The sequence below is a fragment of the Providencia sp. PROV182 genome, from assembly GCF_028480325.1.
In the GTDB taxonomy this organism is placed as follows: Bacteria; Pseudomonadota; Gammaproteobacteria; order Enterobacterales; family Enterobacteriaceae; genus Providencia; species Providencia hangzhouensis.
The window spans coordinates 115,344-173,014 of sequence record NZ_JAMPOL010000012.1 but is presented as its reverse complement, the minus strand read 5'-3'; the positions used below and the strand labels follow the sequence as shown (position 1 = coordinate 173,014).

The window sequence follows — 57,671 nt, the reverse complement described above, 5'->3', positions numbered from 1 at the left end:
TCATTAGATAGAACAAGAGTCATCTTTGATGGAGAGAACAAGTCAATCTCTTTAAATATTAATAATAATAATAAGCAACTTCCTTATCTTGCTCAAGGTTGGATTGAAAATGAAGAAAGTAAAAAAATAACATCACCATTAATTGTATTACCACCAGTTCAACGATTAGAACCAGGAAAATCTAGTCAAATGAAAATTGAAGCTCTACCCGATGTAAAAAACTTACCTCAGGATAGAGAGTCTTTATTCTATTTTAATATGCGAGAGATTCCACCTAAGAGTGATAAACCAAATACTTTACAGATTGCATTACAAACAAAAATAAAATTATTTTATCGTCCAGAAGCAATTGCACCACAGCAAAACAGTGCGCCATGGCAAGAAAAAATGCAGCTTGAAAAGAAAGGAAATCTTGTTTTTGCCAAAAACCCAACGCCTTATTACATCACAATAATTAATGCAGGGGCCCATGCAAATACGGATGCGAAAGAATTTAATCCAATTATGATTGCGCCCTTTAGTGAGATCAATATTGGAATGACAAATGAGCAATTAGGTAATACCCCCGTGATTACTTATATTAATGATTATGGTGGTCGCCCCAAATTAACCTTTGATTGTAAAAATACAATCTGCTCTGTTATTACAAAAAATTTATTAAATAAATAGTAAAGGAATATAAAGCTAAATGGGGACATATTTATGAGCTCAAAAATATATCGTTGGTTACGTTCAAAATATATGGTCATTTCACTTTGCTTAGCCACAGTATTGCCGGCAATTGCTGACAATAATAATCTGTTCAGGCCTACAGATGGTTGGGAGGTTGATGGCCAGCATGGGGTTATCCATGTTTCAGGCTCTTTAACTGAAAACCCATGCGAATTAGCTATGAAATCTAGTAACCAATCCGTTTCGCTAGGAAATTTATCATTTAGTGATCTAAATTCTTCTGAGCAAGTGATGCAACCTATTCCATTCCAAATTGAGTTGTTAAATTGCTTGCAAGTTCAAACTGAACTTCAAAATTTCCAAACTGGAAAAACAGTATGGAGTAGCACACAGCCTGCGGTCAAAATCAAATTTTTAGCGGCAAGTGAACCTGAACATTCAAATATTATTCGAGTCAACGGGGCATACGGCTTTGGGTTGCAAGTAGCAAATTCAGCAGGAGAAATATTACCAATAGGTAAAGAAAGTAACCCAACGTTAATTGCATCGGGCCAAAATAGCCTAATTTATTATGTCTCAGCTATAAGAACGTCCGGTCCACTCATACCTGGTACTTTTTCTGCTTTAATTGCTTTTGAAATGCTATATGATTAACGTCATAGCATCACGATAATAATTTATAAAATTGATAGGTAATAGCGTAATGCTAAAAAGTAAAAATATTTATTTTTTTAAAATAATGATGCTAGCTTTACTATTTATAATTAATAATAAAACTAGTGCAAGTCCATTAAATCCTAACAGTATATACACCACAAGTAAGTTACATAATCTTATTAATGATGCATACTATACTATACCAAAAACGTTAGGCCCTTATTTTTTATATATTCCAGATGAGATAAAAAACAGCACGAATACTGAGTGTAATATTACAGTTATTGCGACTGGACGCTCATCGACAGGCTCTATAACCTCTATGGCAACACCAAGTATTTCTCTACTAGTTGGATTTAGTAGTATATATAATGTAGGTGTTGTTAAATACTATTCAGTCACACGAAACACACCTAAGCACTGTAGTGAAGTATTACCCGACTTCGGCGTTAAGTTTGGGCAGTTTGATGTTAGATATATAAATTTCTTCGATTACCATGCATCAGCAACAGGTTATGCTGATACATGCTTACAAATAATTGTGAATGGAAAAGATGTAGGAACAACCTGTTCAGTTAATGTCCCTGAGATCCCAGTATTGCCTTCTTGCAATGTATCTATGCCATTGACGATATCTCATGGCAATGTCAACTCAAATAATATAAATGGAAATATAGCAAAAATTAATGGGGATATATCGTGTACTGGCGATATGAGTGCCACATTTCAATTTTTACCTGAAAATGAAGTTGATTTATTACATGGTGTAAAAAGTCAATTAGATGTATGTGTCTCAGGAAAATGTATGTTGAATAATTTAGTTCAAGCGGATATTAAAAAAAATACAAACTTAACCTTTTCCGTTAGTTCAACTCTATCTTCATTAGGAAATCCCGAGCCAGGTTCGAGGGTAGGAAATGCTATTTTATCTATTGTAATTAATTAAAAAATTAAATCTAAGTTACTTGGAATTAATTTATTTGATTTATCGATTGGAGTATAAATCATTATGATATTTTTAACTCAAATAATAAAAAAAAGAACACTTTTACTATTTGTAATTCTCACTAACATACTGATTATTTTTTTTAGTAGCTTTTGCCTTGCCGAAACCTATACATTAACAATTAAAGTGGATGTTATTGAAAGCACTTGTGATGTGTATGGTGAAAATGGCCCTGGACAACCTATTGAAGTCTCATTTGGTGAAATAAATCTACACGGATTTACCAGTGAACGTTATACAAAAAACATTGACTATCATTTGGATTGCGGAAGTAAATCATCCAGTAATCCAAATCTTAAATTAAAGCTTGAAAGCTCTAGTGCAAGCTTTAATACGAATTTGCTTGAAACATCTAACCCTAATTTAGGACTAAAAATTCAAGCAGATAATACGCCTTTATTACCTAATGAATATCGTAATTTTACTTACTATGCACAGCCAGTATTAACGGTGTCCCCAGTTTTTCATGAAGGGAAAGAAATTGAACTAGGTTTATTTACCGCTTCTGGAATATTGAAAGTGGAATATCAGTAATAGTTTGTTTAGCTTTCAAATGATTATGCACGGTCGAAATTTTTATCGTGAAGGTAAGGTTTATCTACATCATCCCAAGCCAATCAAGTCAGCTTCACCTATAACGCTCTTTGGCATATTATCCAAAAAAGGGAAATACGACTTTATGTCACTTTATAGTAGTCATTGAGAAGTAAATTTATTGTATGAAATTATTTAACTTTAATAAAAGTACGCTATTTTATTTGATGGATTTAATTAAATGAATATACCGCGAGTACAAAATAAACCATTAAATATAAAAATACTATAAATCAATAAAGCAAAATAACGGTTTAATATATAACACCACAACTTAATGTTAGATCGTTCTAAGTACCGTAAGATTATTGAAACAGCATAAAGTTTGGGTGGTTGCCTTGATTTTATGCTGTTTTTCTATTATTACCTTATCGCAAGGCTAATTTGCGTTCCTATCTTCTATAATCATCGCTGCTGCGCGTTCTGCAATCATGATCGTTGGGGCATTTGTGTTTCCACTTGGAATTTCAGGCATCACAGAACAGTCCACGACACGTAAGTTTTCAATACCATGTACACGTAACCGCAAGTCAGTCACTGATGTTGTAGTATCCGTTCCCATACGGCAAGTTCCCACAGGATGGTAAACCGTTTTACAAAAATTTCGGACAAACTCTTCAAGTTGAGCTTCATCATGGCGCACCGACGCTGGCGGCATTAGAACTTCTTTGCTTAATACTTGTAATGAAGGGCAATCCAATACTTCCAGTCCAAATTTAACTGCCCGTTTGCAACCTTCCATATCTTCAGGTGACGCAAGATAATTAGCATGTATCTTTAGTGGTGCTTGTGGGTCTGCGCTGCGCAATAAAACTTCACCACGGGACTTAGGTTGCAGGTACCCGACCTTTAAAGAAAAGCCGTGGGCGGCGGGTAGAGGTTCGCCAGGAACATCATCCCAACTATCTAAAATAGGTAAAAAATGAATTTGTACATCAGGACGACCTTGGCTGCAACTGTCTTTAAATGCAGCGCCTTCTAAAACGTTAGAGGTGAGCAGTCCACTGCGAAATGCTATCCACTCTACCCCGTGTTTAATCGCATTTAGACCTTGGTCTGCGCCGAATAAGCTAATTGGTTGCTTAGTCGTGACGTTAATTGACATATGTAGGTGGTCATGAAAATTTTTGCCAACAGGCAGATTCACATGAGTATCAATCCCCAACGAAGATAGGTGCTCCTCTGGCCCGATCCCTGACAGCATCAATAATTTTGCAGAGCCCATCGCACCAGAACAAACCAATACTTCGCAACTAGCGAATGCCTCAACTTTATGGCCATTTTTCCCTTGATAAGCAACACCAATCGCGCGGCCATCGCGAATTATAATACGGTTCACTTGAGTGCCAAGCTTTAATGTCAACTTATCATTCTTTTCCACTGATTTTAAATAGGTTCTTGATGTACTGGCTCTTTCTCCATTATGCGTTGTCGTCTGGTAAAAGCTTGTTCCTTGCTGGCTTTCTCCATTAAGATCATTGAGATAAGGAAGACCATGCTCTTGTGCTGCACGAATAAATGCCATTGATAATGGGTGCCGATATCTATTTTCACTGACAGGAAGTGGGCCTTCTGTTCCATGATATTCCCCTGTCAGGCTTTCATTGTTCTCTGCTTTTTTAAACCATGGCAATACATCCGCATATCCCCAACCTTCACAACCATAGTTTAGAGCCCAATTATCATAATCTTGTTTCTGTCCTCGGATATAAATCATTCCATTGACAGAACTACTTCCCCCCAATACTTTCCCTTGGGCAATTTGCATTTTACGGTTATTAGCATGAGGCTCTGGCTCAGTTTCATAAGGCCAGCTTTTTTGGGCGATAATTTTCGCTACACCTGCAGGCATACGAATAAACAAATGGTTATCGCTATCGCCCGCTTCGATAAGTAATACTCTAGATTGCGTTTCTTGGATCAACCGAGCAGCAAGAACACAACCGGCAGAACCCGCACCTACAATAATATAATCATATTTTACTGCGCTCATTTGTCACCCCGCCAAATAAAATAAACAATTTATTTTCATTTGCTTAACAATAGCGCCTTTAATTCATTAATGTATGAACAATATTCCGCATATGTGATTTAAATCAAAAATAATTTCTTATGTAATTATTTTATAATCTCAATAGATTCTGTTTATTAAAGAAAATTTTTAATTAAGATAAATATTTAAACCTTAGCAATATTCATTAATAAATGAATATTTCTGGGCGGTTTAATGCAAGACTTAGCAATACAGGACTAACTGCCTCATCTTGCCCTATTGGCCTTTAATATAGTTAACGCCAAATCATGCCATGCTTTGGCACGACGGCTTTGGTGGTGGTTTTTTACTGTCGCTAAAGCAATATCGTAAGCCAATATTGGCTCAATAACTGGAATAACGGATAATCCCACTGAACTGGTATTCTGCCACATACTATCTGGCAGTAGCGTTACCCCTACCCCGGCTCTTACCATGGCAGTTACCAAATCTAAATGACTACTGCGTCCGGAAATAGTGGGCTTTTTGCCATAAACACCGCAAGCACTGACAACCAGTTCATTAATTAGAAAATCATCAGAAAAGAAAATAAAAGGCTCATCGACTATTTCACTAAATTTAACAAATTCACGGATCGCGAGTGGATGTTGTTTGCTGACTAATAGCATTAATCGGTCCGTTGAAAAGGGGTGTACTTCAAAGCGGTCATCAGCAAAAGGTAACATCACCGCGGCAGTTTCAACTTCACCATTTAACATTGCCTCACGCATTTTTCGGGTACCTAACTCAAGAATTTTCAGTTCCACCTGTGGGTAACGTTGGCTAAAAGCCATAATAATATCAGCAAAATAAGTCGATGCTATCACCGGTGGTAGCCCCACAGGTAGTACCCCGGATATAGGGCCAGACCTTTCCTGTAACGCTTTTTTCATACTGCTAAACTGTGAAAGAATTTGCTTTGCATGAGCCAATAAAATGTCCCCTTCCTCCGTTAATTTAACGCCATCGACTTCCCTAATCAGCAAGGTATAACCAAGCTCATCTTCTAATTTTTTAATACTGCGGCTAATCGCCGGTTGCGTTACAAATAAACTTTCTGCCGCACGACTAAAACCATTGAGCTGTACGACTTCAACAAAATAACGTAATGAACGAATGTCCATTCCACCCCCTATGATTTTTAGTTATAGATAGAATGAGTTTAAGTGATTTCCTTTAAAGCACAATAAACGATAAAAATAATTCAATTTAGAATTATTAGCTAAGCAATTAATGGAGATCAGCATGATGAATAAGACGGTTATCGAATACGTATTGGACAGACTTTACCAAATCGGTATTCACGATATTTTTGGTGTTGCTGGTGACTACGCATTCCCTATTGAAGATGCAGTATGTGAAAGTGAAAATATGCGCTGGATTGGCAACTGCAATGAACTTAATGCTTCATATGCTGCAGATGGCTACGCCCGCGTGAAAGGTGTAGCAGCATTATCGACGACTTTTGGTGTCGGCGAACTCAGTGCTTTAAATGGTATTGCAGGCGCTTATGCCGAACATCTTCCCATTTTTCACCTTGTTGGTATGCCAGCAAGTGGGGTTCAAAAAAACCATCGTTTAGTTCACCACACTCTAGGAAATGGTGATTTCGATGTATTTTATCAAATGAGCCAACACTTAAGCTGCGCTCACGCTATTTTAACGCCTGAAAACTGTATTGCCGAGACAGAGCGCTTAATTACAAGCGCTTTACAAAAATCTCGACCCGTTTATTTAGGTTTCCCTTCTGACTACGCTGTTATGCCAATTAAAGCAGATAAAACATCTGAAACTATCACTATAAATAAAAATCATAGCAGGTCATTATCAGCTGCCGTTACAGCTATTGTCGAAAAGCTCACATCGAGTACAAAAGCCTGCATTATTCCTGGAATTTTAACAGCACGTTTCGGCTTAACGACTGATGTTGAGGCTATTATTCAGAAAACTGGCCTACCCTATGCCACTATGTTTATGGATAAAGGGGTCTTAAGCGAATCTAACTCTCGATATATGGGGATTTATAACGGAAAACTAATGAATCCTGAAGTGAGAGAATTTGTCGAGAGTTGTGACTGTGTTATGGGGATCGGTGCAGTATTAACGGACTTCAACTCCGGCAGCTTCACGGCAGCTATTGCCCCTGAAAGCTGTATTAACATTCTTTCTGACCACGTGAAAGTGGGCTCTGCTATCTATCCAAATGTATTGATGAAAGATGTGTTACATAAATTAAAAGAACTTGTGCCCTCACTGAACCATGTTGGGATCAAAGCCCAAGGTTTAGGATCTCCACAACAAGGTGAAAATGGCCAAATTACTGCCTCATATTTGTACCCTCGCCTAGAAAAAATGTTCCGTAAGGACGATATTATTATTGCAGAAACGGGAACTGCATCCATGGGGTTAGGTTTTGCTTTATTACCTGAAAATGCACAGTTTCATAACCAAACCTTGTGGGGCTCTATCGGTTGGGCCACTCCTGCTGCATTTGGTGCAGCAATAGCTGAGCCACACAAACGGGTGATTTTAGTAACTGGAGAAGGTTCTCACCAACTCACTGCCCAAGAGATTAGCCAGTTTGCCCGTTTTGGCTTAAAACCCATTATTTTTGTCCTAAATAATGACGGCTATTTAATTGAGCGGCTTTTGTGTAAAAACCCTGAAGCCTATTACAACGACTTACCCCAGTGGAATTATGCACAGCTTCCCGCGGCATTAGGCTGTAAAGATTGGTATTGTCAGCGTGTTACCAACTGTATTGAATTAGACAATGCGATTAAACAAGCCGAGCTATCGAACCATGCGGCCTATATCGAAGTGATCATGGATAGATATGCGGCATCTGAGCTTGCTGAAAAGCTTGGTAAATCAGTAGCATCTTTATATTCATTTTAAATTGACAAATTATGGCAGCCATAGCGCTGCCAATGTATTTATGATTCAAATACCAGCCCTACATCGTCCCGTGATTGATGCAATATTTTTGAAACAATTAATGCTAATTCAAGCAATTCATTACATTTAGCATGGCTTTTAGTGCCAATTTGCTCACGAAAGAATGCAAACTCATAGACCATATGATTGATTGTTGTATCCCGAGATACGCTGGATATTTCCCCGTCAATGCAAACCTCGACTGACTGGCAAAGACTTGGAGCCCCCTTGATACAAATATACCCTTTAGTACCTTGAATAATAAAGTAACCAGGGCTCGCCGAATCTTTCGCTCCCACGCACGATGCAACTGAACGCCCAAAATGAGCGGTTAATATCCCTGATGTATCAATTCCATTAAACCCTTTATTACAAATATAATGGCTACTATCGGGTGCTCCCATCAAGGCCGATAACAAATAAATGTTATATAGATTAATATCATAGAGTGCACCGCCTGCTTGCTGTGGGTCAAAAGCGGCATGAATACGGCCTTGTAAATAGTCATTGTATCGACTTGAATATTGGGAGTAATTACCGTGAATTACTTTAATTTCACCAATTTTATCAATATGTTGTTTGATAAAATGAAATTCAGGAGTATGAATAGACGTAATGGCTTCAAACAAAAAAAGCCCTCTAGTCTGTGAAATGGAAATTAACACCTGCAATTGTTGCCAATTTGGTGTAAACGGTTTTTCGCATACCACATGTTTGTCGGCCATCAATGCATCAAAGGTATACTGAAAGTGCAAATGATTTGGCAAACCTATGTATATCACCTCAACATCAGGGTCTTGCAGGAGTTCTTGATAATCAGTATACAACTTTGCTATACCAAATTGTTGGCAAATAACCTGCCCCTTTTCAATACTTTCCGCCCGAACACACAGTGCAACTAGCTCTATCCCCTGCACCTGTATTAAAGCATCAAGAGCCGACATGATTATTTTTCCAGAACCAACTAGCGCGAGTTTCATCTCTGTTATCCATTAAAGAAAGTGAATTTCATTCTGCCATAAGGCTCATTATTTAAGAAATGCCTTCGATGCTTTTTTGATAACCTCTGCCATTTCCGAATTTTCCCCTTAAAAAATCAATAAAAGTGACGCATTTTTTCGCTGAAGGTTCTTTTATTTATTGCTGGTGTACGAATCAATTTCACTAGGTGAACCAAATAACCGCCATAAATGACGATTAGCTTCCCATTTACAATCATTTCTATTCGCGTTGTCATCAAAATTTTCTTATTTTAGATTTCCTATAACCAATTGTTTTATATTAAAAATACTTCACTTTCATTTTTATCACTGAAAAATACCTTTTTAAAACCCTAACTCACCTCACAATTTATTAACAACTCTCTTGAATCATTTTTTATTATTCTCCATGCTAATTTTATTAAATAAACCAATGGTTTACTGTATGAACCAGTCGAGGTTGATATGAAAGAAAATATTGTCACTGCCGTTGATGATGCTTTATTGTTATTGATGCTATTAGGTGAAAAAAACAATCTTGGGTTAAGTGAACTTGCACGCTTATCTGGCATGAATAAATCCAAGGTATACCGCTTATTATGCACACTGGAAAATCGCCATTTCGTACAAAAAAACGAAAATCCGGTTACTTATCATTTAGGCCATCAATTATTAAGCTTGGGGAATTGCGCTCGCCAACAAATTAACTATATCCAAGTCGCAGAAGTTGAAGCAGAGCAACTACGTCAACGTTTTGATGAAAATATTCAAATGCGTATACGTGACAACGATGAAATTTTACAAGTTCTTCATAAGCCATCAGGACAATCACTTCAAGTGCGCAGTGAAGCTGGTAATCGCCGACCGTTAGGATCTGGGGCTTCAGGCAGAGTGCTATTGGCTTACTCACCTAAAGATGTTCAAGCACATTTTATTGAAAAGAACCCCTCTATTGAAAAATCTATTGTAACCATACGCTCACAAGGTTTTGCAATTACCCGGGGTGAATTAACCGCAGGTATTGGTGCGATCGCCGCACCTATCTTTTCACAACATGGGGAATGCATTGCTTCGCTGAGTATTAGCTTACCTCTAAGCCGTTTTTCTGATGAAAAAGAACAAGATATGACTGAGCAACTGCTTCTGTCTGCTTTACGTATATCGAGGCAGCTCGGTTACGACTCATAATTAATACAATAAAAGAGACAACACCATGCAACCAACAAACAGCACAATACAAAGCCCATCTTCACCACCAGGCTGGCAAATGAACCCGGTTTTAGTAATGTTAACTATAGTTATCATTGCCTTTTTAATGACTTATTTTGTTAATTCAGGCCAATATGAGCGTGATGGCAAGAAAGTTATTCCTGATTCTTACCAAACTATCACTAAAGACATTACGTTAGAGCAATTATTAGGCACTGAGAAATCGGAGGAAGGTACTGCCGCTCCTGTCAGTTTGCCTCAACTATTTAAAGCGATCCCCGAAGGAATTGTTAAGCAATCGCCACTTATATATATGGTGCTATTCATCGGAGGAATGTTTGGTATTCTCAATAAAACAGGGGCTATAGAATCAGGGCTAGAGCGATTGCTCCATGTTACCCGAGGCAATATCTACTTGTTAATCCCTTTCTTAATGATTGTATTTTCCATGGGAAGTACCTTTATGGGGTTGGCCAAAGAGTATCTTTTGGTTATTCCCATGGTTATAGCCTTAGTGAAACGCGTTGGGTTGAATGAACTTATTGGGCTTGCCATTGTAGCTATTGCGGTTAAGGTAGGATACCTCGCCTCCATCACCAACCCATATGCACTTTCTATCGCACAACCGCTTGTTGGTTTACCCGTGTTTAGTGGTTTAAGTATGCGAATTGCGGCGTACCTTATTTTTATTACACTCGGTATTTTATTCGTTTTCTATAGCATTCGTAAAACGACACTCACAAACTATGCGGTTGAAGAACATAATCAAACCACACAATTAACCCATCGCCATAAACTTATGTTAATTGTCTTAGCTATCGGTGTTGCATTTTTAGTCTATGCCTCTAATCGCTGGCATTGGAAAAATAATGATTTATCTGCTTACTATTTATTCTTAAGTGTCATTTTAACTTGTTGTAGTGGTTTGACCGCAAGTGCCGCCGCTAATGCATTTGTCAGTGGAATGAAAAAAGTCCTCATCGCAGGGGTGTTAATTGGGTTAGCGACTGCTGTCGAAATTATTCTTTCTCAAGGTAAAATTCTTGATACCATTATTCATCAATTAGTTGGGCTTGTCGGTAATCACGGTCCTTATGTTTCATCATATAGCATGTTTATTTCCCAACTATTATTAGACATTGCTATTCCATCTACTTCTGGGCAAGCCGCTGTCACAATGCCAATTTTAGGCCCCGTTGGTGAAATTTCTGGTGTTTCCCCTCAAACAACGGTTTTTGCATTTTTAATGGGTAATGGGCTAACCAATATGATCACACCAACATCTAGTGGGTTATTGATCTTTTTAGCTACAGCCGGTGTCAGTTGGACCACCTGGGCAAAATACATTTTACCGCTTTTTATCATTTTTATGGCAATCAGCATTGGTTTACTGAGCGTCGCCGTTACCATAGGGTATTAGTAAGATGGATATGAAGAATTACCGAATAGAAATGCGTGATGGAATAATGCTATCAACCGATATTTACTTTCCACAAACTCAATCAACTGCATCTTTTCCCGTTATTATAGAGCGAACCCCCTATGATAAAACCGCACCTTCTCGTTCGGAAAAAACGGTATCAGGCCAGCAAATAACACGCCAAGAAATGGCGAAATACTTCAATAAACATGGTTTTATTGTCGTGTATCAGGATTGCCGTGGACGTTATGAGTCCGAAGGAAAGTTCACAAAATATATTAATGAAGCTGAAGATGGTTTTGATACATTACAATGGATTATGGAACAACCCTGGTGTAATGGCAAAATAGGCTCAATGGGTCTCTCTTATGCCGCTCATACACAATTAGCAATGGCGTGTTTAAATCCACCAGGTTTACAGACGATGGTGCTGGATTCTGGCGGTTTTGCCAACGCCTACCAATGCGGGATCCGTCAAGGGGGGGCTTTTGAACTCAAACAAGCCACTTGGGCGTTTAAGCAAGCTAAACTAAGCCCACTCGCCCAGCAATCTCCCGAAATTTTAGCCGCACTCGAACAAGAAAATATCCATGAATGGTTTACGACAATGCCATGGCATCAAGGACAAACATTGCTTAAACATGTTCCTGAATATGAATCATATTTATTTGAGCAATGGGAAGAAGAGTGTTTTTCCGATTATTGGCAGAAAATAGGCATTTATGCCGAAGGCTATTATGACCAAATACCGGATATCCCAGTGTTATTTATGTCTAGCTGGTACGATGCCTATGTCAGTTCAACATTAGATAACTACTATGCATTTGTTACCAAAAAACAATCACCGCAAAAATTGATCATGGGGCCTTGGCTACATGGTGACCGTAATATCACGCATAGTGGCGACGCAGAGTTTGGTGATATCGCAGCATTTGACCACAATGTTAGTGAAAGTTGGTTATCTTGCCGTTTAAACTGGTTTGAAACTCACTTAAAGGATGAGAGCGCCAAAAACCATCGTGACGAAGTAACAATATTCATGATGGGTGGTGGAAGTGGTAAACGCAACCAACAAGGACGTATAGAGCATGGGGGAAAATGGCTTAGCCACCATCAGTGGCCTTTGCCAAATACTGAGAAAACTGCGTATTATCTGTGGCCAGATAACAAATTACATCATCAGCCCTACACTAAAACAACTACAATATCCTATTGTTATGACCCTAAGCACCCAGTGCCTACCATTGGCGGTGCCTTAACCTCAGGTCAGCCTATATTTTGGGGTGGGGCTTTCAATCAATGTGAATTACCAAAGTTTTTTGGTAGTAAGCATAATAACTTACCCCTTTCTGCCCGCTGTGATGTATTAGTATTCGAAACCGAAGAATTACAAGCAGATGTCTGTTTAGCAGGTGAAATTGAAGTGTCGCTTTGGATAAGCAGTGATGCATTAGATACAGATTTCACTGCAAAACTTATTGATGTTTACCCTCCCAGTGCCGATTACCCTCAAGGCTATGCCATGAATATTACTGATGGCATCATCCGTTGTCGTTTTCGGCATGGTTATGAACGGAAGGAATTATTAACCCCAAATGAAATTGTCGAAGTAAAAATTAAGCCGTTTGCCTGTGCAAACCGTTTCGCAAAAGGACATCGCATCCGATTAGATATTTCTAGTAGCAATTTCCCTAAATATGACTTCAATACAAATACAGGTAAAACTATCGCGGGTGATAGAACCTGGAAAATAGCTTGTAATAGCCTACATATTTCTAGCGAATACCCGTCAAAAATCATTTTGCCCGTGCTCAACGAAACTTAAAAATAATATAATTAACCAATAAATTTGCCCGCTTTAACTGCCAACACCACTAAAGCGGGCTATATGAGAAGATAATTATTCCGCTTGAACCCAAAACACACCATCCCCCTCTAGGGCAGTAAAGGTCTGGTGTAAATAATCGCTATCTGCCTGTGGGTCAAGGTCTGCAAACAACTCTGGGTGGATAAATTTTGCAATCGCTTCCACCGCAATAATGTTAAATGGCGTATCGTAGTATTGCTGGTATAACGCTAATACTTGCTTGTTTTTGTAAGCAGATAATGAACGAAACTTAGGGCGATCCATTAGCTTACTCAAGCGAGCTAAAGACTTTTGTTTATCCCCCGTATAACCTAACGGCACAGAAGCACTACCTTTACGGGTACTATCCCAATCAGCTGCGGTCATTAAATAATAATCAGGGTTGCTGTGAATCAATTGTTCTTCACTGATTTCCCCACCCATTCCAATACTAAACCATTGTGAACCAAGGTTATTCCCGCCTGCCGTTTCAACAAATTCGCCAAAATTACCATTACCGAACGTTTTACAGCAATAATCTTCCCCTTGGATACCAGCAGCTCGTTCAATGAATACGCTTGGACGCTGCTCTTTGCTAAGTTTAGCCACTCTTGAACGGATTAAGTCTAACTTTTGTTGATAAAACTGATTAAATGCTTGTGCTTGTTGTTCCTCACCGAATACTTGGCCAAGTAATGCCATACTCGGCATGGTATTTTTTAATGGATATTGCCTAAAGTCGATAAAAATAACGGGTAAACCACTTTTTTCCAATAACGATAAGGTGCCACTTTCAGCAAGCTTACTTTTTAAGCCAATATCAAAAATTAACAAATCAGGTTGAGCTACTAAGGCCTTTTCAACACTAAAATCTGTCGTATAAGGGTTGGGAAAAACAGGTATTTGACTGAGTTGTGGAAATTTTTTGCTGTACGCAACACTCAAATCAGGCGCTTTTTTAATTAACGCATCATCCCAAGCAATAATCCCTTTTAATGGGTCTTGCGGATGTAATATATTTAACGCAACTAAAACACGGCTGTCCGCCAGCATCACTCGAGATACAGGGGCATTAACCGTCACATCCCTACCCGCAATATCCGTCACAGTGATAGGTGCCGCCAAACTATTAGTTGAAAATAGTAGGCTAACAGCACTAAGAATCAGCACGAATGCATTGATAAGTTTTCTCATCATCATTGTTCTGCCTTATTTTTATTAAAATTTTACGGATGCTTGAACATAGTAAGTTCTTGGCTGCCCCACATAGATACCATAATTGTTATCCGTAGAACGTGTAAAATAAGTTTGATCAAAAAGATTTTTAATACCAGCAGATAGCGTTAAATCAGACAAACTTTTTCCAAAATGGTACTCGCCTCGTGCGTCCCACACCATATAACCGGGGATTGTTCCGTATCGGCCATCAGCACTTGGTTTTGTTACATAATGGCTTGATGTTCCTGGCGATTCTTGGGTAGATTGTGCATAAGTATTTAAGTTCCATACCCAATTACCAGTTTCATAACGGCTACCTGCGGTAAAGACTTGCCGTGAATAAAACGGTAAATCCTTATGAGCGAAATCCCCTTTTTTACTTACCGCTTTAGTGTAGGTATAAGTACTATATACACTTATACCATCCAATTTATCGCTCAGCTCAGACAGGTTATACCTTGCCGCCAATTCCACACCTTGATGAGTTGTGGCTCCCAAATTTGTCCAACCCGTTGTATTTTCAACGTAAAGTAATTGGTCATCGAAATCGATATAAAATAATGTCGCTTCAAGAGATAGCGCAGTATTATCGTATTTAGTCCCCACTTCATAGTTATGTGCTTTTTCTGCACTTAACCCATTTGCGGGTGAATTCCCTACCCCTTTCGTATTCAACTGAAAATACTGCAAACTGCCAAATGACGTACTCGCATTGGCAAATAGTTTCCATTCATCATCAATGTGATAGATCACCGCCAGCGCAGGAAGCGGTTCACTATATCGCTTACTTCTGTTTTGGTTTTTAAAACTGTCATTTAAATGAATATTAATGTTCTCATAGCGGATCCCTGGGATCACCGTCCAATTACCAACATCAATGGTGTCATCAAGGTAAATAGCATGGGCTTCTGTTCCACCTGATGTGTGTTGGTAATAATCATTAGTACTCGGCCGCGAACTTTGAGTGCCGGCTTGGTACCAATTTGAACGGTAAGCTTTTTCGTCTGCGGTTTCATTTAAATAACGGTATCCCACCGTCACTTCATGTGAAATATCATTAAAACGGAATAATTGTGAATAACTCGGTTCAATTGCATACGCGGTATAGTGACGAGGGTAAGAAACTAACCGTCTTTCATTCGCTTTATCTTTATGGTCACTTTCTATATAACTCCCCCGATAACTTTTACTAAACCATGTCATTAACTCAAATTGTTTATCATCTTCTTCATGTTTATATTTCAATGACATATCTTGTCGATTCCCTTCAAAACGGTCATAAGGCCGTGTTGATTGGAATGGGTCAGCGTTATATTGCGCTTGAGTTAGCCCACCTGGCATACCTGACATTGCATGATAATAATGAAAATTAGCCAGTAACTCGTCGTTATCGGTTATGGCATAACGTGTTTTTAAAATCAGGTCATCAATATCTGTATTATCATTGCTTTTACGGTAGCCCTGCCCATGTAACCCTGAATACAGCAGTATCGCTCCCGCAGAGTCATCGGCTTTTGAGCCCCCCACGGACGCATCGACTAGGGTTTTGAGCCCTCCTGTTTTAGCCCCTTGGGTTTGTAACGAAACACCACCAGAAAAGTCTTTCGGGATAGGTTTTGTCACAAAGTTAATGACGCCACCCACATTTTGTGGCCCATAACGTACGGAAGCTCCTCCGCGGATCACATCAATAGATTCAATACTCCCTAGTGATAATGGCGACATCGACAGCTGAGGTTGGCCATAAGGAGCTGCCGCTAGTGGCATACCATCGAGTAAAATCGTTGAGCGGGGTGAAAGGCGTGAGGTTAACCCACGAACCCCAACATTCAAGGAAACATCGCTCCCACCTGTCCCGTTACTTTCTCGTACCTGCACACCGGGTATCCCTTTCAATGCATCAGCAATGGTTTCACTGCCTGATTCTTTAATTTGTTGTTGCGTTTTTACCGTTCGAGCACCTGGGTGATTAAATACCACCTCACCATCTTCAGTATTTTCAAGCCAATTGCCTGTAACTGTAATCTGATCATTTTTTGGATTATCAACAGCAAATACATGATAAGGCGCTAATGCCGCTGAAATAGCTAATGATATGAGTAGCTTGCTAGTTTTTAAATTCATAAGGAATAAGCAATAAAGGAGATTAAGAGAGATAATGATAATTATAATCATTACAAACAATCAACTTAATTTACTATTTATTTTGAAATTATTCTGTTTTAATTCCTTATTATATAAAGGGTTATTGAGAGTGAAGAAAGCTAAAAAAACCGAAGGGAGATTCCCCTCGGTTCATATTATTGGTAAACATTATATAATTAGAGGCAAATATCATTTTGCCTCTAAAGGCATTAACCACCCAGCGAGAAAAATACCACTCGGCCAACCCCCTCACCAACAAAAATACAGAGTGTTGCCAGTGACATAACAAATGTTGCATTTACATTGCGCCCATTTTTTTGGCACAGTAAACGGCCAACAAACAAGATTCCTAATGCAATAAGTATAACTCTAACAATGCTTAAGTTCACTAAACCCTCAGGTAGTTCACGCGGCGTCATTCCCATATAAATAGGCTCCCCGATATTTCCGAGTAGAGATAATGTGCCCAGCAGCATAAGTAAGATCCCAATAACACCAATACCAAGTGTAATTTTAACCACTCGCTTTAATTGCTCTTCTTTATCATTGCGACGTAAAGAACCTACCAGTAATAATGCCGCTATCACGCCACCAACCAGTAATACCGCCCCAAAGAAACTGGCGTAGGTAAATAAGCCATTCCAGAGATTAAACAAGGTGTTAGCATACAATGCTGACATTGCGTACATATAGATAATACCTGCTAACGCACTAAGCAACAGTAGCAACGCGTTCGCTTTTTGTTTCAGCAATAGCAGCGCGACACTGAAAAATAATAGCGCCATATAAATTGCAGTCGCCCACACTTCGCGACTCATCCATGAGGTCGATACATGCAACATGGTATAAAACATGTGTAGCGGGTTACCCATATGAAATAATGAACCCAATAACCCAACACAGCCCAGAACAAAACTAGCTAGAACAGGCAGTTTAATAAACTGGACGCTTTGTAGGTTATTTCCGCCTTCAAGCACACGAAAATAGCATACTAATGAAACTAACAAGCACCCCACAGAAGCTTGCATAAATAAGGTGAAAATCACCAACGGAAATTCATGCATGATAATTCTCCTTATCCTTTTGTACCGACAACTAGGTTCGGTTTGGTAATACTTGAGCTAGGTAGCCCGGCAATATCTGCATTCGAGCCATATTTTTTACGTAATTCGCTAATTAGACCGAACTCAATCGCACGCATAGGGCAAGAATCAACACACATTGGATTTCCTCCTTTTTCACGGAGATCAAGACAAGTGTCGCACTTAGTCATCATTCCAATACTGGCATCAAACTGAGGTGCTTCATATGGACAAGCCCACGTACAATAGCGGCAACCCACACATTTATCATGGTCGACTAAGACAACGCCATCTCCCTCTCGTTTGTGCATTGCGGTGGTAGGACAATGACTTACACATTGCGGATCATCACAATGGTTACAGGCAATAGACAAGTGCCAAGTCCGAGGACGTGGATACTCCCCCACTTCAATATCATACACACGGCGAAAGTTACGCCCGACTTCAAGGTCGTTTTTGTCTTTACATGCAACAACACAGGTCTTACAACCAATGCAAGTGGCAACATTAATATAAAATCCGACTTGTTTATCCATTTCTTATTGCCCCCTAAAATATAATACGCTGTGGAATTGCTGCATCTGGAACTAACTGGTCACCATGCCATTTTTCGATATTACATAGCATCGTGTTCCACCCTGATGTACCAAGCCCTGTAGGGACTTGAATGGTTAGCGTATTGTCGGCCCCCGCCATATCTATCCCTGTTTTTTCGTCAACATCGGTCCAACTGCCATGGGGTAGTGCGACCACACCCGGCTTCATCGTTTGTGTCACCAATGCAGGGCGCACAATCTTCCCTTGTGGGCTCGTGACCAACACAGTTTCACCGTGTTTAATACCTAAACGTTTCGCATCAGACGCATTGATATAAATTGGGCTTGGCCACTGCTCACGTAACCAAGGCACATTATCAAGCGTGCTGTGAGAGCGGCGTAAATAGTGTGGATTATAGATTTGGAATGGGTAATCCCCTTTCTCCTTCTTCGAGAAATCGCTAAAGCTAGCCTCGTAACCACTTGCAGACGGAATATACTCAGGAATTGGTGGTAATTTAGTCCAGCCACACTCATCGGCTTTTTCGACTAATGTTTGGCAGTAAATTTCAAATTTGCCACTTGGTGTTGGTCGTGGATTGGCCTGTGGGTCGCGAATGAAATCTTCATAGGCAATATAGCCATAGTTATCACCAGCAGTCCGTTTTACTTGGTATTTCCCAACAGTAAGAAATTCATTGAGGGTAATTCGCCCCTGTTGTGGCTTGCCTGTTACTTGCCATTCATCAATGTCCGCTTGAGTGATTGTGATTAATGGTTCTGTTGTCTTACCATCTTCACCAATGATTGTTGCGCCATTGAGTTTATTGAAAAATTGTTGTTTTTCCGAAACAGGAAAAACTTCATCGACATTAATACCTAGACGCTTACCTATTTCTTTGGCGATCCATTGGTCACTTCTCGCTTCATAAAGTGGTGGCGTTACATTCACCGCAGCTATCATAACTTCACGGTTACTTGGATTTAATATGGTTCCTTCACGCTCCCATTCAGTCGTCACCGGTAAGACAATATCCGAATATTTGGCACAAGTATGCGGAACATACGCTGCAGTCACAACCAATTCCACATCTTTACGGTAGGCCTCAACACTTTGTGAAATATTAGCCCGTGTTTGCAACGTCGCATTAAATGGATGAATGATCATTTGGATATTTGCATCGACATCTCCCACACCACGTTGGCGGAATTTTTTCTCTAGTAATGCACGGTTAAGTTCATTGTGGTTGATTTTTAAACTGACTGGATTTGGTACTGAAGGTAGCCCACTTGCTCCCGCCATAACGAGCCGCGTGCCATTATTTCCAGCAGCGAAATGGCAACTAACCCCTGTCATCCGGCCAGGCCTTCCCATATGGCCAGTCATAAAGCCTAAGGTTGAGAATGCTTGCACCCACCCTTCACCATTATGAATTCGAGCAGGTGCCCAACCTGTAAGCAATGCAACTCGGTTGGTGCCACCGATTTCACGTGCCAAAGTGCGAATATCACTCACTGACAATCCACAAATATTAGAGGCCCACTCAGGTGTTTTTGGCTCTCCCGTATAGGTGCCTAATAGATAATCTTTGAAGTTCCCTTTCGGGTCTGCGCCTGCGGGCATATTACTTTCATCAAAACCAACTGTGCAACGGCGTAAAAAATCCCAGTCAATCAACGGACTGTCAGGGCTATCCATTTCTAATAGTGCGTACATAATACCCAGTGCTAATGCATGGTCAGTACCCGGATTGATGGGGTACCAATCTGCATCCATTAACTCTGCCGTCGTCGTATAACTTGGGTCAATGCTAATGAAGCGAGCCCCAGCTTTTTTTGCCTGATAATAATTATAGGTTGGGCTACCCGGGCTACTCCACGCTGGGTTTGCCCCCCACATCACGATCAACTGGGAGTTACGCATATCAAAACGGTCATTGGTACCAAAGGTATAAAATCCTTCAAGTAATCCTAAATGGGCTGGTGTTTCAAACCATGCTCCCCACGAGGTTGTTCCCCAATCCCCAACAAAACCCCCCGCTTTGGCGTAAACGTTTTGGATATCAACACCGTTACCACCCGTGATCCAAATAGACTCGTTACCATATTTTTCTTTAATACGTTTCGACTCTGATGCCACAATATCTAATGCTTCATCCCAACTGATGCGCACCCATTGGTCCCGTCCTCGTAAGCTTTTGTCCCCACCACCCGGGGCCCAGCCTTTACGCTTCATGGGGTATTTCAGACGATCCGCCCCAAAGACTTGTTTACGTTGTGAACGACCACGTAAACAACCTCGCTGTTGTGGGAAATCAGGAGAATCTGCAACTACATCATCTGTTTTTTGTCTAACAACGACACCATCGACCACCAATGCTTTATTAACACAGCGGCCACCACAGTTATGCCAACAGGCTACGGGTTTCCATTTCCCTTGAGTCACTGCATCAGTGGCTTGTGCAACTGCTTTTTCCTCCTCTGGTGTTGCCGCATATAATTGCTTACTCAGCGGTAACGTAGCCATTACTGATGCCGCTGATGTCCAAGCTATAAATGAACGGCGACTTAAGGCTATTTTCTGTCTTTCTGACATTGCTCTTACCTCTTCATTTTGTTTTATTATTATAAATTGACTAATTCATTGATTTTTTTAATATCATTGCGTAAAAAAAGTTCAAGTAATGAACTTAATTGACGATAAAATACGGTTTCTGCATGGTTATACATTGAGCGGCAAAATGGCGTAATAAAAGCCAATAAATGGGTATTCAGGAATGTCGCAGACCCGAGTAATAATGCGTTTACTTTAGTCCAATCAACGTTTTCAGTTTCGCTATCAATAACTTCAGTAATACGCAGACTTAAATGCCACATAAAATCTAACTCATAACCAATATGGTCAGCGGCTTCCATATCACCTTCTGGCAAGTGAACGCCATACTGTTCATAAAAAGACTTCACTGCTAAGGTACTTTCTTGAAATAACAATTTGTCACGAGAAACATACGTTGATTCCCATGGCGCTGCCGGCGGGGCTTCTGGGCCAATAAATAAGCGAGTAAAATCCCAATGCAAATTTTCGAAATCTTCGTTATTGGCTTGTATCCGCCTATTGTTTAAGTCTTTATGCATCTCATTTATCGCATTTTTCATTGCAGGTAATGCTTCATCACAGGGGAATAACAACAACCCTGAATCACTTAAATAACTTAATAATTCTGGCGTCGGTTCTTCCATAAACAAGCGCCGTAATACGTCATAAGCAAATTGACGCGCATAAAGAAAATCTAAAATTTGGTCATCATTGGTCATAAATGTTTCCCTACAGGTCAGTCAATAAAAATTCAGTGGGTGTGGTGAGTTCAACTCGCACTTCTTTAATTAAAGGATTGCCCTGTTCATCGGGCTCAATAATATGGGAAGTCAATGCAATAGGTAGTTTGGCTAGCGGGGTTAATAAGCAAATTGCTTCAGGATTAAACTGCAAAAATCCATGCAACAATTCTTGATGATAAGAAACGCCTGCGTTTTTCAATAAAACCGCCACTTTTTCACAATCGTCACCAAAAACTTTGGCGCTTTTAAAAAAATAATCCCGAGAGGAAAAAATATAATGCTTTCCTATTATTTGTTCGTTGTGTTCAAAAAAAGCATTGCTTTGGTACACTTGCCCAGTATGCTTATTTTCTAAAGAGCAGTAGTGCACTCCAATAGATAACTGATTTTCTAGTGCAAATTTAAGAACACGGAGGCAGGCTAGTTCACTCTGTGCGACAGCTAATCCACCTGCATACCAATAGTTGTAATACACCTCATAAGGTGGGTTTTTAAGCATGAACCCGCGAGTTTGATAAGCCTCGCTATTTGTTAGTGGAAAGCAAAACTCTAATAAATTGATACCATCAATACCAATATCATCAAGCTGAGTAAGTAATTGATACATCTGCGGTTCTGTACCGGGGATCACGGGCATTTCCACCATTACAGTTGGAAAAATTTCGCGAGCTAAAGTAATGCGATGTAAAACTTTAGTAACTCGTTCTTTAGGATCATCAATTTTGATACTAAAGCGGATTTCTTGTAGACCAGCTTTAGCTAGAGCTAATGCCGTATTACGGTCTAATGGATCACCTGCTGTATATAAACGGCTATGAGCCAGAGGTAATTTCTGTTGGACTGCTTGGAAAAACGCAATGCTTTCTTGGCGAAAAAGTAGAGGTTCCCCTCCTGTTAGTGCGATATGGGTAAGTGGATAACCTTGTTCTGCTATCGCATCAACTTCACTAATAGCATCGCGCATTTCCTCTTGAAATTCATGATAGTTTTCTTGGTTTGGGTTAAAGCAAAAGTAACAATCGCGGTGGCATTTTAAAGATAAAAATGTCGTGTGACTCCCTTCCCCTGTACGGCATTGTACACAAGCACTTGATAGCCAATTACAATGTATACTCTTTCCACTATTCGAAAAAATTGCGCCTTTACTTTTTATATCTAGTTTGAGTTGTTCAATCTCATGTTGCTGTGCAAAAGGGTCTTCAAAATTAAGTCCATATTCGATAATTGCCTGCTGTGTTTGCTGTTCAATATCCAAATAGCGAATAGCATAACGCTTAAACTTTTGGTTATTTACTGTAGAGATTGTTCTATCTGTAATAGGATAGATCATAAATTTACCTTCAATTTATGAGCAAATAGTTCCTATTATTCGTTGAATTTTCAATTGGACTCAGATCGCAAATAATCAATTAATAGACGGGTATGACAATACCTGTGACAATTAGAAAAATGCTTATAAAGACTCACATCATTACCGATTAAATTGAAAATATTTTTTAAATAAGAAATATTCGCATTATTTTATTTTGATTTAGTATTAATGGCAGTATAAGTTAGTGGCATTATATGATGTTGCGCAAGATCAAAAAAACTTTCCTTTCATTATTTAGATATCAACCAATTAGCTGATACTGCTAGCACAGCCAAATTATTACTCAGCAACGTTCTCATTATATGAGAATAATCTCATCAAATAAGTCGCTATATAAAAACTAAATAGCCAATTAGACAATACTCAAAAATAAAATAAAACTAACCTGTTAACATTAAAATAATCATAATAATATTTCAATTTGTAAAATTAAAATTCAAAAAATGTTCATCCGTTCATTTTTGTATTATTATTTATTTTTATCTTATAAAAATAAATCTCTCCAACAAATAAAGCATAGTGACTATTTATCATTTTTATCATATTTATCATATTTATCATATTTAATTTATATAATTAAAATTAATCGTTAAGCATTTTCAATTTGTCACTATCGCTCTATTAGCTATTATCATCAAAGTGGTAAAGCATAAGTAACCTTAACCGTTTCCATTGGTACCTCCGTCTTAATACTTTGAATACTGCTAATTTGTGTTAAATGATCCGCATGGAAACGACGATATGAAGCTAAGTCTTCCGTCACAATACGGATCAGTGCATCACATTCCCCAGCCATTAGATGGCATTCGACGACTTCAGGCATCTGTTTAATGTCTTCAACGAATTGGTTGATGGTTTTAGCATCCTGTGTTTTAAACCAAATACGAGCAAATAAAGAAAGGCCCGCTCCAATTTTACTGCCATCCAACACCGCTACATAACGTTTGATAACCCCAGCCTCTTCAAGTAATTTCACGCGACGTAGGCAAGGTGACGGGGAAAGCCCCACTTCTTTAGCTAATTCAATATTCTGAATTTTTCCATCTCTTTGTAATACTTGTAAGATATGCCTATCAATGGCATCCAGTTTTAGCCTGCTTTCCTTCATTGGCATCCCCCCTCAATTTTATATTAATTAATGATATTAAATACCAATTTTTGTTTATTTTAAAGCAATAAAAAAACCCAATATCATTGGATTATCGCTATAATTTTATCGCTACTGGCCAGTTGCGTGAAAATAACAATGAACAATAATGAGGAATTGAAATGGAGTTACAGAACTTACTCTTATTTAGCGCAACCGTGATCCCTTTAGTCTGCACACCAGGCCCAGACATTCTATTTATTTCCGCACAAGGATTATCGGGAGGAACCTCAGCGGCCTTGAAAGCGAATTTGGGTATTATATTGGGTTATGTGGCACATGCGATTCTGGCTGCACTTGGTTTAGCGGCGATTGTTGCAGCTTCACCCATGATTTTCCACACCATTAAATGGGTTGGGGTCGCTTATGTCACTTACCTTGCTATTTGCATGGTGTTATCTGCAATGAAAGCCGGAGACTTAAGAATTCAAACTGTGTCAACAAAGGCGGTCGTGGGTAAAGCATTTTTAACTAGCTTTCTTAACCCCAAAGGGTTACTGGTGTATTTTGCTATTTTACCGAATTTCATTAAGCTAACAGAAAGTGTCGCTGTCCAATCCTTAATACTTTCAGCCACTTTTATACTTTCGTGTGTCGTGATCTACGGCGTAATAGGTGCATTATTTGCATCCATGCATAATAAACAAGCTTATAATGATAAAAAACGTCGTATAACCGAAGGTGTTGCAGGTGGAATGCTAACGCTAGCCGCTATCGGTTTAGCAACCAGTTAGCGGGGTAATAACTCAATCCAGATTAACTTGCTATCGGTGCTAAGTGGTTTTATATCTCCTTCACCGATATCAGGTAACCACCACGCTCCTTGTCCTTGCGCCATATGATGGCAATTTGCCCCTGAAATTTCCCATTCGCCATTGAGCACGTAGACTAACCCCGCTTGGTTGGCGGGTAATCTACAATCTTCAGTGATGAAATAGTTTATAGCCACCCACCTATCATCTCGAAAAATAAAATTCATTAACTTAACTGATGGCTCTGAGACTTTTACCGCGCAAAATTGCTGAGCTGAAAATTGGGCGTGATCACCTGCGCGCTCTAGGCGATGCTCAAACGCTTTGGTATCGGTTAAAAGAAGCGGCTGGTCATTCAACAATACCACCAGCCTTTCCCCTTCTGCATAGCGCTTTAAATAGCTATCTTGGTTAATGGTTGCAATGCTTGCGCGTAATGAATAGTCCGATGCAACCGGCCAGCAAAACACTTCTTGGCTGGCCCCCGCACCATCATTCCAATCAAGGATAGGTAATTCCATTATGTCAAAACATTTTATTTTCACATTACCTCCCGTCTGTTGCTGCTAACACATTTAGATTTATACCTAGATTGGCAAAGTTAATCTTTCAGGGCAATGAATTAACGACGATAATGTGACTAATCACGCCTCTCATTGATTAAAAAGTGACATAAACGACCTAAAGTTTTCATTGCTTCCTCCACCCTCTCATTCCATGTAAACGATGCATTAAGACGAAATGCATGGTTAAACTGGTCACTTGTGGAAAACATGCTCCCCGGCGCGATACTGATCCCTTCTTTTAGTGCGAGTTGATACAACCGAATTGCATTAAACGGCGGTTCAAACTCTAGCCATAAAAAATACCCACCTTTTGGTGTATTAACTTTTACTGACTGAGGCATGTATTTTGCTATTGCACTCAACATTTGGTGCTGACGCTGTTCCATCGTTAAACGCAGTTTACGAAGGTGGCTGTCATATCCCCCTAATGATAAGTACTCCGCAATAGCTAATTGCGTGGGAACGCTGGCAGAAACGGTACTCATCATTTGTAAATGTTGAATTTTTGTCGCGTGTTGGCCTGCAGCCACCCAACCCACACGATACCCCGGTGCTAAACATTTCGAAAATGAAGAACAATGAAAGAAATTACCTTTAGTATCAAGTGCCTTTGCGGGTATTGGCTGTTTGCTACCAAAATAAAGTTCCCCATAAACATCGTCCTCAATTAAAGTAATTTGATGCTTATTAAGGATATCGACCAGACGTCTTTTGTTTGTTTGCGGCATCGTTCCGCCTAATGGATTTTGATAATGCGTCATTAGCCAACAGGCTTTAATTGGATATTTGCTCGCAATATCCTCTAATGCGTCAAGATCAATACCAAATAACGGGTCTGTTTTAATGGCAATGGCCTTAAGTTTTAACCGCTCAATTGCCTGAAGTGAACCATAGAATGCAGGAGATTCGATAACGACCCAATCCCCGGGCTGAGTCACCGATTGTAAACTCAAAACTAAAGATTCCATTGCCCCTGCTGTAATCACGATTTCATCCGGAGCGACATGGATCCCTTGGGTTGCATAACGCTGAGCAATGTTACGACGCAGTTGTTCATTACCAGGAGGCAAATTAGCCGGGGTATTAAATTTCGATAAGCGCCTAGCAACAGACGCAAGAGACTTCGCGAGTTTTGGATCATCCAATAAGGCGGGTTCTGGAAATGCAGAGCCAAATGGGATAATATTCGGGTCCTTACAAGCTTGTAGGACACCAAAAATAGAGGCATTAATCTCTACATTTTCATTCAAATGTAGCCCTTTTCCTCCTTTTGCGGCAGCAAATGTATTATTGCGGTTTGCCACGTAATACCCTGATTGCGGCCGAGCAACGACCCATCCTTGGCTTTCAAGTAACTGATATGCTTGCACAACAGTCATTAAACTTAAACCAGACTGTTTAACACTTTCCCTCAATGAAGGTAATCTGTCGCCCACTTGCCAGATATTGTCTTCAATTTGCTGACGAATTTGCGCTGCTAATTGTTCGTATCTCGTCATAGCCGCCTCAACTGTTATAGTTAATATCCCAATAATTGTTACTATTATAGTTTATCGTCTCATGTTCTACTTATCCACACATTCACCTGACTTTTTTTTAACTATAAGCACAAAAAATTTTTCGTTGAATTGCGGTTATTTTGCATTCAGGTGTGAGCAATTCCTTTTGCTAGGGATTAGCGCCTCAATTGCTCTCATCAAAACGTTAAATATTGCGTGCCATTAACATATCCACTCAGGGGTCAATATGTTTGGACTAACTGCGCTGGAACTTGCCCGTATACAATTTGCTTTTACGGTCTCGTTTCATATTATTTTTCCAGCCATTACTATTGGGCTAGCAAGTTACCTTGCGGTGCTACAAGGCCTATGGCTTAAAACTCGTGACGAGGACTATATAAAACTGTTCCACTTTTGGTCGAAAGTTTTTGCGGTTAATTTCGGAATGGGCGTTGTTTCTGGATTGGTGATGGCATACCAATTTGGTACCAACTGGAGTTTCTTTTCAGATTTTGCGGGTGGAATTACCGGCCCATTGCTCACGTATGAGGTATTAACCGCGTTCTTTCTTGAAGCCGGTTTCCTTGGTGTCATGCTGTTTGGCATAAACCGAGTGGGTGAAAAACTGCACTTTTTTGCCACCTGCATGGTTGCATTAGGTACCATCATTTCCACTTTCTGGATTTTGGCATCTAACAGTTTTATGCAAACACCGCAAGGTTTCGAAATCATCGATGGGCGTATTGTTCCTGTTGATTGGCTTGCGGTTATTTTCAACCCATCGTTTCCATACCGTTTATTGCACATGACCACGGCTGCTTTCCTTGCTGCGGCATTCTTTATTGGTGCTTCTGCGGCATGGCATTTACTCAAAGGCAATAAATCCAGTGCCATGAAAAAAATGTTTTCCATGTCCCTGTGGTTGATTTTAGTGTTAGCCCCTGTTCAAGCTTTAATCGGTGATGCTCACGGCCTAAACACACTTAAACATCAACCGGTTAAAGTGGCCGCAATGGAAGGTCACTGGGAAAACAAACCCGGTGAAGCCACCCCGCTAATCTTGTTTGGTATTCCAAACCAAGAGAAAGAAAAAACCGAATATGCCATCGAAATTCCGTATCTTGCGAGCCTGATATTAACCCACAGTATTGATAAACAAGTGCCTGCATTAAAAGAATACGCGCCAGAAGACAGGCCGAACGTGTTTATGGTGTTCTGGTCGTTCCGTGTAATGGTCGGGTTGGGCTTATTAATGATAGCGGCTGGAGTCTGGGGTTTATGGCTGCGTTATCGTAAAAATCTGTATGAATCCAAAACCTTCCTGCGCTTTATGTTCGTCATGGCACCCTCTGGTTTGATTGCCATTTTAGCAGGTTGGTTTACAACAGAAATAGGCCGCCAGCCATGGGTTGTTTATGGGCTACAACGAACCTCTGATGCGGTCAGTGCACATGGTGAAATACACATGAGCATCAGTTTAGTCGCCTTCTTTGTGGTTTACGGTGGGGTTTTCGGTATCGGCTACATGTACATGATGAAATTAATTCGTAAAGGTATCGCGGAGGACGCAGCTCATGGGCATTGATTTACCTCTCATTTGGTTTGTCATCATCGTATTTAGTATGTTGATGTATATTGTTATGGATGGTTTCGATTTGGGGATCGGTATTCTCTATCCAGCCCTAAAAGATAGCCAAGACCGTGATCTGATGATGAATAGCGTTGCCCCTGTGTGGGATGGCAATGAAACTTGGTTGGTTTTAGGTGGGGCCGCTTTATTTGGCGCCTTTCCTCTCGCTTATGCGATTGTCCTTGATGCCCTGTCAATTCCGTTAACTTTCATGTTATTGGCCTTGATTTTCCGTGGCGTCGCCTTTGAGTTTCGCTTTAGAGCGGACGAATCACACCGCCGCCATTGGGATCACGCCTTTATTTGGGGTTCAATTTTTGCCACCTTTGTTCAAGGTGTGGTAGTTGGTGCCTTTATCCAAGGCTTCCATGTGGAAAACCGTGTTTACATGGGGGGTTACTTCGATTGGTTCGCACCTTTCCCACTATTTTGCGGATTTGGCCTCGTGGTCGCTTATGCCCTACTAGCTTGTGGCTGGTTAATCATGAAAACTGAAGGCCACTTACGTAGCACAATGTATCGCGTTCTAAAACCATTAACATTACTGATGTTAGCGGTCATTGCGGTAATCAGCTTCTGGACCCCAATGTTAAATGAGGCAATCTTTGAGCGTTGGTTCTCACTGCCGAACCTGTTCTTCTTTTTACCTGTTCCGTTACTGGTATTAGCCTGTACTTGGTTGATCCTAAAAAACGCTAAGCGCCAACAACATGACAGCGTGCCATTCTTAGCGGCTTTAATGTTAATTTTCCTTGGGTTTACTGGTCTAGGTATCAGCATTTGGCCAACGCTCATTCCACCTGCAATAAGTTTCCGTGATGCCGCAGGCCCATCCGAAAGTTTAGGCTTTATGTTAGTGGGTGCGTTATTCATTATTCCTGTTATTTTGGTTTATACCTATTGGAGTTACTATGTCTTCAGAGGAAAAATTACCCCAGAGCAAGGCTACCACTGATAGCGTGAGTGCCTCTCCTTGGTGGAAAAAACTCGGTTGGATGGCCATTATCTGGTTCGGAAGTGTACTTGCTTTATTTGCATTTTCGTCAGTGTTTAAATTGATGATGACCGCCGCTGGAATGAAAGTGAAGTAATTTACCGTTCGATATGCCGTATGCTAAAAATCATACGGCATTTTTATTAAAATTAACGATTCATCACCGTGAATTGCCCTCTCTACTGCTGAAAATCTCTCTATATAAATATCCGCCCCCAATCATCCGCTAGCGGTTGCAACTTGCAAGTTTATTCATGATAATGATAATAATTACCATATAATAAAATTATCATTAATAAAGGAGATCGTCCGTGGCCACTGAACAACCTGTTGAAAAAAACATCTACCGCCCGGCTCCACCACAGCTCATTCAAGTCAAATCCATAACCGATATCAGCCCATCTATTCGTAGTATTACTTTCACCGGTGAAAGACTCAATACATACCCAACAGATTGTGAAGGTGGGCACCTGAAAATATTTTTAGCCCCTGATTTAATCAGCCAGCCCGCACTCCCTATCCTAAGTAAAGAAGGCCGTAGCTGGCCAGAAGACAAACCTCGCCCATTTGTTCGTACCTATACCGTCAGAGCCATCCGTCCAGAAGTTAGCGAGATAGATATTGAATTTGCTATGCATGATGGCGCAACTGGCCCTGCATATCTATTTGCTCGGGATGCAAAACCAGGAAATTGGATGGGAATTACCAATCCAGGTGGCCCAGACCCATTATTACCTGCCAGACAACATTACTTCATGGCTGGTGATTCAAGTTCCCTACCCGCTATCGCCGCATTATTAGAAAAAATGCCAGCGAATGCCCAAGGCAAAGTTGTACTACGATTAGATAACCCAAAAGACGTAAGAGAACTAAAAAAACCTGAACAAGTTGAGGTGATTTGGGTTTGTGGTGATATCACCAAAACCGCTGAATTAATTAGCACATTTAAGTCTTGGGACATCCCAAGCAGCGACTGCACTTTCTGGATTGCGGGTGAAGACCAAATTATTCGTGATTTGCGTCGTTATATTCGTCGTGAAAAAGGTTTTGGTCGTGATGATATCTATGCGATCCCTTACTGGCGATATGGCTATGATGAGGAAGGTTACCATCATGAGCGCCATGCTGTAATGGATAATCCTGACGATTAACTTCACTTCAAATATTTAGTTCGCTTATTGGTTTATAAATTCTAATAAGTGAACTTATTTCCTGATCTTGCCTGTCTTCACCAAGTTGTTAGCCATTATATTCCTCAACAATAAACTCCCTAAAATACTTTTCATACCCATTAATGTTATGTTATAACATAATTGTTTTTATGGTCGTTATATTCACTACAAAAATAGGAAAACCACTGTGTACAAAATGGCAATTTTAAAAACTAGTCTTTATATTGCATTAGCTCTCACTAGCTATACTGCTGTTGCTCATGGCTCACATAGTCACTCCCATCCACAATCAGAGAAAGCGCTACAAGCTTCAAAAGGGATTTTTGAAGATACTGACGTCAAAGATAGATCTCTTAGTGACTGGCAAGGCATCTGGGAATCTGTTAATCCATTGCTATTAAATGGAAAACTTGATGAGGTTCTAGAAAGTAAAGCGAAGAAAAATAAAGACAAAACTGTTGAAGAGTATCGTGAATATTATAAAAAAGGTTATGCCACTGATGTTGACAGTATTGGTATTGAAAACGATGTTATTGAGTTTACTCAAAATGGTACTGTAAGTAGCTGTAAATATGACTACGCCGGTTACAAAATTCTTCATTATACTTCAGGAAAAAAAGGCGTTCGTTACTTATTTGAATGCAAAGATGCAAACTCAAAAGCGCCTAAATTTATCCAGTTTAGTGACCATATTATTGAACCACAAGCCTCGGGGCATTTCCACCTATACATGGGAAATGAATCTCAGGAAAAATTATTAAGTCAGCTAGAAAATTGGCCAACTTATTACCCATATACCCTCACAGATGAGCAAATCGTACATGAGATGCTCTATCACTAATCGGCTTCCTATATAGGAGTCTAACCTATGCCCCGTGGGTAAATCGCGGGGCATATAGTTAATAGCAATGCTAATTAGTGGTTATAAGCCAATAATGCCTTATGGCATAATTGTGATCTCACACAATCCTCTATAGTAAAATTCACCATTGAAACCATTTCATCACTACTAAAACGTTGTAATGCATCAGCTAACCCTGAAGACACACCTTCTGGTAAATCACACTGGGTCACATCACCATTGACTATCACCGTCACATTTTCACCAAGCCGAGTTAAAAACATTTTCATTTGAGTGACTGTGACATTCTGAGCCTCATCTAATATCACGACGGCATTTTCAAATGTTCGGCCTCGCATATAAGCAAATGGGGCTATTTCCACTTTAGCAATTTCGGGACGCAAACAATATTGCAAAAAAGATGCGCCGAGCCTTTTCACCAAGACGTCATAGACTGGGCGAAAGTAAGGCGCAAACTTTTCTGACATATCCCCCGGTAAAAAACCGAGATCTTCCTCCGCTTGAAGAACGGGCCTTGTCACAATGATCTTATTGATATCTTTATGAATTAACGCATCAGCCGCAAGTGCAGTACTGATGTAAGTTTTACCACATCCCGCTTCGCCATTCGCAAAAATTAATTGCTTATGTTTAATGGAATTAATATAGAGTTTTTGAGCTTCATTTCTGGGCAATATAGGGGATTCATCACGCCGTTCTTTTGCCATACCGATAGCTTCAATGCCAGTAAATTCAGCAAATGATGCGACGTTATTGATATCAAAACGACCTGAGCGATCTTTGCGTGATGAACGTTTCATTTCACGGCGTGCCTTTGTTGCAGCTTTCTGTCTACTCATAGTATTAACCCTTCCAGGTATCAGTGATGTCAATTCAAATGACGGACTATTCAAAACAGAGGCGAGCTCCCTTCAAGCTCAAAGTTAATATCAAATATCTATTATGTGGCTGTAACTCCATGCCATAACTCGGCTAATAAAAAAACCGGTTACCAATCTCACCATGGAAATCTCATGATGGAGTGGTAACCGGCTTTGTATTCTCGTGTACAAACACTTATTTCCCATTAGTTTCTCCTGTAACAGCGATACTTTTAAACTAATGAATCTATGTGACAGTAATATGACGAACTGCAATATTTTTTGTGCCCCAATGAGTCCATGTTTTTATTGCAGTTTTCACTGCTTTAAATATAGCGTCATTTTTTTTGATAAAGCAACATTTTTCTAACAAAATTTTGGGCGTTTATTAAAATTTTTCGTTATCACACATAAAAACAAAAAAAGTAAAACCACAATAATCAGTTAGTTAACTATTGTGGTTTGAAAGGATAATTAGCGTATTTTACAATTTCCCGCTAACTCAAAACCTGCGGCTTTAGCCGATTGTTCGTCAGTGAAAATGACGGCATTTTTATCAGCGATGGTATTGAAGCTAGCGCAATGTGAAAAATGATATTTTTTAGAATTACGATTACCTTTAATTTCAACCGCATCTGATACAATAGATTTAGCTTCTATTACTTGAGGCTGATTTAAGGGTGAGACTGGTGAAATATTAACTCCCTCTGCACTATTTTTATGATTTAAATTCCATTTTTTCTCCCCTGTCACAAATGGGTTATGATGTCCCATTACCTTAGCGATTCGATTATCTCGCTTGATTTCCCAAGAGGTTGGAGGATATTTATTATCCCAAGCCATCAATAACTGTTGTTGTTGACGTGACATAGACAAGTTATAGCGGTCATGCATATAAAAATATACTCGAGCTACCTGCCCTTTGGCTTCATCTCTTGGCTCAAAGACTTTTTGTTTAAAATCAACTCGGCTACGGCACATTCCGTATGGATACGGTGTATTAGTGGATAATTGCCCAAAACTAAAATTGCTTCTATCACCATTCACTTCACCAATAGAAGGCGCTAAATTATGCATATCTGCTTCCATTCGGCCAAAAATAGGGTCACTAGACACACAGTTTTTCCGCCCCCCTTTTTGCCAGCATTGCCTTTGATGACCAAACACCCATGCTGGAACAATATGCTCCCATTCAATACGCTCAGCTCGGTTCTGTTGTTTACGCACTTGGTAGCCACAAGAGGCTAAGTCAACCTTTCCCCCGCTTTTTCCTACCCATTCCCACTGGCAACCACAATATATTGTTCCCTCTCCTTGATGATTTTGATCTGCATAAACCTGCGTTTTACTTAGCACTTTAGCTTCTGTAAACGAATTTGGTGCGGAAAATGAAAAAGCAGAGAAAAGAAATAATAGAATCGAAAAAATGAATTGATAATATTTGGACAAGCTAAATTGTTTCAAAATAACACCACTAATAAGAATATATGCGAAGAATTAATATAAATGCATTAGTTTTTCCTCTAACACATTAATGCATAAGAAGAAATATCACATATTCTAATCAAATAGTAGCATAAATGATATCAGCGATGACCCAATTTTATGGCTCACCATCCATATCGGAATTTATGCAGCTTTAATAGGATATCTAAGTCTTATTAGTAAAAAGTAAAGTATGACTTACTCACATAACGAGAATGCCAGTAAGCCACACCATTAAAAATTACACGCTTGGTCTTTTGCGATATAACCATAAACCAGGTAAAGAAATACCAATAGACAAGGCTCCAACAATGAAAGAGGCTTTTAAAAAATTAGTCACTAAAATCTCAACTAATTCAGGGTTATAGCCAAATTGCGATATTTTCACGACTGAAATCATTGCAATATAGGCACTAATACCTGGGAACATCGGGATCACGGCAGCAACAGTAAACACTTTAGGATGAGCTAACCACCAACGCGACCACTGAATACCGATAATACCGATTAAAATTGCAGCAAGAAAACTTGCCCACTCAATTTGCAATCCTAATGTCATCAGTATCATTCTAAAGCCATAGCCAATAGCACCCAATAAGGCACAATATTTCAATGCCCTTACAGGCACATTAAATACCATAGCAAACCCTGCTGCCGGTATAGCGGCTAATAGCATTTTCTCACATAAAGAGAATAGAAATTCTATGCCCATTCTTTTAAACCCCAGATTGTCATTGCTAACACAACCCCAATACAGGTAGCCAAAGTGAGAAGGCTCGCCATTGTCCAACGCGCTAATCCTGTATTAACATGTCCTTTAAACATATCAGCGACTGCATTAATTAATGGAAAGCCGGGAACTAAAAGCAATACACTGGCAGCCATCGAAATTGTTTCAGTCACAGCCAAATACGGTATTTTCAATAATAAACCTGAGACCGTGGTAGCAACAAAGGCAGTAATACAAAAATTAATTAACGGATTCATTTGATGGGAAGTTAACACTTGCCGCACATACATTGCACAACCGCTGGCTAAAAATGTAATTAACGCACTCTCCCATCCACCTCCATTCAACCTACTAAAACAAGCACAAGATAGTGCCACCATCAGCACCATTAACCATCGAGGATAACGCAACGGTTTAATTGATAATAATTTCTTTTTTAATTGTTTTCGGTCTAACAAATGATGTTCGACTAGGATGACTGCATGCTGAACTTCAGTAACAACATGCATATTTATACCGCGGTCAATAATGCGTCGTGTTGACGTTAAGCAGCGACCATCAATTATAGTGGTTAAAACTAATGAATTAGATGAAATAGCACTATCGACTTGGCTTGCTCCAAGTGCAATACCCAAACGGGTCGTCAATTGTTCAACGAGCATACTTTCAGCGCCATGTTGCAATAACAATAAACCACACTCAATACATAGCCGAGTTACCTCACGTTGCTGATTAACAGGATCATCTTGGTCTGTTTTTTGCTCATTTAATACATGCTCTGTCATCTTGCCCCCAACATTGTGACAACCATTCAGATATCTATCTAAACATGTTAATCTTTATAAATATCATAAAGACAAATATCAGCTTAAATGATGATCTCTTTCAGGTAAATCTGTGATTGAGGTAACGTGATTTAAACTATTTCGTAAAATTTGTTATGTTATTTTCTTATTGAAGACAAATTGTAGGATTAACCATTCATGAATAGCCCTCTAAAAGCTAAAACCCCAAAAGGCCAACGTCGGCATCAGGCGTTGATCACTGCAGCAACTGAAATTTTTCTGCAATATGGGTTTGAAGGCGCAACTCTGGATATGATTATTGAACGTGCTGGGGGCTCTCGCTCAACCTTATATAAAAATTTTGGTGATAAAGAAGGGTTATTTGCTGCGGTTATTGCATCAATGATTGATGATATTTTTCAAGAGCCCGACGAAAAAACACCACCACTGGATACGATTGAGTCCATACTTTCTTTTTATGGTTCTCGATTTTTATTGAATGTGCTTAAGCCTGAATCCATTGGGTTATACCGGTTAATTTTAGGTGAATACAACCGTTTCCCAGAAATAACTCACGCATTTTTTGAGCAAGGTCCAGTAAAAAGCTATCGTCTGTTGACACAAAAATTGGCTTTGCTTCCTGACGTTAAAGTGGATGAAAAAACATTGTTACGCATTTCTTCACGCTACCTAGAAATGCTAAAAGCGGATGTGTTTATCACCACTTTCTGTATTGCTGATTTCAAGCCCAGCGATGAATTTATTCAACAGCAAATTGCTATGTCTGTCGATATCATCGCCAGTTATATCCGTAAAATCAGTAAAACCACAGCCGACTAAGCTAGAACTGATTGGGCTTGTTCTTTGGCTGCCATGGAATTATTTGCGATTAAAACTTGAGGGCCGTACAACGCAGACAGCATGGGTGCCATTCGTTCCATTTCGTCTTGATCTCGCCCGTCAGGTTGTAGGGTAACAACCAGAGCACGACAATGTTGCTCCATCGCTTCTTTTGCATCTTTTAACCAACGACGTATATATTTCATGCTTTCCATATCTTCTAAGGATGGTTTTTCTTTTTTAACCACCGGAGGATATATCAATACAAACTCATTTCTTCTTGCCAATAGCATATCCATTTCCTCTAACCATAAACGGGTTTCATCCATCGTTGAAGGAAATACATTCATCTCACAGATTGGCCAGCTTTCTGTTTTTATCATCTTTTTGTTCATCATAATCATCTCTTTTGTCATCATTACTCAAAGTGTACTCAAATGTACACTTTTACATTGCACACAGTCAAGAATGATTATCATTTGTGTTTTGCAAATTATGCTATTACCGCGAGTTACTAACAGGAATACTCTCAATATGCAGTAAAAATTTATCAATTAAAAACATTCACGTGTTCGAGTGATGCGTTTTTGAATATGGGATGTTATTCTGACGATATTATGAATTTTAAAAGCGAAAATATGATGAAAAAAACTCTTCCAATTGCATTTAGCCTTTTAATGGCTTTCACTGCATTTAATGCAAATGCAGGTGCTACCTGTGATACTTATTTCAAAGAAATGAACGACCTGGTTAAGCAAGCTGAAGAACAATATAAAGATGAAGCCAATGCAGGTGAACAAATTGCATTAATGAAGTCACAATTAGAGGAAGCGAAAAAAGCCCTTGCTAGCTACCCTGATGATGCACAAGAGCAAGCTTGTAGCCAAGCACTTAAAGCAATTGAGCAAGCCAAAGAAGCGGTTAAAACACCCTAGATTTGTTCGCTTTTAATAGACAAAAAATAGCCTGCTAAGCAGGCTATTTTATCTTATCGAACCACAAGAACTGAAATCTTAGCATAGGAAACAATCCCAGAGGCATTTGAACCTAATAAATGCGTTGAAATACTTGGATTGCGTGAGCCGATAACAATAAGATCAGCATCAATAGCTTCAGCTTCTGATAAAACTTTGTCTCTTGGTGAACCAAACTCAACCTTATAAGAGATTTTGTCTGACGGATAATCAATTTTTTCAATGATTTCTTTTAACTGTTCTTCTGAACGTTCAAGTGCTTTTTTAGCAAATGAGGACAATAAATCATAATGATAACTGTAGCTCATTGAAAATCTTGAAACATCCGGAACTGAGTGAAATAAGTGAATTTTCGCATCTGAAATTTTTGCTAAATAAATAGCATGTTTTAATGCATTATCTGTTAGTACATCTTCAGATATATCCACAGGAACCAAAATTGTTTTATACATATGATGCCCCTTATTAGTTATGTTTACATTTTTATTCAAGCTGTATTGTTGTGTATTTTTACAACTTGGTTATTAGGCGTAGCGGGTGAATATTGTCCTTTTAGTCTTCTAAGTATAGTCTTACTACACTAAAAAAAGCTGTGAAGCCCCTTACTATTACAACAAAAATTATTCTTCTAAATGCCATTTATGCAAAACGCGATGAATAAAAGGAGTTACGATTAATCCAATACTGATAATAAAAACGCTTTGTAAAAATAGACCATAAATAGCAATAAAGAAACGACCTCCTCGTGTAATAGGAGCCGGCTCAATAGCTTGTCCACTCAACATAGACAACGCATTAAGCATTGACTCAACAACTGAGTGACCTTCAATAAAATAAAAACCAACTATACCGGGTAATAAGCCAAGAAAAAAAATCAAAAGTGCGAGTAAATAAAAACGCAAAACTCTCAGAACAAAGTGTTCAACACGCAGTAATTCTTGCGAAAACTTTTCCATATTGACTCAAACTCACCTTGTTATAAGTAAGATCAATTAACTTGAGTACTAAAATTAATTAAATTGGCAATATAAATAATCAAATAACAAAGAACCCACCCGATGAGCAGGTTCTTCTCTAATTATTAACGTACAACCAGTACTGATGTTTCCGCGTAGCGCACTATTCCCGCGGCTGTTGACCCTAAAAGATGAGTTGTAATATTTGGACGACGAGAACCAATAACAATAATATCTGCATTAATGTCTTTTGCTGTATTAATCACTTCATCTCGCGGGGAACCAAACGTTATAGTATAACTAACATCATCATGAGGTAAGTCAATTGAATCCATTAACATTTTCATGTCTTCTTCCGCTTTCACCGTCGCACGGTCTTTGATTTCCATGTAACCTAAGGCGTACGCATTAATAATTGCTGAAGAAATGGGTAAAACATGAATAAGATGAATTTTAGCACCGGATTGCTTTGCAAGATTAACCGCGTGACGGACTGCTTTACTGGTTAATTCATCTTCTGTTAAGTCGATAGGGACCAGAATCGTTTTATACATAACCCCTCCTAAAATAGTTAAAATGAAGTTCTACAACAAAATTATAAACAATTACTAATAAATGTCTCTTATCCACAAAGATAAATGAGATCTCTAACTACAAATAAAAACAAGCTATTCCCTTAGCCATGGCGTTACAGTTAAACCAACTAACATACCTTCAGGACTTAATAACCTTGTGACTGTTTGCCCCCAAGGTTCCATTCGGTTATTAACTAATAAGACATAACCTTCTTTAAGGCAAATTTTTGTAATTTTTTCAATGTCTGAAACCTCAAACTCCATCCAGCTTTGCGGGGTAGGTATGTTTTTAGGCCATTCACCTTGACCAAAACACGATTGAGCGGCTTGCTCTATAGGCCAAAGTGCAAAATGTTTGACACCTTCTAGCCCTTCTTGCTCACAAGTTAAATATTGGCTCCCTTCTTCAATTGGTTTTAAAGGTAGCTTTAACAACTCAAGATAAAAAGAGTGACTTTTTTTATAATCTGTAACTATTGGTCCAAATCCTGCAACAAACAATACATCAGAGCTATCTTGTAAATGTATCATCTCGCGTTCCTATAAAGTAATGAGATACTAAAAATTTACTGTTTAATAAAATAGATAATGACTTTTAACATAGAAGATAATTAATCACTGATTGTATTCGCTGTAGATATCATCTTTTCAACCATTCTTTGAGCCTTCAAGCCCTCTTCGCCACTGACCAACGGTTGAGTTTGATTTGAAACAGAATCAATAAAATGGCGAATTGCACCATCAAAGCCGCGTTGAACTAAAATCGAATCCCAATTAGCCGGTTTTCTCTCGCTAATCCCAATGGCATTTTCGTTCCACCAATGGTTCATATTGGTTATTTGGTGAATACTGTCTTCAGCCACCACAATAAGTTGCTCTTGTTGGCTTCCTGCTTTGCGATGCATCGATGTTGTTAGCCAACTTTGGCCAGCTTGCATATGGTGCTCTGCATAAAATAGCTCACCAGCATTTGTGTTATGAATACTACCACTGATTAATTCTACATTTTTTTGCGCTATCCACATTACAGTATCAACAATATGCAAATAATCATCTAATAACGTAAATCTAGCGTCATTCGGCCCTACGCTGTTCATACGGTGCTTATCCATACGAATAGACGTGATATTTTTAATATCCTGTTTAACTGCCAAATAAAATGGCGAGAAGCGGCGGTTAAACCCAACCATTAACATTTTCTGGCGTCGCGCTGCAAACTCAATTAATTGCTCGGATTGTTCAGTTAATTCAGTCAATGGCTTATCAACATAGATATGGACGTTTGCCTCTAATAGCCGCTTGATTACTTCAAAATGGCTTTTCGTCGCACTATGAACAAAAATAGCATCACATTGCTGTGCTAGTGCGTCAATATTGCTAAACAGGGGGATTCGATAACTATCACAAACTAATTTTGCCTTTGATTGATTAGGAGAAAAAGCGCCAACTAACTCCCAATTTTCTTCTTTCGTTAAAACCGGTAAATACGCTTTTTGAGCAATAGAACCTAAGCCAACTACACCTAACTTTAATTTTCGCATCGTAAACACGCCTATTAATGATTAATCTGAGCAAGAATAATCTCATTAATATCAATTAAAAAATTTTTTTTGGGGTAATAACGTAATTTTAATTAGAAATAAATATACAACATTTTGTTTTTTATAAATAAAAAACAAAATCAAGTGAAGAATGAGAATGAGTAACTACATAAAAAAAAGGGTTGATTTATTAAATGAGAATGGTTATCTTTTACCTCGTGAATACCTGAGTAAATCACTCAGGTTTATCACAAACGACATTGCTCACATTGCTTCCAGTTTAGCAGGCCAACTTTATATGTTGGCCTTTTTTTTGTTTAAAATTACACACTATTTTCTGCGTATTGCACTACTAAAGCTCCATGATTTCAAATGCCCAACATACGCTAGACGCTGGGTTGGCATGAAAGTTGGCACATCACCTGTACGCATATGTAATATATCCGCAGGTGTTATCCACGATGAGTTACCTTCAAATAAGGGAATACCTGCATATTTATAAGCATCGAGGACAAACTGTGAACAAAAGAAACCATTAGCTTGGTCTATATCATCGCCTAATTGAACTTTAGCTAAAGTTTTTAAGCAAAAATTACGTATCGTTTCACCAATTAATGGAAGCTCACATACCCTTTTTGTGATCATCCAAGGCGCTATCATCACAATACCTTTATAATTATATTTATTTCCATTATTTTGAACTGAAAACTCGCGTAATTTTTCTGCATGCAATGATGTTAAGCCTGTTTGCCTCAGCACTACCATGTTGTTAGAGTCTCTCACTGCTTGGTCTAATGTAATGATCCTAACGCCACTTCCAACAGACTCAGCTACTTCCCCCAAACCCAAGTAAATAGATGCGTGGCTTACCCCACTAATACTAAATAACCGAATTCCCCATGAATTTAACCCTGTAGCAGAAGATAAAAGAATATCGCCTGGCAACATGTCAGAAACCGCCAACGGCTCAACAGAATCCTTGATAGGAATCGTGTTTGCGTGTTGAATATTAAACTTTAAGCGATTAGTTTCTTCATCTGATTTGAATTGAGTTGAACACCCTGAAAGAGAAAAACAAAATAAAAATAGCAGGAAACAATAAAATTTCATTCAATAACACCCGATAGTCATCTTTCTTTTTAGTTTTTAATTAATGAGATAATATCGCTTAATCTATTTTATGACTACTGTTTATTTCTATAATAGAAGAGTTAGAATATTACTCATATGAGTGGTGCATATTGAAATGAGCTAACGTAATCTAATGAAAATTAGTTTTAACAACTTAAATTTAACCCTCTAGTAAACACTAGAGGGTTACATACATTCAATTAACTAATAACATATTCTGGGTAAAAAACGGTTACTGAATGATATGTCTTCTTTTCTGTCGCTTTATTCTTTTGTACTGCAACTGTAGTATTATCTTTAGAACCAAGCGAAACACGTATGTTTTTTTTAGAGCGACTTAATTTATAAGGCATACCTAATAAACGACGTGCATTATTATTACTAACCATTATCGACTCCTTAAACTACTAAATTAAAATTCATTAAAAAATGAACATCAAAAAATATAGTCATCGTTGACCACAAAGGCTTTTTGTTTCATAAAATGACAAAACAAAATGTAACTCTTTTAGTATAGCACTAAATCACCAATATATAATCCAGTTTTATTTATTAATTTCCATCAGTTATCATTTTGCTGGTTACAGCTCTTCATAAAACAATCAAATTATAGTGCGTTAAAAATATTAGCATACGTCGTTCCCTACTCTAGTGGTGAAGCAGGACTCGAGCATTTATCTTTCCAAATTTGGTTAACCTGTTCAGGCAATAATATTTCATGTCCTCCATCAATAAATGGAATTGAAATATCCATGCGACCTTCATCATTAGTATAAGCTTTAACAATAAAACGCTTAAATCCGTCAGGCTTATCATTTTTATATCGATAAACCTCCCCACAAACATAACCTACCTTACCATTATCTGCAGTGTAACGAGAAAAATGATATTCAATATTTCTAAACTTTGCTGCTTGTGGGTACGCTAGAACGTCATAAACATTCTTTTTCACTTGCTCAACTAAACTTAATTGAGTTGGTTTCATATATAGTGCTCCTAACAAAAATGCAGCACCAAAAATGAGTATCGCAATGATTACTTTGAAGAAATTCATTTTTATTCTCGCCATATATGACCAACTTTTTAGAAATAATATTTTTTACGATGATAACCAGATATCAATTAAAATCCATCTTTAAAACGTAAATGTTCTTATATTTATCCTTTTTTAATTTAAAATATGTTAAATATAAAAACCCTTCAAAAAGTAATGTTAAGTTGTGTTTAATATTACAACTGTTTTTTACTTTTAATCATCTAGAAAATTTTTCTCATACTATTGTGTTCTTTTAGAAACTATCAGTATAGTAAGGAAAACATTACAATAATAGGAACTAAAAAATGAAAACAATAGGCCTTATTGGCGGCATGAGTTGGGAATCAACGTTACTTTACTATCAACAGCTTAACGAAGGTATCAAACAACAACTAGGTGGCCTGCATTCGGCTAAAATTGTTTTATATAGCGTTGATTTTTCTGAAATAGAACAATATCAATCTAGCGGGCGATGGGATTTAGCCGGCCAGTGTTTAGCTGATGCAGGAGAGAGTTTAAAGCTTGCAGGTGCTGATTTCCTTGTTCTTTGCACAAATACCATGCATAAAGTTGCACCACAAATTGAATCTCAAACAGGTCTTCCTTTATTACATATTGCTGATGCGACGGGTGAACGCATTATACAATCAGGTATAAAAAAAATTGGACTCCTAGGTACCGCTTTTACTATGGAGCAACCCTTCTATAAGCAAAGATTAATTGAAAAATTTAACGTGGATGTACTAATACCTAACCAGCAAGATAGGAAAATAGTTCATGATATTATCTATAATGAACTATGTTTAGGGGTAATAAATGACAAATCTAAAAAAGAATATCAGCGTATAATGGCATCCCTTGTAGAAAACGGGGCTGAAGGTATTATTTTAGGCTGTACCGAGATAACATTACTAGTTAATCAGAATGATACGACCGTAGGAATATTTGATACTACTGCCATTCATGCTCAAAAAACAGTAGAAGTCGCACTATCTGTTTAACCAACATTAAATCCTTTCTTTAGTAACTATTGTTAAATATAGCCATTGTTAAAGAATAGTATCAAAATTAACATATTATCTAGTGCAAAATTTCATTTAATACTATTAAAAAGAATTTTGCACCCATTAAACTTCATATTTAGATCATAATGTATAATAATATCTTTCCCTGTTGTTAATTATACTTGAGCTAATCTTATAAATATCATTTATACTTATTCACCTTACTTCATCTATCTTAAATTTACAGATTATTACCCATTGAATATTAATTTTCATCTAAGATAATAAAAAAATTTATTATCGAATTGACAATGGATCACTATGAATAAAAATAATGTTGGTAATGCCGTGTTGGGCAAATTTATTAAACAAAAACGTATAGAGCATCAAATTACGACAAAAAAAATGGCAGAATTAATATCTATCTCTGAAAAGTCATACATAAAATATGAAGATGGGAGTCTTTCCATATTCATTGAACATCTTATGGTAATATCTAACACATTGAATGTAGATGTTAAAACATTATTTGATACCTACGTCAACGCACAACCATGTACATAAGTATATTTCACTATCGTGCAAATTATGTTTTACATTGAAAGAGTAAGGTATAGGCCTCGACAAGCAAAAATAAGCTAGATAACATACAAACATAACTTCAACACGAGATAAGAAATCACTATGAGCCAATCAAAAGCGGAGAAACCTCCCTTCTAATAACAGTAACATTAACTTATTAGAAGGGAAAATTATGAATTATACTAAATTTAATATAGAGACATGGTTACGTAGAGAACATTACAATATTTACGAAAAAACCATAAATTGTGGGTTTAGTTTAACAACTAAGATAGATATCACAAACCTAAAAAAATATATAAATTCAAATGGTTATGAATTTCATCCATCAGTGATTTATTTATTATCACGGGTAGTTAATACCTATAAAGAATTTAGGTTTGCAAAAAAAAATGATGAACTAATTTTATGGGATGAAGTGCACCCTAGTTTTACTATCTTCCACAAAGATACCGAAACTTTTTCTTCATTATGGTGCAAGTATTCTTCAGAAATAACAACATTTATGGAGAACTACCACCAGCAATTAACGTTGCATAAAGATAATCTCGATTTGCACCCTCAGCCACAGCAAGTTGAAAATGTCTTCTATGTGTCATCTTTGCCTTGGGTTTCATTCGACAGTTTTAATCTAAATATTGCAGATATTACTAATGTTTTTACCCCGATTTTCACTTTGGGAAAATACTATAGTGAGAATAATAAAATGTGGCTTCCTCTAGCTGTACAAGTGCATCATGCAGTTTGTGATGGCTTCCATGTAGGTCAGTTTTTAACTACTTTACAAAAGCTATGTGACGAATTAACCCATTAGCCTAGATTACTCTCAGTCATGAAGGAAGCTAGCCTTCCTTCATTTATAGGAAATTAACCTCGTTAAATGGATACTCTCATCATCTTTAATTCAAAAATAATAAGCTTATGTAAATGGCATCCCCAATAGCGTCACTTTGAATAAGATATTCCGTTGGAGTAATCACCATTTTAATGGTGTTGGCGAGTAAAGAAAAAATCAATTCAATAGGATCAGTTGCAGGCATGTTTCCTCCATATTTTTCTATACATTAAGTTCTCATTGGCGCTTATACAATAAGATAAAGGCTATAGCGAAGACACTATCCCCTAACAGATTTTCATCTTTTGATAAATCTCACTGATTAAAATTTAAGCATATAATAATCATAACTTAAAAAACTGGGCCATTACCTATGGTAAGCTCCATTATATTGAATAATTATCAACCGAGGCTCTAGTTGGTACTCTTTAGCTCAAAGAGTTATAATACGTTCTGTAATTAAAGATATTAATTTCGATGTATCAACGTCAGTAATAATTTTGCATTTAGCTTCATTATACTTAGCTTTTGGGTCATGATTAATGGAGGTAGATGTGTAAGCAAAACTATGACCGAATAATTTATTAGACTCATATTCGATAGTAATTGAACCGTCAACACCTGAAAAAATTTCAGGTTTAATGAGGTATGCAATAACGCAGGGATCATGGAGAAATGGGTCAAACTCTGCATATCTTCGGCACATTTCTGCAACAGTCTGAGCGATAAGGCCACCTTTTTCCAAAGGACTGCACAAACCAGCCCTTATATCAGCCTTACTTGTTACATCCAAACCAAGCATAGTAATATGTCGTGCACTATCAAAAACGATATGGGCAGCATGAGGATCCACATAAAAATTAAACTCAGCAGCTGGCGTTATATTCCCCTGTGTAAATGCAGCTCCGCCCATGACTACAATGTCTTTTACATTATCAACTAATTTTGGTTCTTTGATGATAGCGACGGCTATATTAGTAAGAGATGCTATTGTGCATAATGTTATTTCACCTGGGTTTGACATTACCGTATCAATAATAAAATCTACGGCGTGACCAGAATAATTTGGATAATCTGATGCGGGAAGCAATACTCCAGCTAGACCATCAGTACCATGAACATGAGTTTTACTCCCACTTTTGGACATTAGTGGACGCTCACAACCTTTTGCTAGAGGAATATCCTGCCTATTTGCTAACGCAAGTAATTGTCGTGCATTATTGTGAACCTTTTCTAATTCTACATTACCTGCAACTGTGGTTATGCCTATTAATTCTATTTCTGGAGAAGCTAAGGCTAAAAAAATGGCCACAGCATCATCTACACCAGGATCACAATCAATTATTATTTTGTTCATTCTATTACTCCTTGATTTATATGTTATACAAAAATACCAACAATAGTCGCTGATAAACAACTGACTAAAGTTGAGCCAACAATCAATCTAAAACTATTTGATGCGATCATTTTTCCATGTTCTCGGCTTATACTTGTAACGCAACCGATAATCATTCCGATAGAGCCAAAATTTGCAAATGATATTAAAAATACGGACATAATTGCATCCGTTCGTGGTGTAATGCTTGTTAATTTCATATAGTCAATCATAGCAACAAACTCATTCGATAAAATTTTAGTCGCAATAATTGTTCCAAAAGTAACACTTTCATCCCATGAACTACCCAAAATGAAAGCTAAAGGTGAAAAAATATAACCAAGAATTCCTTGAAAACTAATTCCTAAAATATTTAAAAAAACATCATTCAGCATACTAATTAAGGCGACAAAACCGATAATTATGGGAACAATTGCAAGAATAAGCTTAAAGGCATCCTGCATGTGATCTGTCAATACCTCAAAAAATGAGCCCCTTTCACCTTTATTTGCCCCCAAAGGACAAGTTGTGATATTTGTGGGTTCACTTGGATTAATAATAGAAACAATAATAAAAGTACTAAAAAAATTGAGACTAACACCAATAAAAACATAGCGTGGCTCAACCATTTGTGTATATGCGCCTAGCAATGCAATATCTACTGTTGAGATAGTACATGCAGCAATAGTATACATCTGTGCTTTAGATAGCCTTGGAATGTAATCTTTAATTGATACATAAGCAGGCATCATTCCGACTATCACAGCGCTAATAGCGGCAAAAGACTCTAATTTTCCAACTTTAGATATTTTGTTAATTAGAAAGCCTATAGTATTAATAATTAAATCTAGCGCACCGATATATTTAAATATTCCAATTATAGAGCAAATAAAAATCAAAGGTAAAAGAGCTACAACAACAAAAACCATAGAAGTTTTACTGCTTATATCTCCAAAAACAAAATCAATCCCCTTATTAGCATAATTAATTATATAATGAATACCTGATGCTATACCGTCAAGAGTAGCAAGCCCAATGGTAGTATTTAGCATGGTAGACGCGACAATAATCTCCAATGTTAACAATGTTAGTATCGATGGAAGTTTATGTTTTATGTTTTTTTTACTAAAACTAAGCAAATATGCTATAAGAAAAACAAAAATTAGACTAAAAAAGAATATAAGGTATTTCATAAATATCACCATGTTAATAGATTTTAATTATGATTAGTTGATTTAATGTCTCCTTAACCCACTAATTAAAAGCAAAAAAATAATTTTCAATTTCAATATATATGACCTTGCTTAAAAGGTACGATTTTAAGCATTTACATTCAATTTATAATTATATTTATAGTTCAAGCGCCAAACACCCAGGAACATAATAATTCAAATAAACTCTCTTAGTTTGTATTTTTAAACATATAATTCTTAAAATGTGAATCATGTCGCACTTGTAAGCCATACTTAAAATAAAGCTTTTTCTTTTCACAAATAACTCAGAGCATTAGTTACCTTATAATTTTTTTCAATATCTTATTGTTATTAAGCGTTAATTTCTAATGGTCCTGCAATTATACATTCACTCTATCTCGCTCTCTTTACCACTACACTGGAAAACTTGCTAAGTTTAAATAGAAGAATATGTTCTATCTAAATATTATAAACATAGGCTTTATAATGCCCATATAATTCTTACCGTGATTAACAATTTATTAAGTTACTAAAATTTCTAGTGACTACTAAAAATATAAAATAGCTAGTGGGATAAATATTTATTACTTATTTACCTTGCTTATACTAAATAAGAATAAGAAAGACTCAATACAGCTATATTATTTTAGCTCAAAAATAGATACTTTAGCCCCCAAAAAATGGAAAGTAATAATTGAAAAATTTATTGGTTCTGTATCTAGGCATAAAAACAATAGTATTGTTAACTCACATCTGAATAAGGCAGCTATAATTAGATTTTCTGACCTAAAATTTGCAGATGTCATGATGAAAAAGCTCAAATACTCAAGGGGCATTAGGTTTCATGCACGAAAATTTATATTGCAGTAAATACGTTAAAACACTCAATATTATTAATGAAGAAACACACGAATGCTTAGCGCATTTTGGTTGATACATCATTGCACGCTAAAATATCATCAGAGCACTTGAAAGTTTAAATCAGCTTCCACCGTAGGCATATCGTCAACAGTAAGAAAACTCTATGTTTGTGTGTCTCTATTAAAGTGGGGTGGACACCAATTTTCACCTATTTTACCGAACTGGTATCACTCTTCCCTCATGTTCTGCTATCATGAGCCTCTTTTTATAACTCTCGCTGATTAGGCTTTAAGCATAAAACAATAATAATTTAAAAACCAAATGTACAATTATCCATCAGCAACATAAACCCCAGTAGCAGAACGTATAGAATGACGACCAATAAAGAACAGTACAACTTAAATAAGTTGCAAAAAAGAATTCGCCGCGATGTTGGCCAAGCAATCGCTGACTTTAATATGATAGAAGACGGTGACCGGATAATGGTTTGCTTATCTGGAGGTAAAGATAGTTACACACTACTTTCCATCCTGCAAAGCTTACAAAAAAGTGCCCCAATCCAGTTCTCATTAATTGCGGTTAATTTAGATCAAAAGCAACCCGGGTTCCCTGAGCATATTTTACCTGCATACCTTAATAAACTTGGTGTAGAGTACAAAATTGTTGAAGAAAACACCTATGGGATCGTAAAAGAAAAAATTCCTGAAGGGAAAACAACCTGTTCACTGTGCTCGCGTTTACGTCGTGGGATTTTATATCGTACAGCTACTGAACTAGGTGCAACTAAAATTGCTCTTGGTCACCACCGTGATGATATTTTACAGACTATGTTCTTGAATATGTTTTACGGTGGTAAGTTAAAAGGTATGCCCCCTAAATTGATGAGTGATGACGGAAAACACATTGTCATTCGCCCGCTCGCTTACTGTCGAGAAAAAGATATAGAACGCTTTGCGCAGGCTAAAGATTTTCCAATTATTCCATGTAACCTATGTGGTTCTCAACCAAACCTGCAACGTCAAGTTATTAAAGAGATGCTACGTGATTGGGATAAGCGCTATCCCGGCCGTATCGAAACAATGTTCCGTGCTACTCAAAATATTGTTCCGTCTCATTTATGTGATACCGAATTATTTGACTTCAAAAATATTTCTCATGGAGATGAAGTTATCAATGGCGGAGATCTTGCGTTTGACAAAGAGGAGCTACCGCTTCAACCTTTTATAAATGAAGATGATAAGCCCGACTTTACAGCAGAACGCCTTGATATTATTGAAGTTAAATAAACATTTATTGATAACCTCCTCGTATGGAGGTTATTTTTGCTCGGATTAGATGCAAAAAAAAGCCGATGTAAAATACATCGGCATTACAGTGGTCAATTATTCTGTATAAGAACTCAATATGAGAAAAACTACAATTATGGAGCACAACGTTCATCGCTCAACGTTGCATTCACCTGCAGGACTAATACTGCACTAAAACCTCAGTAGTTTTATTGATTTATCTCAAACTAGGTCCGGTTATCGCAAATAAGTCATCAATATTAGAGCCATCGGCTTTTTCTTAACCACCACAAAACGGTTCCAATTAAAACGGCTAATAAAACACAAAATACACTAAAGGCAAAACGGAACTCATTACCAGGGATCCCGCCTAAATTCACACCAAACAGCCCCGTTAAAAAAGTTGTTGGTAGGAATATCATGGCCATTAATGACATTGTATAAATGCGCCGATTCATCATCTCAGTCATCATATTCGTTATCTCGTCAGAAATAATCGCTGTACGTGCAATAAAACCATCGAGATCTTCAATACAACGTCCTAATCGGTCAGAAATCTCTTGAATTCGACGACGATTGGTTTCATCTAACCAAAGCAATTTTTCTGTTGTTAAACGGGAAAACATATCTCGCTGTGGAGCCATATAACGGCGTATCACAATAATTTGTTTACGAAGTAATGCTAATTCCCCTCTCTCAGGAATTTGGCTATTTAATATGAAATCTTCCATATCAATTAAACGCTCATGCAAAGAATCCGTAAAATCACTTATTTCATCTGTAATAGAATCAGCAACCTCAACTAACCAGTCACCTGTACTTTGGGCCCCGACTCCCTGCTTTAAATCATCAATAATAGAATCTAAGGAATTTACTTTTCGATGACGACTAGAAATAATTATCCGATTATTAATAAATACCCTAAACGCAACTAATTGCTCAGGCCGCTGGCCAGCATTGGTATTTAATGTTTGCAATGTTAATAAAATACCATCGCCAACACGAATCAATCGCCAACGTCCTGAATGCCCAGATAAAGCAGACTTAACTTGGTCATTAAAGAGATCTGATTGCTGAATCCAATTAAAACTTTGTGGGTCCTTATAATCATAATGAAGCCAAAACGGTGATTGCTGGTTTGCGCTAGCATTCACGTCGATAGGAAGTAACCCACCGTCTCCATTTAACTGAAATGCATGTACAGGATTTGAATTTTGGAATAAAGAACCATAAATCAGTCCCATGCAATATCTCCCTTTTATAATCAATACGGTATTTTTAGTCGAATAGTGACATATTTGTCATTATTTCAAGAATCGTTCTCACGATACATAAAATAACAAAAAAAAGATTGAGATTAATATCTCATAAAAACAGACAATTTCCCATAAATCACAAAATATCGCCATTTTTGCTAAATAACACTACATAATTGACACAAACGAGCAATAAAGTTCATGATGATTTTTTTATTATGAAAAGGTAGTGTTTATTCCTTTTTTGGTCCTCCTTCCCATTCTCCAGAGGAAGGAGCTTTTTTTCTTTCCTTTAGAAAAAGCAGCCCGTACCTTGCACAGGCTGTATCCTATTTTAATGTTTAATGATATAAAAACTGTGGCTATAAGCGACATCTTCGGGGTTGTTTATCGGGTACCCCTTCAGCCAAGGCTTAATTAAGCGTGCATTGGTATATTGGTAAATAGGCGCGATTGGAGCTTCTTTTGCAATGATTGCTTCCGCATTATTATAATAACGGTTGCGTAATTGTGCATTCGTTTCAATACTCGCCGACTCAATAACGCTATCATATGCAGGGTTATTAAATTTTGGTATATTGCCAGTATGTTGAGATGTAAGCAGAGACAAGAATGTTGAAGGCTCATTAAAATCACCTATCCATGATGCACGTATAACATCAAAATTTCCTGTATTGCGGCTATCTATATAAGTTTTCCATTCTTGATTTACTAATTTGACTTCAGCGCCTAATTTTTTCTTCCACATAGAAGCAATTGCAATCGCAATTTTCTGATGATTTTCTGAACTGTTGTACAACAATGTTAATTCTAACGGGTGATTTGGACCAAAACCTGCTTGCTGTAATAACACTTTTGCTTGCTGGTCTAATTCTTTTTGTGAGTAGCTATTGTAAAGCCCTTTTTCAGGTTTAAAGCCATCGGTGACATCGGGAGTAAAATAATTTGCAGGTTTTTCCCCTGTACCTAATACTTTATTAGCAATTAATTGGCGGTCAATCGCCATGGATAAGGCTTTTCTAACACGAACGTCATCCGTCGGTGCGCGTTGGGTATTAAATGCATAGTAATAGGTCCCTAATTGGTCTGGTGTAAAGACTTCATTAGGAATATCTTTCAATAATTTTTGATAGCGTTGTTTTGGAAATGATTCGGTAATATCCAAGTCTCCCGCTAAATAACGATTAGTTGCATGAGACTCTTGGTTAATCGGGACAAAAGTGACTTTAGTTATCACTGTATTTTGATGATCCCAATAATTTTTGTTTGGAACTAAAACAATTTTTTCATTAACCACTCTGTCAGATAAAACAAAAGCGCCATTTCCGACTAAATTACCTACTTTTATCCAGTCATTACCAAACTTTTCAACGGTTCCTTGGTGAACAGGAAATAAACTAAAATTAGCTGCTAATGAAGGGAAATAAGGTACTGGTTTATTTAAAGTAATCTTTAATGTATGCGCATCAACCGCTTCAACACCTAGCTGTTCAACAGGCAGTTTTCCATCAATAATAGCTTGCGCATTGTTAATACCTGCTAATGCTGCAAACCAAGCAAATGGTGATGATGTTACCGGTGAAACCAGTCGTTGCCAGCTATAAACAAAATCTTGAGCCGTGACAGGGTCACCATTCGACCAACGAGCATCAGTCCTCAGTGTAAATGTCCAAATCCGGTTATCTGTTGTATTCCAATTTTGGGCTACACCTGGGATAGGCTTTCCATGGTCATCCTGGTTAACAAGCCCTTCAAATAAATCACGCATGACTTGCGCTTCCGTTAACCCCACTGATTTTACCGGGTCCAAAGAAGCGGGCTCGTCTTTTAAATGACGCGTAACTTCTTGGTTTTCAGCTAAAACAGTGCCAGTGGGTATCACCGCACTAATAGCTTGTGTAGTAAAAAAAACTGAAGAAATCAAAACAGCTAAAGATGTGAATGAATGTTTATGCATTTTATTTTCTATCTTGTTAGTATAAATAAAGTTAACTAAAAGCCTAGTTAAATGATTTCAAGTGAAGGTGCTATTATTAGCAATATTACTGCATTTACGTCTTAAGTTTCATTTAGGTAAATTAATTATTGAAACATATTTCCATATATCCATAAAAAACAATAGATTACAGAGCAAAAACTCACTCAGTTTAGATAATATCAAACAGCGATACACTTGAGTTATTCTGTAGTTTATCTTAATTTATCATATGCTTTCATATTTCAGAAATCTACATTTCTCTTGTAATCAATTGATTTACCTATCTAAATATACATAAACTAATACTCGCATTATACAATAATAGCTATGCCCATATCCTTGTCATTTTTCTGATCAGTAAATAATGACTAAAGAAATCAATACAGACAGATTTCCTTTTGTTACACTCCATAAGGCAATTTAAAAAGGTGCATAACAGAAAACGCAAGTATTGAAAAAGCTTAGCTGTTATATAATGATAATGCACCATACCCTAATAAAAAGTATGTAATATTACCTTACTTTGCCCCATGTAGAACTCAAAGTAAGTGATAAGGTTTCTGTATAAAATTTGGTCATTAGTAGAATGTAAAACTCAGCACTGTATAACTACTCATTAAAAAACCTTTAATCGCAAAGATTTTTTATTAGAAGTTAGATTAAGTTAACAGTGAATCACTTTATGAACGGGAGAAAAATTCATGTCGCAAACAGTTAAATTAAAAGGTAATGACATCACAGTTAATGGTGTTTTTTTACAAGCAGGTTCAAAAGCTAAGCCCCTTACCCTTGTCACCAAAGATCTCAGCGAAGCAACGCTGGAAACTTATGAAGGTAAAAGAAAAGTTTTAAATATTTTTCCAAGTGTAGACACTGGCGTATGCGCGGCATCAGTTCGCAAATTTAATAAGCTCGCAAACGAGTTGGACAACACGGTTGTGTTATGCATTTCTGCTGACCTGCCTTTCGCACAAGCACGTTTTTGTGGTGCAGAAGGTTTAGATAATGTCGTTATGCTATCTTCTTTCCGTAGTGATTCATTTGCTAATGACTATGGTGTTGCTATCGCTAGTGGTCCATTAAAAGGCTTAAATGCACGTTCCGTTGTTGTCTTAGATGAAAATAATAACGTTATTTATAGCCAATTAGTCTCTGAAACTACTGAAGAACCTGATTACGACAGTGCATTAAACAGCCTTAAATAAGCTTTTTATATCATTTAACTCACTGTAATTAGTAATGAAGCGGGAATTTTCCGCTTCATTACTCAATATAAAAACCACACTAATCTACGTGAGCCCAGTACAATGGCTGGTGGTTCTTCGCATTAACAACATTCGCAAATAACTTATTGTCACTCATTATAGAGATCAAAGTATGAGAAAGCGTACTCAATACTTTTAAGGCTTGATCCTGAGTGACAGGGCAACAAGATGTCAAAATATCAATAATAAGGTCTCGAGGCTTATGGCCATTTTTCACCAATGCCTCCCACGTGAAACGATTTTTCTTCGTTAAATATTTTACTGCGGCTTTATTCATCAGATAAAGTTCAGCAGCTGAGGCAGCAGACTCAAACATATCATTTTTATAATGACTCTGGCTCATGTATTCGCGTAACTTACGATTTACAATGAAATTAATAGTGAATTGGTCCATGGCAACTCCTTGTAGGCTGAAACCCATCAGATGAGATTACGATACCCTAAAACAGTAGCTGTCTTTGTTATATAGCAGGAAAATTCACCAATTAGCAATAGTATTAGTAAGGTTTTGCCATACTAAACACAAGCTAAAAAAGGTACGTCTTTAAAATAACATTGAATTAGTGCCCTATTCTCATAGATTTTACCGACTGTTCGTACTACAACATCTCGGCAATACTTATTCAAACCGTGGGTCGGTATTGTCGTTGCAATGCCAGAACCACTAAAAAACAAACCTATTGCTGTTAACACATAGGTTATTGTTTTGTTCATTTAAATTAGTTTTGCTCTTTTTTCGTATTGAGACCATATTCTCTCAATTTATTGGCAATTGCCGTATGAGAAATATCCAAGCGTTTAGCTAATTTACGGGTGCTCGGGTAATCACGATACAAGCGCGCTAATACTGACGCTTCATAGCGTTTAGTAATTTCATCTAGCGAACCATTGAGCGAATCTAAAGCCAGTGCGGGAGGATTTACTACATCAGGTAATTGGATATTCTCTGCTTCCAATATATTGCCATTAAGTTGAGTTAACCCTTGATAAAGGGCATTTCTCAGTTGCCTTACATTACCCGGCCAATAATAACTGCTTAAAAATTCGATTAGCGAAGGCGCCAATTTAGGCTCTGCAATATGAAGCTCTTTGGAAAAACTGGCTACAAATGTCTTGGTTAGCGGTAAAATATCTTCTTTACGTTCACGTAATGGAGGGATGGTTAATGTGAGTACATTTAAACGATAATAAAGGTCCTCTCTGAATTTTTTTTCTGCCACCAATTCAGGTAGATTTTTCTGTGTTGCACAAATTACACGGACATTAACCTTAACTTCTCGTTCCTCGCCAACACGCCTAAATGTTCCATCATTTAAAAAACGTAATAACTTAATTTGCATTTGAGGTGACATTTCAGCAATTTCATCAAGCAATACTGTTCCGCCATTTGCTTGTTCAAAAAAACCTTTTTTACCTTCAACTGCATTTGGATACGCCCCTGCTGCATAACCAAATAATTCACTTTCTACGACATCATCCGGCATCGAAGCACAATTTAAACCTAAAAACGGTTCTTTTCCTCGCGCACTATGCAAATGACAAGCTTTCGCTAAGATATCCTTCCCAGTCCCTGTTTCACCAACGAGTAATAATGGCTCATCCAGCATCGCAACACGTTTAGCCCGTTCAACCACATTTGCCATGACAGGGCTAACAGCAATAATTTGTTCAAAACCACTGCCATCTACCTCAATAACTTGTTTACGTTGCTTATCTAAAATTTCAGCCGATTTCAACAGCAACACAGCTCCTGTACAATGGAGTTTACCATTTTCATCTGCCAAAATAATAGGAGTCACTTGCATCAAATAGTCTTGGCCTTTAATGACGACTTTCTCTGTATAAGCTTCTGGTGACTCTCGTTCAAACCAACGTACCAGCCCTTGGCTACTGACTAACTGAGAAAAGGTTTTTTCTCGAATTTTTGCCTCATCATAACCAAATAATTGCAATGTCATTGGGTTAACCAACTCAATATTTAGCTTATTATCAATGGACAAAACAGGTTCTGGAAATGAGTTTAATAGCGCCCAAACAGCTTTATGCTCTCTTTCTGAAGGCATAAAATAAATTCGGCGAACATCAATAACACCATTGATACGCCGTATTTCTGCCATCAATGTGCTGAACACCTGAAAATCCACAGGTGTAAAATTTAGGTAAATCCTGCGTTGAGGAGATATTTCAATACCTTTTAAATCAATATTTTGTAGGACTAAAAGATCAAGTAATTCACGCGTTAAACCGATCCGGTCTTGGCAGGTCACTTCGAGGCGCATGGATAGGAACCTTCATCAAAAAAGCCGAGAGAATAAAGGTATTTTAGCCTTAAACATTAAGGGAATACAGTGTTTGTGTCACAAATTGTTGACAGCTTGTAAGCTTCATAGGTATTAACAAATAAAATCACTGCTTTCCTTAATTTTTTAAGGCTTGAAATAACAATAAGCATATTAATCAACAAATGATGCTGCTGAGTGAGTGAAAACTGTCAACTCACTCTGCCAGCGATATTTCTTTACGCTTTATCTTTTTTACTGGGAATAACATTCTTTAATTGGCCAATTAGCTGATGACGAAAATCGGCTAAACGAGGCTTGTTTTCAATCCAAGGTAGTGGTCGGCATAATTCCATCGCCTTAATACCTAAACGTGCAGTTAACAAACCCGCACCAATACCTTGTGCTGCACGTGTTGATAACCGTGCGGTAATGTCTTGAGATAACCAATCCATCCCCACTTCACGAATTAATTCAGATGCACCTGCAAAGGCAATATTAATGAGCACCATACGAAATAGCCGAATTCGGCTGTAATAACCGAGTTCAATACCATAGATTGCCGCGATCCGATTAATTAGACGAATATTTCGCCAAGCAATAAATGCCATATCCACCAGCGCTAACGGGCTCACTGCAATCATAATGGCCGATTCAGCGGAACAACGACTAATTTCTTTACGAGCTTGTTCATCAAGAATGGGCTGAACCATTCGACTATATAATTCAACAACTTCTCTATCATTATGAGAATCATGGAGAGTGGCTTGCCAATTAACAATCGCAGGATGTTGCATTGATAACGCAGATTGTTTTGCCAATTTTTCACAAAAAACCTTTCCTTGCCCCATTCCATGACTGTGCAATAATTCGCGAGCAAAGTCTCGTTCCTCTGCTCGTTCTCTTAAGCGATACAACCGCCGCCATTCACCAACGACTGACCCTACACCCGCCACAACTATTAAACCACCCGCAGCAGCAACACCTAACGCAGTCCAATCTTGTGTTACCCATGATTGATGGATCCAAACGCCCAATTGAGCAACGACACTGACCCCAAAAATCCCTGCTGCAGCGCCAACTAACTTTCTCCAAAAACTCCGTTTTGGTTTTAACGCTTCGTTAATCAGGCTTTCAACCTCACCCTCTTGGCTATCTTGTTCTGCTTCCAAAGAAA

General features: G+C 37.9%; 55 protein-coding genes (2 of these 55 cut by a window edge). 21 read left to right on the top strand and 34 right to left on the bottom strand.

Annotation, left to right across the window (positions count from 1 at the left end):
- From PR834_RS11365 to PR834_RS11350, 4 genes are all read left to right on the top strand, one after another.
- Positions 1 to 669, top strand: partial view of a fimbria/pilus periplasmic chaperone gene (locus PR834_RS11365; protein ID WP_136135199.1) — the 3' portion only. It extends 93 nt beyond the left edge of the window; only the last 669 of its 762 coding nucleotides appear in the window; its start codon lies beyond the left edge, outside the window; its stop codon occupies positions 667 to 669.
- A gap of 33 nt (positions 670 to 702) precedes the next feature.
- Entirely contained in the window at positions 703 to 1,326 is a 624-nt protein-coding gene (locus PR834_RS11360; RefSeq protein WP_262960828.1) for a fimbrial protein, read from the top strand.
- Between the two features lie 49 nt (positions 1,327 to 1,375).
- Positions 1,376 to 2,275, top strand: a complete 900-nt coding sequence (locus PR834_RS11355; RefSeq protein WP_004264095.1) for a hypothetical protein — start codon at positions 1,376 to 1,378, stop codon at positions 2,273 to 2,275.
- 63 nt (positions 2,276 to 2,338) lie between these two features.
- Positions 2,339 to 2,869 (top strand): fimbrial protein, encoded by a 531-nt coding sequence (locus tag PR834_RS11350; protein WP_112307004.1) that lies wholly within the window; start codon positions 2,339 to 2,341, stop codon positions 2,867 to 2,869.
- A 439-nt stretch (positions 2,870 to 3,308) separates the two neighbouring features.
- Here the strand turns inward: PR834_RS11350 and PR834_RS11345 are convergent, their stop codons facing one another.
- Both PR834_RS11345 and PR834_RS11340 read right to left on the bottom strand, forming a co-directional pair.
- Positions 3,309 to 4,922, bottom strand: coding sequence for a GMC family oxidoreductase (locus tag PR834_RS11345; RefSeq protein ID WP_262960827.1), 1,614 nt, complete (start codon positions 4,920 to 4,922; stop codon positions 3,309 to 3,311).
- Between the two features lie 266 nt (positions 4,923 to 5,188).
- Positions 5,189 to 6,085, bottom strand: a complete 897-nt coding sequence (locus PR834_RS11340) for a LysR family transcriptional regulator (protein ID WP_004264091.1) — start codon at positions 6,083 to 6,085, stop codon at positions 5,189 to 5,191.
- A gap of 124 nt (positions 6,086 to 6,209) precedes the next feature.
- Between PR834_RS11340 and PR834_RS11335 the strand changes: the two genes are divergently transcribed.
- On the top strand, positions 6,210 to 7,859 hold the full coding sequence (locus tag PR834_RS11335; RefSeq protein ID WP_262960837.1) for an alpha-keto acid decarboxylase family protein: 1,650 nt from the start codon (positions 6,210 to 6,212) through the stop codon (positions 7,857 to 7,859).
- A gap of 38 nt (positions 7,860 to 7,897) precedes the next feature.
- Here the strand turns inward: PR834_RS11335 and PR834_RS11330 are convergent, their stop codons facing one another.
- A complete protein-coding gene (locus PR834_RS11330) occupies positions 7,898 to 8,878 on the bottom strand; it encodes a Gfo/Idh/MocA family protein (protein ID WP_094962500.1) in 981 nt (326 codons plus the stop codon).
- Positions 8,879 to 9,343: 465 nt separating this feature from the next.
- Between PR834_RS11330 and PR834_RS11325 the strand changes: the two genes are divergently transcribed.
- From PR834_RS11325 to PR834_RS11315, 3 genes are read left to right on the top strand one after another with little or no spacing between them, the layout of a single operon-like run.
- Positions 9,344 to 10,066: an IclR family transcriptional regulator gene (locus PR834_RS11325; protein ID WP_004264067.1), complete on the top strand. Its 723-nt coding sequence runs from the start codon at positions 9,344 to 9,346 to the stop codon at positions 10,064 to 10,066.
- Between the two features lie 25 nt (positions 10,067 to 10,091).
- Positions 10,092 to 11,507 carry a YfcC family protein gene (locus tag PR834_RS11320; RefSeq protein WP_272536658.1) on the top strand — a complete coding sequence of 472 codons (1,416 nt, stop codon included), beginning with the start codon at positions 10,092 to 10,094 and terminating at the stop codon, positions 11,505 to 11,507.
- Between the two features lie 4 nt (positions 11,508 to 11,511).
- A complete protein-coding gene (locus tag PR834_RS11315) occupies positions 11,512 to 13,332 on the top strand; it encodes a CocE/NonD family hydrolase (protein WP_004264061.1) in 1,821 nt (606 codons plus the stop codon).
- 75 nt (positions 13,333 to 13,407) lie between these two features.
- On the opposite strand, the gene PR834_RS11310 is transcribed toward PR834_RS11315, so the two are convergent.
- The 8 genes from PR834_RS11310 to PR834_RS11275 form a co-directional block, all read right to left on the bottom strand.
- The gene (locus PR834_RS11310; protein WP_172767564.1) at positions 13,408 to 14,550 is read right to left on the bottom strand and encodes an ABC transporter substrate-binding protein; all 1,143 of its coding nucleotides are present in this window, start codon (positions 14,548 to 14,550) and stop codon (positions 13,408 to 13,410) included.
- A 21-nt stretch (positions 14,551 to 14,571) separates the two neighbouring features.
- Entirely contained in the window at positions 14,572 to 16,695 is a 2,124-nt protein-coding gene (locus tag PR834_RS11305) for a TonB-dependent receptor family protein (RefSeq protein WP_172767269.1), read from the bottom strand.
- A 230-nt stretch (positions 16,696 to 16,925) separates the two neighbouring features.
- Positions 16,926 to 17,780 (bottom strand): dimethyl sulfoxide reductase anchor subunit family protein, encoded by an 855-nt coding sequence (locus PR834_RS11300; protein ID WP_262960824.1) that lies wholly within the window; start codon positions 17,778 to 17,780, stop codon positions 16,926 to 16,928.
- An 11-nt stretch (positions 17,781 to 17,791) separates the two neighbouring features.
- Entirely contained in the window at positions 17,792 to 18,334 is a 543-nt protein-coding gene (locus tag PR834_RS11295) for a DMSO/selenate family reductase complex B subunit (RefSeq protein WP_181489643.1), read from the bottom strand.
- Positions 18,335 to 18,347: 13 nt separating this feature from the next.
- Positions 18,348 to 20,930 (bottom strand): molybdopterin-dependent oxidoreductase, encoded by a 2,583-nt coding sequence (locus PR834_RS11290; protein ID WP_262960823.1) that lies wholly within the window; start codon positions 20,928 to 20,930, stop codon positions 18,348 to 18,350.
- A 29-nt stretch (positions 20,931 to 20,959) separates the two neighbouring features.
- Entirely contained in the window at positions 20,960 to 21,649 is a 690-nt protein-coding gene (locus PR834_RS11285) for a TorD/DmsD family molecular chaperone (protein WP_004264043.1), read from the bottom strand.
- A gap of 10 nt (positions 21,650 to 21,659) precedes the next feature.
- Positions 21,660 to 23,003 (bottom strand): radical SAM protein, encoded by a 1,344-nt coding sequence (locus tag PR834_RS11280; RefSeq protein WP_272536657.1) that lies wholly within the window; start codon positions 23,001 to 23,003, stop codon positions 21,660 to 21,662.
- Between the two features lie 676 nt (positions 23,004 to 23,679).
- Positions 23,680 to 24,159 (bottom strand): Lrp/AsnC family transcriptional regulator, encoded by a 480-nt coding sequence (locus PR834_RS11275; RefSeq protein WP_004264035.1) that lies wholly within the window; start codon positions 24,157 to 24,159, stop codon positions 23,680 to 23,682.
- Positions 24,160 to 24,314: 155 nt separating this feature from the next.
- On the opposite strand from PR834_RS11275, the gene PR834_RS11270 reads away from it, so the two are divergent.
- The gene (locus PR834_RS11270; protein ID WP_272525182.1) at positions 24,315 to 24,926 is read left to right on the top strand and encodes a LysE family translocator; all 612 of its coding nucleotides are present in this window, start codon (positions 24,315 to 24,317) and stop codon (positions 24,924 to 24,926) included.
- On the opposite strand, the gene PR834_RS11265 is transcribed toward PR834_RS11270, so the two are convergent.
- Positions 24,923 to 25,489, bottom strand: coding sequence for a HutD/Ves family protein (locus PR834_RS11265; protein WP_226616984.1), 567 nt, complete (start codon positions 25,487 to 25,489; stop codon positions 24,923 to 24,925). The two genes, PR834_RS11270 and PR834_RS11265, sit on opposite strands and share 4 nt — an antisense overlap.
- A gap of 95 nt (positions 25,490 to 25,584) precedes the next feature.
- The gene (locus PR834_RS11260; protein ID WP_272525183.1) at positions 25,585 to 27,009 is read right to left on the bottom strand and encodes an aminotransferase-like domain-containing protein; all 1,425 of its coding nucleotides are present in this window, start codon (positions 27,007 to 27,009) and stop codon (positions 25,585 to 25,587) included.
- A 247-nt stretch (positions 27,010 to 27,256) separates the two neighbouring features.
- Here PR834_RS11260 and PR834_RS11255 point away from each other — a divergent pair, with 247 nt between their 5' ends.
- The 5 genes from PR834_RS11255 to zinT all read left to right on the top strand — a co-directional run bounded on the left by PR834_RS11255 (position 27,257) and on the right by zinT (position 31,646).
- Complete coding sequence (locus tag PR834_RS11255; protein ID WP_262960822.1) at positions 27,257 to 28,594, top strand: cytochrome ubiquinol oxidase subunit I; 1,338 nt, start codon at positions 27,257 to 27,259, stop codon at positions 28,592 to 28,594.
- On the top strand, positions 28,584 to 29,594 hold the full coding sequence (cydB, locus tag PR834_RS11250; protein WP_004264011.1) for a cytochrome d ubiquinol oxidase subunit II: 1,011 nt from the start codon (positions 28,584 to 28,586) through the stop codon (positions 29,592 to 29,594). Before PR834_RS11255 ends, cydB begins: the two co-directional genes overlap by 11 nt.
- Before the next feature lie 4 nt (positions 29,595 to 29,598).
- Complete coding sequence (locus PR834_RS11245; RefSeq protein ID WP_306821397.1) at positions 29,599 to 29,730, top strand: DUF2474 domain-containing protein; 132 nt, start codon at positions 29,599 to 29,601, stop codon at positions 29,728 to 29,730.
- Between the two features lie 214 nt (positions 29,731 to 29,944).
- Positions 29,945 to 30,784 (top strand): siderophore-interacting protein, encoded by an 840-nt coding sequence (locus tag PR834_RS11240; RefSeq protein ID WP_272536656.1) that lies wholly within the window; start codon positions 29,945 to 29,947, stop codon positions 30,782 to 30,784.
- Positions 30,785 to 31,001: 217 nt separating this feature from the next.
- Positions 31,002 to 31,646, top strand: a complete 645-nt coding sequence (gene zinT / locus PR834_RS11235) for a metal-binding protein ZinT (RefSeq protein WP_110592581.1) — start codon at positions 31,002 to 31,004, stop codon at positions 31,644 to 31,646.
- Between the two features lie 74 nt (positions 31,647 to 31,720).
- Here the strand turns inward: zinT and phoH are convergent, their stop codons facing one another.
- The 4 genes from phoH to PR834_RS11215 form a co-directional block, all read right to left on the bottom strand.
- Positions 31,721 to 32,506, bottom strand: a complete 786-nt coding sequence (gene phoH, locus PR834_RS11230; RefSeq protein WP_094962486.1) for a phosphate starvation-inducible protein PhoH — start codon at positions 32,504 to 32,506, stop codon at positions 31,721 to 31,723.
- Positions 32,507 to 33,001: 495 nt separating this feature from the next.
- Complete coding sequence (locus PR834_RS11225; RefSeq protein ID WP_232062800.1) at positions 33,002 to 33,955, bottom strand: endonuclease; 954 nt, start codon at positions 33,953 to 33,955, stop codon at positions 33,002 to 33,004.
- Between the two features lie 298 nt (positions 33,956 to 34,253).
- A complete protein-coding gene (locus tag PR834_RS11220; RefSeq protein WP_004263995.1) occupies positions 34,254 to 34,724 on the bottom strand; it encodes a threonine/serine exporter in 471 nt (156 codons plus the stop codon).
- Positions 34,715 to 35,527, bottom strand: coding sequence for a threonine/serine ThrE exporter family protein (locus tag PR834_RS11215; RefSeq protein ID WP_004263992.1), 813 nt, complete (start codon positions 35,525 to 35,527; stop codon positions 34,715 to 34,717). Before PR834_RS11215 ends, PR834_RS11220 begins: the two co-directional genes overlap by 10 nt.
- A gap of 198 nt (positions 35,528 to 35,725) precedes the next feature.
- Between PR834_RS11215 and PR834_RS11210 the strand changes: the two genes are divergently transcribed.
- A complete protein-coding gene (locus tag PR834_RS11210) occupies positions 35,726 to 36,367 on the top strand; it encodes a TetR/AcrR family transcriptional regulator (protein ID WP_262960821.1) in 642 nt (213 codons plus the stop codon).
- On the opposite strand, the gene PR834_RS11205 is transcribed toward PR834_RS11210, so the two are convergent.
- Positions 36,364 to 36,765, bottom strand: a complete 402-nt coding sequence (locus PR834_RS11205) for a hypothetical protein (RefSeq protein WP_242452152.1) — start codon at positions 36,763 to 36,765, stop codon at positions 36,364 to 36,366. The two genes, PR834_RS11210 and PR834_RS11205, sit on opposite strands and share 4 nt — an antisense overlap.
- A gap of 243 nt (positions 36,766 to 37,008) precedes the next feature.
- Here PR834_RS11205 and PR834_RS11200 point away from each other — a divergent pair, with 243 nt between their 5' ends.
- Complete coding sequence (locus PR834_RS11200; RefSeq protein ID WP_036958707.1) at positions 37,009 to 37,302, top strand: DUF5339 family protein; 294 nt, start codon at positions 37,009 to 37,011, stop codon at positions 37,300 to 37,302.
- A 53-nt stretch (positions 37,303 to 37,355) separates the two neighbouring features.
- Here the strand turns inward: PR834_RS11200 and PR834_RS11195 are convergent, their stop codons facing one another.
- From PR834_RS11195 to PR834_RS11160, 8 genes are all read right to left on the bottom strand, one after another.
- Positions 37,356 to 37,793 (bottom strand): universal stress protein, encoded by a 438-nt coding sequence (locus PR834_RS11195; protein ID WP_004263984.1) that lies wholly within the window; start codon positions 37,791 to 37,793, stop codon positions 37,356 to 37,358.
- A 168-nt stretch (positions 37,794 to 37,961) separates the two neighbouring features.
- Positions 37,962 to 38,297, bottom strand: coding sequence for a hypothetical protein (locus PR834_RS11190; protein WP_004263981.1), 336 nt, complete (start codon positions 38,295 to 38,297; stop codon positions 37,962 to 37,964).
- 125 nt (positions 38,298 to 38,422) lie between these two features.
- Positions 38,423 to 38,851 (bottom strand): universal stress protein, encoded by a 429-nt coding sequence (locus PR834_RS11185; RefSeq protein ID WP_004263978.1) that lies wholly within the window; start codon positions 38,849 to 38,851, stop codon positions 38,423 to 38,425.
- 114 nt (positions 38,852 to 38,965) lie between these two features.
- Positions 38,966 to 39,403, bottom strand: coding sequence for a hypothetical protein (locus PR834_RS11180; RefSeq protein WP_004263976.1), 438 nt, complete (start codon positions 39,401 to 39,403; stop codon positions 38,966 to 38,968).
- 80 nt (positions 39,404 to 39,483) lie between these two features.
- Positions 39,484 to 40,413, bottom strand: a complete 930-nt coding sequence (locus tag PR834_RS11175) for a Gfo/Idh/MocA family protein (RefSeq protein WP_136135189.1) — start codon at positions 40,411 to 40,413, stop codon at positions 39,484 to 39,486.
- 330 nt (positions 40,414 to 40,743) lie between these two features.
- A complete protein-coding gene (locus tag PR834_RS11170; protein WP_136135188.1) occupies positions 40,744 to 41,523 on the bottom strand; it encodes a YaeF family permuted papain-like enzyme in 780 nt (259 codons plus the stop codon).
- 221 nt (positions 41,524 to 41,744) lie between these two features.
- On the bottom strand, positions 41,745 to 41,933 hold the full coding sequence (gene sra / locus PR834_RS11165) for a stationary-phase-induced ribosome-associated protein (RefSeq protein ID WP_004263968.1): 189 nt from the start codon (positions 41,931 to 41,933) through the stop codon (positions 41,745 to 41,747).
- A gap of 254 nt (positions 41,934 to 42,187) precedes the next feature.
- Positions 42,188 to 42,613 (bottom strand): hypothetical protein, encoded by a 426-nt coding sequence (locus PR834_RS11160; protein ID WP_272515318.1) that lies wholly within the window; start codon positions 42,611 to 42,613, stop codon positions 42,188 to 42,190.
- A gap of 272 nt (positions 42,614 to 42,885) precedes the next feature.
- Here PR834_RS11160 and PR834_RS11155 point away from each other — a divergent pair, with 272 nt between their 5' ends.
- From PR834_RS11155 to catA, 3 genes are all read left to right on the top strand, one after another.
- Positions 42,886 to 43,581, top strand: coding sequence for an aspartate/glutamate racemase family protein (locus PR834_RS11155; RefSeq protein WP_112307412.1), 696 nt, complete (start codon positions 42,886 to 42,888; stop codon positions 43,579 to 43,581).
- A gap of 324 nt (positions 43,582 to 43,905) precedes the next feature.
- Positions 43,906 to 44,148 (top strand): helix-turn-helix domain-containing protein, encoded by a 243-nt coding sequence (locus tag PR834_RS11150; protein ID WP_004263957.1) that lies wholly within the window; start codon positions 43,906 to 43,908, stop codon positions 44,146 to 44,148.
- A 190-nt stretch (positions 44,149 to 44,338) separates the two neighbouring features.
- Positions 44,339 to 44,980, top strand: coding sequence for a type A chloramphenicol O-acetyltransferase (catA, locus tag PR834_RS11145; protein ID WP_272525184.1), 642 nt, complete (start codon positions 44,339 to 44,341; stop codon positions 44,978 to 44,980).
- A gap of 85 nt (positions 44,981 to 45,065) precedes the next feature.
- On the opposite strand, the gene PR834_RS11140 is transcribed toward catA, so the two are convergent.
- The 3 genes from PR834_RS11140 to PR834_RS11130 form a co-directional block, all read right to left on the bottom strand.
- A complete protein-coding gene (locus tag PR834_RS11140; RefSeq protein WP_004263953.1) occupies positions 45,066 to 45,206 on the bottom strand; it encodes a hypothetical protein in 141 nt (46 codons plus the stop codon).
- A 228-nt stretch (positions 45,207 to 45,434) separates the two neighbouring features.
- Positions 45,435 to 46,358 carry a nucleoside hydrolase gene (locus PR834_RS11135; protein ID WP_181489637.1) on the bottom strand — a complete coding sequence of 308 codons (924 nt, stop codon included), beginning with the start codon at positions 46,356 to 46,358 and terminating at the stop codon, positions 45,435 to 45,437.
- A 23-nt stretch (positions 46,359 to 46,381) separates the two neighbouring features.
- Positions 46,382 to 47,569 (bottom strand): NupC/NupG family nucleoside CNT transporter, encoded by a 1,188-nt coding sequence (locus PR834_RS11130; RefSeq protein WP_232368743.1) that lies wholly within the window; start codon positions 47,567 to 47,569, stop codon positions 46,382 to 46,384.
- A gap of 1,232 nt (positions 47,570 to 48,801) precedes the next feature.
- Here PR834_RS11130 and ttcA point away from each other — a divergent pair.
- Positions 48,802 to 49,716 (top strand): tRNA 2-thiocytidine(32) synthetase TtcA, encoded by a 915-nt coding sequence (ttcA, locus tag PR834_RS11125; protein WP_272536655.1) that lies wholly within the window; start codon positions 48,802 to 48,804, stop codon positions 49,714 to 49,716.
- Positions 49,717 to 49,976: 260 nt separating this feature from the next.
- Here ttcA and zntB read toward each other — a convergent pair whose 3' ends face one another.
- Both zntB and PR834_RS11115 read right to left on the bottom strand, forming a co-directional pair.
- Positions 49,977 to 50,960 (bottom strand): zinc transporter ZntB, encoded by a 984-nt coding sequence (gene zntB, locus PR834_RS11120; protein WP_004263941.1) that lies wholly within the window; start codon positions 50,958 to 50,960, stop codon positions 49,977 to 49,979.
- A gap of 346 nt (positions 50,961 to 51,306) precedes the next feature.
- Positions 51,307 to 52,929 (bottom strand): peptide ABC transporter substrate-binding protein, encoded by a 1,623-nt coding sequence (locus PR834_RS11115; RefSeq protein ID WP_272536654.1) that lies wholly within the window; start codon positions 52,927 to 52,929, stop codon positions 51,307 to 51,309.
- A gap of 722 nt (positions 52,930 to 53,651) precedes the next feature.
- Here PR834_RS11115 and tpx point away from each other — a divergent pair.
- Positions 53,652 to 54,155, top strand: coding sequence for a thiol peroxidase (tpx, locus tag PR834_RS11110; RefSeq protein ID WP_004263934.1), 504 nt, complete (start codon positions 53,652 to 53,654; stop codon positions 54,153 to 54,155).
- A 79-nt stretch (positions 54,156 to 54,234) separates the two neighbouring features.
- Here the strand turns inward: tpx and PR834_RS11105 are convergent, their stop codons facing one another.
- From PR834_RS11105 to PR834_RS11095, 3 genes are all read right to left on the bottom strand, one after another.
- Positions 54,235 to 54,609, bottom strand: a complete 375-nt coding sequence (locus tag PR834_RS11105) for an ATP-binding protein (RefSeq protein ID WP_094961776.1) — start codon at positions 54,607 to 54,609, stop codon at positions 54,235 to 54,237.
- Positions 54,610 to 54,934: 325 nt separating this feature from the next.
- Positions 54,935 to 56,494 carry a transcriptional regulator TyrR gene (gene tyrR, locus PR834_RS11100; RefSeq protein ID WP_004263923.1) on the bottom strand — a complete coding sequence of 520 codons (1,560 nt, stop codon included), beginning with the start codon at positions 56,492 to 56,494 and terminating at the stop codon, positions 54,935 to 54,937.
- 239 nt (positions 56,495 to 56,733) lie between these two features.
- Positions 56,734 to 57,671: the 3' portion of a YcjF family protein gene (locus PR834_RS11095; protein ID WP_094961775.1), read on the bottom strand. It continues 118 nt past the right edge of the window; only the last 938 of its 1,056 coding nucleotides appear in the window; its start codon lies beyond the right edge, outside the window — the gene reads right to left on this strand; the stop codon is at positions 56,734 to 56,736.

Excerpts from the sequence above, each read along its gene's own strand:
- PR834_RS11360 (WP_262960828.1), top strand. The coding sequence starts at position 703 with ATGAGCTCAAAAATATATCGTTGGTTACGTTCAAAATATATGGTCATT.
- PR834_RS11355 (WP_004264095.1), top strand. The coding sequence starts at position 1,376 with ATGCTAAAAAGTAAAAATATTTATTTTTTTAAAATAATGATGCTAGCT.
- PR834_RS11350 (WP_112307004.1), top strand. The coding sequence starts at position 2,339 with ATGATATTTTTAACTCAAATAATAAAAAAAAGAACACTTTTACTATTT.
- PR834_RS11345 (WP_262960827.1), bottom strand. The coding sequence starts at position 4,922 with ATGAGCGCAGTAAAATATGATTATATTATTGTAGGTGCGGGTTCTGCC.
- PR834_RS11340 (WP_004264091.1), bottom strand. The coding sequence starts at position 6,085 with ATGGACATTCGTTCATTACGTTATTTTGTTGAAGTCGTACAGCTCAAT.
- PR834_RS11335 (WP_262960837.1), top strand. The coding sequence starts at position 6,210 with ATGAATAAGACGGTTATCGAATACGTATTGGACAGACTTTACCAAATC.
- PR834_RS11330 (WP_094962500.1), bottom strand. The coding sequence starts at position 8,878 with ATGAAACTCGCGCTAGTTGGTTCTGGAAAAATAATCATGTCGGCTCTT.
- PR834_RS11325 (WP_004264067.1), top strand. The coding sequence starts at position 9,344 with ATGAAAGAAAATATTGTCACTGCCGTTGATGATGCTTTATTGTTATTG.
- PR834_RS11320 (WP_272536658.1), top strand. The coding sequence starts at position 10,092 with ATGCAACCAACAAACAGCACAATACAAAGCCCATCTTCACCACCAGGC.
- PR834_RS11315 (WP_004264061.1), top strand. The coding sequence starts at position 11,512 with ATGGATATGAAGAATTACCGAATAGAAATGCGTGATGGAATAATGCTA.
- PR834_RS11310 (WP_172767564.1), bottom strand. The coding sequence starts at position 14,550 with ATGATGAGAAAACTTATCAATGCATTCGTGCTGATTCTTAGTGCTGTT.
- PR834_RS11305 (WP_172767269.1), bottom strand. The coding sequence starts at position 16,695 with ATGAATTTAAAAACTAGCAAGCTACTCATATCATTAGCTATTTCAGCG.
- PR834_RS11300 (WP_262960824.1), bottom strand. The coding sequence starts at position 17,780 with ATGCATGAATTTCCGTTGGTGATTTTCACCTTATTTATGCAAGCTTCT.
- PR834_RS11295 (WP_181489643.1), bottom strand. The coding sequence starts at position 18,334 with ATGGATAAACAAGTCGGATTTTATATTAATGTTGCCACTTGCATTGGT.
- PR834_RS11290 (WP_262960823.1), bottom strand. The coding sequence starts at position 20,930 with ATGTCAGAAAGACAGAAAATAGCCTTAAGTCGCCGTTCATTTATAGCT.
- PR834_RS11285 (WP_004264043.1), bottom strand. The coding sequence starts at position 21,649 with ATGACCAATGATGACCAAATTTTAGATTTTCTTTATGCGCGTCAATTT.
- PR834_RS11280 (WP_272536657.1), bottom strand. The coding sequence starts at position 23,003 with ATGATCTATCCTATTACAGATAGAACAATCTCTACAGTAAATAACCAA.
- PR834_RS11275 (WP_004264035.1), bottom strand. The coding sequence starts at position 24,159 with ATGCCAATGAAGGAAAGCAGGCTAAAACTGGATGCCATTGATAGGCAT.
- PR834_RS11270 (WP_272525182.1), top strand. The coding sequence starts at position 24,315 with ATGGAGTTACAGAACTTACTCTTATTTAGCGCAACCGTGATCCCTTTA.
- PR834_RS11260 (WP_272525183.1), bottom strand. The coding sequence starts at position 27,009 with ATGACGAGATACGAACAATTAGCAGCGCAAATTCGTCAGCAAATTGAA.
- PR834_RS11255 (WP_262960822.1), top strand. The coding sequence starts at position 27,257 with ATGTTTGGACTAACTGCGCTGGAACTTGCCCGTATACAATTTGCTTTT.
- cydB (WP_004264011.1), top strand. The coding sequence starts at position 28,584 with ATGGGCATTGATTTACCTCTCATTTGGTTTGTCATCATCGTATTTAGT.
- zinT (WP_110592581.1), top strand. The coding sequence starts at position 31,002 with ATGGCAATTTTAAAAACTAGTCTTTATATTGCATTAGCTCTCACTAGC.
- phoH (WP_094962486.1), bottom strand. The coding sequence starts at position 32,506 with ATGAGTAGACAGAAAGCTGCAACAAAGGCACGCCGTGAAATGAAACGT.
- PR834_RS11220 (WP_004263995.1), bottom strand. The coding sequence starts at position 34,724 with ATGGGCATAGAATTTCTATTCTCTTTATGTGAGAAAATGCTATTAGCC.
- PR834_RS11215 (WP_004263992.1), bottom strand. The coding sequence starts at position 35,527 with ATGACAGAGCATGTATTAAATGAGCAAAAAACAGACCAAGATGATCCT.
- PR834_RS11210 (WP_262960821.1), top strand. The coding sequence starts at position 35,726 with ATGAATAGCCCTCTAAAAGCTAAAACCCCAAAAGGCCAACGTCGGCAT.
- PR834_RS11205 (WP_242452152.1), bottom strand. The coding sequence starts at position 36,765 with ATGATGAACAAAAAGATGATAAAAACAGAAAGCTGGCCAATCTGTGAG.
- PR834_RS11200 (WP_036958707.1), top strand. The coding sequence starts at position 37,009 with ATGAAAAAAACTCTTCCAATTGCATTTAGCCTTTTAATGGCTTTCACT.
- PR834_RS11195 (WP_004263984.1), bottom strand. The coding sequence starts at position 37,793 with ATGTATAAAACAATTTTGGTTCCTGTGGATATATCTGAAGATGTACTA.
- PR834_RS11190 (WP_004263981.1), bottom strand. The coding sequence starts at position 38,297 with ATGGAAAAGTTTTCGCAAGAATTACTGCGTGTTGAACACTTTGTTCTG.
- PR834_RS11185 (WP_004263978.1), bottom strand. The coding sequence starts at position 38,851 with ATGTATAAAACGATTCTGGTCCCTATCGACTTAACAGAAGATGAATTA.
- PR834_RS11180 (WP_004263976.1), bottom strand. The coding sequence starts at position 39,403 with ATGATACATTTACAAGATAGCTCTGATGTATTGTTTGTTGCAGGATTT.
- PR834_RS11175 (WP_136135189.1), bottom strand. The coding sequence starts at position 40,413 with ATGCGAAAATTAAAGTTAGGTGTAGTTGGCTTAGGTTCTATTGCTCAA.
- PR834_RS11170 (WP_136135188.1), bottom strand. The coding sequence starts at position 41,523 with ATGAAATTTTATTGTTTCCTGCTATTTTTATTTTGTTTTTCTCTTTCA.
- sra (WP_004263968.1), bottom strand. The coding sequence starts at position 41,933 with ATGGTTAGTAATAATAATGCACGTCGTTTATTAGGTATGCCTTATAAA.
- PR834_RS11160 (WP_272515318.1), bottom strand. The coding sequence starts at position 42,613 with ATGGCGAGAATAAAAATGAATTTCTTCAAAGTAATCATTGCGATACTC.
- PR834_RS11155 (WP_112307412.1), top strand. The coding sequence starts at position 42,886 with ATGAAAACAATAGGCCTTATTGGCGGCATGAGTTGGGAATCAACGTTA.
- PR834_RS11150 (WP_004263957.1), top strand. The coding sequence starts at position 43,906 with ATGAATAAAAATAATGTTGGTAATGCCGTGTTGGGCAAATTTATTAAA.
- catA (WP_272525184.1), top strand. The coding sequence starts at position 44,339 with ATGAATTATACTAAATTTAATATAGAGACATGGTTACGTAGAGAACAT.
- PR834_RS11140 (WP_004263953.1), bottom strand. The coding sequence starts at position 45,206 with ATGCCTGCAACTGATCCTATTGAATTGATTTTTTCTTTACTCGCCAAC.
- PR834_RS11135 (WP_181489637.1), bottom strand. The coding sequence starts at position 46,358 with ATGAACAAAATAATAATTGATTGTGATCCTGGTGTAGATGATGCTGTG.
- PR834_RS11130 (WP_232368743.1), bottom strand. The coding sequence starts at position 47,569 with ATGAAATACCTTATATTCTTTTTTAGTCTAATTTTTGTTTTTCTTATA.
- ttcA (WP_272536655.1), top strand. The coding sequence starts at position 48,802 with ATGACGACCAATAAAGAACAGTACAACTTAAATAAGTTGCAAAAAAGA.
- zntB (WP_004263941.1), bottom strand. The coding sequence starts at position 50,960 with ATGGGACTGATTTATGGTTCTTTATTCCAAAATTCAAATCCTGTACAT.
- PR834_RS11115 (WP_272536654.1), bottom strand. The coding sequence starts at position 52,929 with ATGCATAAACATTCATTCACATCTTTAGCTGTTTTGATTTCTTCAGTT.
- tpx (WP_004263934.1), top strand. The coding sequence starts at position 53,652 with ATGTCGCAAACAGTTAAATTAAAAGGTAATGACATCACAGTTAATGGT.
- PR834_RS11105 (WP_094961776.1), bottom strand. The coding sequence starts at position 54,609 with ATGGACCAATTCACTATTAATTTCATTGTAAATCGTAAGTTACGCGAA.
- tyrR (WP_004263923.1), bottom strand. The coding sequence starts at position 56,494 with ATGCGCCTCGAAGTGACCTGCCAAGACCGGATCGGTTTAACGCGTGAA.